The organism is Pseudomonas mandelii, assembly GCF_024138395.1.
Lineage (GTDB): Bacteria > Pseudomonadota > Gammaproteobacteria > Pseudomonadales > Pseudomonadaceae > Aquipseudomonas > Aquipseudomonas mandelii_E.
Map to the genome: position 1 here is coordinate 1 of NZ_JAMYDU010000030.1, position 52,033 is coordinate 52,033.

Genomic DNA, 52,033 nt, shown 5'->3' on the forward strand with positions numbered 1-52,033 from the left:
GAGCCAGGGTTGCCGGCGAAGGCGTCCTTAAGAACGCCTTCGCCGGCAAGCCTGGCTCCTACAGGTCCGATGTGCCCTTAACTAACTGGCATTAGGGGCTGCCCGGCAACCGTTGGGTAACGCTTGACGCTGCGCTTTGTATCAGCGCCAATGGAGTGGTTAAAAAGAAAACCCCGATCAGGTGACTGGTCGGGGTTTTCTTTTTGTGGATTGTTATGGATGGCGCGGGTACTGACAGACGTCGTATGCAGGTCGTTTTCGATAACTCGTTAGTCGTATGAGGTCAGAAATAATTCGAGATTTTTAGGCAGATCGAGTGAGCATGCTTTTTCTATACCGATGATTTGTTGTTCTGTAAGGCGATAATCATGGAATGAATCTTCGTCTTTTTCCCACCCCATAATCAGTTTGAGTTCGGTGGTGGAAATAGGGATCTGCTTCTCAAATGAAGGAAAATCCTCGCCTTTCGGAACCCCCATAATTAAATGCTTCATGGCTCTACCTTCCTTGTTGGATCTGCTGGTTTGTTCTGAGTGCCAGTTTCATGGTTGAACTCGCCCAAGTGTTTTCCACGCTTGTTGTACTTTTCAACGGCTCCATGCTGGAAGTCCCACTCGTAAATCGTTCCGCTTCTATCCTTCCAGCGTGGGCGCAACCCTCCGCCACCTTTGATTGGAGTTTTTGGGGTAGCCCATTTAGCGCCTGGAAAAGCTGGCAGAGAGTCAGGTTTTTGATGGTAATTAAGCTGAGGCATGCTCAGCACGATGTAAACCGGCAATACCCCCGAATCCGCCGGAAACACAAGAATGAAATCCTTGTACTCAGGCGGGTACACCGGATTCACGATGATGCTGTCAGCCGCCTTCGTCGGCGGATAAACCCAGATGTGGGGCGCTTGCGGTGCGGCTTTCAAAGCGGGGATGCCGAGGATGTTTGAACCGTCCTCGGCCGGGGTCCAGATCAGCTCGATACCATCCCCAAGATCAGCTACCTGCTGACTGCCGCGCAAGGTGAACTGCACGACATCGACCATCTCCCAGTCACGGTTTTTGCCGGTGTAGAAACCGTATCCCTTGAGAGTGCCGTCAGGCTGCTGCTCGACTAGCAGGCGAACGCGGGTGCGCGCCTGTTTGAGGGATCGCAGTTGATCTTCGGTATAGAGGGAACTGTCGCCGAGGCTCGACGGGATGACCAGTGCAACCAGCCCCGTCAGCGTGGCGGCAGCGGTGCTGGCGGCGACTGCGGGTAATGCGGCGAACGCTGAACCGGCCAAGGTGAAGCTGCCGAAACCGGCCGGAATCGCAGTGCCACTGATTTTCTTAAGCGGGATGCCACCGCTTTCATCGGCCTCGCGGGCACCGAGCAGGATCAGTTCGCCGTAATCCTTCAGGCTGTCTGTCGGAACAACGCCGGAGGGATTCGTGTAGTCGATGATTGCATCGGGCAGCTTGCAGGACTTGGCGAATACGCATCCCGCGCGGACACCATCGTCCTTTTTCGCAGCGACCGGAAGGCTGTCTTCGAAGGCCTGCTGCCTGGCGAGCATGGCGTCGTAAGCGTTTTGCCTGGCATCGCGCTCGGCCAGTTCGATGGCCGTCATGTAGCGATGGGTGACGTGATGCCCGTCGCCTGAGGGTGGGTTTTGAACCCGGGGGATGCCCTTGCTGCCAGCCACTGATTGTCCTTTCACTCGTCCATCGGCAACCCCGGAAAGAGGGGCTGCACGACGTTAACGAACGTGGCTAATCGTGGCTGTAGGACTAATCCTGATTGTCGTTAAGAGTGTTCTCTATCGCTCAGAAAAACAGGTGCAGTACTCTTGCGGCTCGCCGCCGCCGTCACCGCATAACCGATCAATGCCGCCAGAATCGAACCGGTCAGAATCCCCATTCGATCCATCCCGGCGTATTCACTGGCGCCGGGCACGAAAGCCAGGGAACCGACAAACAGGCTCATGGTGAAACCGATGCCGCAGAGGATTGCCACGCCCAGCACCTGACCCCAATTGGCGCCTTGGGGCAGGGCGGCGATGCCGATTTTCACCGCCAGCCAGGTCAGGCCGAACACGCCGACCATCTTGCCCAGCAGCAGACCAACAGCGATGCCCATCGGCACGTCGTGGGTGAAGCTTTCGACGGTCACGCCGCTCAGGGACAGGCCGGCGTTGGCGAAGGCGAACAGCGGCAGAATGCCGTAGGCCACCCATGGATGCAGGGCATGTTCCAGGGTCAGCAGCGGCGAAGGCTCGGCGTTTTTCGTGCGCAGTGGAATGCAGAAGGCCAGGGTCACACCGGCCAGCGTGGCGTGCACGCCGCTCTTGAGTACGCAGACCCAGAGGATCAGCCCGATGATCATGTACGGCCCGAGTTTCACTACGCCGAGTCGATTCATCCCGATCAAGGCCGCGATGCAGGCCGCAGCCAGTGCCAGGGACAAGGTCGACAGTGCGCCGGAATAGAAGATCGCGATGATGATAATCGCGCCCAGATCGTCGATGATCGCCAGGGTCATGAGGAACAGTTTCAGCGACACCGGCACGCGTTTGCCCAGCAGGGCCAGTACGCCAAGGGCGAAGGCGATGTCGGTGGCGGTCGGGATCGCCCAGCCACTCAGGGCCGGCGGGTTGTCGCGATTCAAGAACCAGTAGATCAACGCCGGCACCACCATGCCGCCAATCGCCGCCGCGCCGGGCAGGACGATCTGCGACGGTTTCGACAGTTGGCCGTCGAGCACTTCGCGTTTCACTTCCAGACCGATCAGCAGGAAGAACAAGGCCATCAGGCCGTCGTTGATCCACAGCAGCAGCGGTTTGGCGATTTTCAGCGCGCCGATCTGCGCTACCACGGGGGTGTCCAGCAGCCCGCTATAGAGCCACGACAGCGATGAGTTGTTGATGATCAGGGCGAGAGCGGCCGCGGCGATCAATAACAGACCGCTGGCAGCTTCCAACTGAAAGAAACGCGTGAACGTGCTACGCAGAGGCAAGGTCGCTCTCCATCGATGAATTCAAAAGGTGGCACACCCTAACCCGTACGGTTAGTTGTTAAAACAAAAGTTATATTCTTTTTTGTTATATGCCGTTACAACGTGGGCAGTCAGCAAAGGCCTGAGCCTAGCAGTTGCCAAACGTATTGGACCTCAGCTGTATCTGTGCATGATGTAGGTTCTTTCCTAAGCTTGTGGGCTGAGCCTTGCGACAAGGCCGACTCTTTGCCTGATTCAACGAGAAAACCATCATGAGCGACAACCGACAGTGGGCCCGCGAAGCCATCCGGATCATCGAAGCCGACTTCCAGCGCAGCGCCGATACCCACCTGATCCCCTTGCCGCTGCCGGGGTTGCCGGGCATCGAGTTGTATTTCAAGGATGAGTCGAGTCATCCCACCGGCAGCCTGAAACATCGGCTGGCGCGCTCGTTGTTCCTCTACGCCCTGTGTAACGGCTGGCTCAAACCCGGTGCGCCGGTGATCGAAGCCTCCAGCGGTTCGACGGCGATTTCCGAGGCGTACTTCGCCCGCCTGCTGGGACTGCCGTTCATTGCGGTGATGCCCGCGACCACGTCCAAGGAAAAGATCGCGCAGATCGCTTTTTATGGTGGCAAGAGCCATCTGGTGGACGATCCGACGCAGATCTACGCCGAGTCCGAACGCTTGGCTCGCGAACATGATGGGCACTTCATCGACCAGTTCACCTACGCTGAACGCGCCACTGACTGGCGGGCGAACAACAACATCGCCGAATCGATCTTCCAGCAGATGCGTTTCGAGCAGCACCCGGAACCGAGCTGGCTGATTTCCAGCCCCGGCACCGGCGGCACTACCGCGACGCTTGGCCGTTACGTGCGCTATCGCCAGCATTGCACCCGCGTGCTGTGCGCTGATGCCGAGCGTTCGGTGTTCTTCGATTATTACCAGACCGGTGATGCCAGCCTGCGCCTGGATTGCGGGTCACGGATTGAAGGCATTGGCCGGCCGCGGGTGGAAGCGTCGTTCCTGCCCAAGGTGATCGATGCGATGGTCAAAGTACCGGACGCGTTGTCGCTGGCGGCCATGCATTACCTGGCGCAGCGTTTGGGGCGACGGGTCGGCGGGTCGAGCGGGACCAACCTGATCGGCGCCTTGATGGCAGCCCAGCAGATGGTAGCGGCGGGAGAGTCGGGGTCGATCGTGGCGATTTTGTGCGATGGCGGCGAGCGCTATGCCACCACCTATTACGATCAGGCCTGGCTCAAGGCCCAAGGGTATGAGTTGAGCGGTTTGATGGATGCCGTGGCGGCGAGTGTCGAGCGCGGCGAGCCGCTGCCGGCCAGCGTGTTGCGCGCCAATATCTGACCCCAGACACCGCCCCCTGTAGGAGCGAGGCTTGCCCGCGAAGAACGATAATGCGGTCTTTCAGAAAGACCGCGTCAACTTCTTCGCGGGCAAGCCTCGCTCCTACAGTGCGCGTGATCGTTCCTTAGGCCTCAAGGCCAAGGATGTCGCGAGCTACGGCTTCGGCAATCCGAATACCATCCACACCCGCCGACAAAATCCCGCCCGCATAACCCGCGCCTTCACCGGCCGGGAACAAGCCCTTCACGTTCAGGCTCTGCATCGACTCGTTACGGGTAATCCGCAGTGGCGATGACGTGCGCGTCTCGATCCCGGTCAACACGGCGTCGTGCAGCGAGTAGCCACGAATCTGCTTCTCGAACGCCGGCAAGGCTTCGCGAATGGCTTCGATGGCGAATGCCGGCAACGCCAGGGCCAAATCGCCCAAGGCAACACCCGGTTTGTAGGACGGCTCGACGCTGCCCAACTCGGTCGACGGTTTGCCGACAATGAAGTCGCCAACCAGTTGCGCCGGCGCTTCGTAATTGCTGCCGCCCAGCACAAAGGCGTGGGATTCCAGGCGTTCCTGCAACTCGATGCCAGCCAGCGGGCCACCTGGATAATCGACTTCCGGGGTGATCCCGACGACGATCCCGGAGTTGGCGTTGCGCTCGTTACGCGAGTATTGGCTCATGCCGTTGGTGACCACGCGGTTAGGTTCGGAGGTCGCCGCCACCACGGTGCCGCCCGGGCACATGCAGAAGCTGTAGACCGAACGACCGTTGCTGGCGTGGTGCACCAGTTTGTAATCGGCGGCGCCGAGTTTCGGGTGCCCGGCGTATTTACCCAGGCGCGCGCGGTCGATCAGCGATTGCGGGTGCTCGATGCGGAAACCCACCGAGAACGGCTTGGCTTCCATGAACACGCCACGACCGTGGAGCATGCGGAAGGTGTCCCGGGCGCTGTGGCCGAGGGCCAGAATCACGTGTTTCGAATGGATCTGTTCGCCGCCATTGAGCTCGACGCCGACCAGTTGGCCGTCCTCGATCAACACATCAGTGACACGCTGCTGGAAGCGTACTTCGCCGCCCATGGCGCGAATCTGCTCACGCATGTTTTCCACCACACCGGTCAGACGGAACGTACCGATGTGCGGTTTGCTGACATAGAGAATTTCTTCCGGCGCGCCGGCCTTGACGAACTCATGCAGGACTTTGCGACCGATGAATTTCGGGTCCTTGATCTGGCTGTAGAGCTTGCCGTCGGAGAACGTACCCGCGCCGCCTTCACCGAATTGCACGTTGGATTCGGGGTTGAGCACGCTTTTGCGCCACAGGCCCCAAGTGTCCTTGGTGCGCTGACGCACTTCGGTGCCACGTTCGAGGATGATCGGCTTGAAGCCCATCTGCGCCAGCAGCAGGCCGGCGAAGATTCCGCACGGGCCGAAACCCACGACGACAGGACGTTGCTCAAGATCAGCCGGCGCCTGGCCGACCACTTTGTAGCTGACATCCGGCGCCACGTTGACGTTACGGTCATCGGCGAACTTGTGCAGCACCAACGCCTCATCGCGAACGTTGAGGTCGATGGTGTAGATAAAGCACAGTTCGGAGGACTTTTTGCGCGCATCGTAGCTGCGCTTGAACAAGGTGAAGTCGAGCAGGTCATCACTGGCGATGCCCAGGCGCTGCAGGATGGCAGGGCGCAGGTCTTCTTCGGGATGGTCGATCGGCAGCTTGAGTTCGGTGATTCGTAACATGACGGGATCCGGTTCGCGGGGCGCACAACTGCGCCAAGGCGTTTGAAGCCCGCGATTATAAGCCTCAAAGGATGATTCCCGTGAGGCAAAAACGATCAGTCGTTACGCGATCCGCCAAAATACCCGCAGCCGCGTTGCACCTGGCCATCGATGCGCAGCTCGGCGCTCATGTGCTGCACGCTGCCGGTGCTGCTGTCGACGCAACGTTGCGGCGCGACCCAGAGCTCGATGCGCTGATTGTTGGCTTCGGTGCTGAGGTTGAAGCGGCCATCGCCCAGTTGTTCTTCAACGTACGGCAGGGCCAAGGGTGGCTGACCGTCGCGGTCGATGACCATGCCTTTGCCGCTGACTTTGACGTTCCATTCAGGGCCATGGCCGGCGGCGCGCAGTATCAGCTGTTTGAAATTGGGATCGTCGCACGCCGTGCCCGAGCGTTCGACGCGGTACAGCTGCTCCAGATCGAGTCGGCTATCGACACCATTGGCAATGATCCGGCCACGCACGTCGGCAAACAACTTGCCCTGATCATCGGCCAGGGTCGCGGCCTCTTGCAGGACGCTGGTGCCGCCGGTGTCGTTGACCGCATAACTGCGCTGCTCATTGCACGGCTGGAACAGCAATTTGCCGTCCGCCGCCGTCAACTGGCCCTGCATGCGGGTCTGGCCCACATGGGAAGCACTTTCGCGCGGGCCATCAAGCAACTGGCAGGCGGCGAACAGCGGAAGCAGGGCAACAAGCACTAAGGAACGGGCAACACGCATCTTTGAGTCTCCTGACAAGTGTCGCCACGTTACTCAGCCTGACCGTTCATCACAACCCTGCAAAGCAAGATCAAAAGATCGCAGCCTGCGGCAGCTCCTACGGGGTGTACGCCGGGCCTTTGTAGGAGCTGGCGAAGCCTGCGATCTTTTGATTCTGGCGTTAGCCGACGCGGTAGGTCTGGCCGGTCTGTAAGCCTTCCACGCTTTTGGCGTAGGCCAGCGCTACTTCGGCGGCGGGAACCGGTTTGAAACCGCGGAAGTACGGGGCGTAGCTGCCCATGGCTTCGACCAGCACATTCGGGCTGACCGAGTTGATGCGCAAGCCGCGCGGCAGTTCGATCGCCGCTGCACGGACGAAACTGTCCAGGGCGCCGTTGACCAGGGAGGCCGAGCTGCCGGTACGAATCGGATCGTGGCTGAGGATGCCGGTGGTGAAGGTGAATGACGCACCGTCATTGGCGAATTCACGACCGATCAGCAGCAGGTTGACTTGACCCATCAGCTTATCCCGCAAGCCGAGTTCAAAGTCTTGTTCGGTCATGTTGGCCAGCGGCACGAAGTTGACGCTGCCGGCGGCGCAGATCAGCGCATCGAAGTTGCCGGTCTGTTGGAACAATTTGCGGATCGAGGCGCTGTCACTGATGTCGACCTGAAACTCACCGCTTTTACGGCCAATACGGATGATTTCGTGGCGCTGGGACAGTTCATGGTCAATCGCCGAACCGACGGTGCCAGAGGCGCCAATCAAAAGAATTTTCATCGTGCTGTACCTGAATGGGTTGGATTGAAATTCAAGTTTAGAGTGGTTTTTTCCATTGATAACCGGGCTAATAGGCAACCTTTGGTTTTCGAATGGAAACAATCCGATGAGCGAAATGGACGACCTTGCAGCGTTCGCGGTGTTGATCGAGGCAGGCAGTTTCACCCTCGCTGCCCAACAACTGGGTTGCAGCAAAGGGCAACTCTCCAAGCGCATCAGCCTGCTGGAATCGCGGTTTTGCATGGTGTTGCTGCAACGCACCACACGCCGCTTGAGCCTGACGGCGGCAGGCGCGGCGCTGTTGCCGCAAGCCCAGGCACTGGTGATTCAAGTCGAGCGAGCGCGTCAGGCCTTGGCGCGATTGAAAGACGACATGGCCGGCCCGGTGCGGATGACGGTTCCGGTTTCACTGGGGGAAACCTTCTTTGACGGCGCACTGCTGGAGTTTTCCCGGCAGTACCCCGAGGTGCAGATCGAACTGGAGCTCAACAATAATTACCGTGACCTGTCCCGCGACGGGTTCGACCTGGCGATCCGCTCGGAGGTGGCCAACGACGAACGCCTGGTCGCACGTCCGCTGCTGGCCTGGCACGAGATGACCTGCGCCAGCCCCGCGTATCTTGAGCGATTCGGTGAACCGCTGACGCCTCAGGCACTGGCCGAGCACCGTTGCCTGCTCAACAGCCATTACAGTGGTCGCGAAGAATGGCTCTATCACCAGCAGCACGAGTTACTGCGGGTGCGGGTGTCGGGACCGTTCGCCAGCAACCACTACAACCTCTTGAAGAAAGCCGCGCTGGCGGATGCGGGCATTGCGCGTTTGCCGTCGTACTTGCTGCAAGAGGAATTGGCTGACGGGCGTTTGCGCTGGCTCCTGCGTGATTATCAGACCCGCAGCATGCCGATGTATCTGGTGCACCCGTATCAGGGCGGTTTGCCGAAACGTACCCAAGTGCTGGCGGATTATTTGATGGGTTGGTTCAAGCGCAGTGGCGAGGCGTTGGATCGGCTTCGACGGTAATGGGAACTGGTGTAATTGTTTCGGCGGTAACAGTGATCGGTGTAACTGGAACGGCTAATGAAGATCGGCGTAGGAGCTGCCGGAGGCTGCGATCTTTTGATCTTGCTCTTCTCGGAGTGGCTGAAAATCAAGATCAAAAGATCGCAGCCTTCGGCAGCTCCTACAGGGGATCCCTATCCATCGACAGTTAGCGGGCGTAACGCTTGGCAATCAGATGATCGATCGACAACTTGCCCGGTCCGGTCGCTATCAAATACAGCAGCACCGCAGCCCAAGTGCCGTGGGTTGGATACGCATCGGGGTACACAAACAGCTGAATAGTCAGCGTCATGCCCAACAGTGCCAACGCCGAAAAACGTGTGGCGAAGCCGATCAGGATCAGCACCGGAAAGAAATGCTCGGCGAAGGCTGCCAGGTGCGCCGCCAGTTCCGGGGAGAGCAATGGCAGGTGATATTCGCTCTGGAACAACGGAATGGTTGAGTCCGCCAAACGCGGCACGCCGAGTTCAAAGGTGCCGTCGATCAAGTCGATGGTCAGGCCTTCCACCTTGGTTTGCCCCGACTTCCAGAACACCGCCGCAATGGAAAAACGCGCGATAAAGGCGATCAGGCTGTGGGGGATTTTTTCCAACAGCGCGATAGCGCGGGCGATGGGATTCTGATGGGTGTTCATGGCGATACCTTGTGATGTAAATGGGTAATGACGTTGTGGCTGATCAGCAGCGCCAGGATTTGGCTGAGGTCGAAGGCGGGCGTTGTCTCTAACGCTTGGGTCAGGGATTGGCCGTTTCGCAGGTTGTGAATGAAGGTGCTGGCGCCGTGGTCGATGGCGAAAACCTCAACCTCCAGGTCGTTGCGCAACACCAGCGCGTTTTGCCGGTGGTCGAGGTCGATCCCGGCCAACGTCGCGTCCTGTTGATGGGCCGCCCAGATCGAGACCACGGAGAAAGCTGAAGTCAGTAGATTCAGGGAGGGATGAAATTCGACCGTCAGCTCGCCCAGCGCCTGCGGGTGCGACAGCGCGGCGGCGATCTGATCATGGCTCAGGGGTTGTGCATCGGCGGCGTGATAGGCCTGAACGCGCAACCGCTCCAGCCGCGCCACGTCGGCCAGATAAGGCACTCTGGCTGCCGGTTCAAAATTGTCGATGAACTCGGCGAAGTCCTTGCCGTAATCGTTGATGAGTGGGCTTTGAGGCGGGTAACTCCGCACATACAATCCCGCCATCGCCCGAAAGAACTCATCGCCCACCAACTGCGAAACCACGGGATAACTGTCGGCCAGGGCGTTGATCAGCGAGCTCTGCACATTGTTGCGATACACCGCGAAACGGCTGGCGGGATCGGCACCATTGGCGCTGAACAATCCCACGGGGCAGGACCGTTGCGGATCGAGCAGGGCGGCGGCAAACGCGGCTTGAGTGCTCATGGCCGGTCCCCCGCGCAATGCAGCAACTCATCAGCCTGACGGGCTTCGGCGTGCAGCACGCTGAAGGCCGGTAACTGGTTGTCGCGCTCGATCAACGTGGCAATCGGGCCAACCCGTTCCAGCACCCGCCCATACAGCGTCCATACCGCGTTATCGATGGGCGCACCATGATCGTCGATCAGCAGACGGTCGCCGAGGCTGTCGGTGTCTTCGGCAAACCCGGCCAGATGAATCTCTCCCACTGCGTGCAGCGGCAGCGCGTCGATGTAGGCCAGTGGATCTCTTTGGTGATTGATGCAGGAGACGTAGACGTTGTTGACGTCCAGCAGCAGGCCGCAGCCGGTGCGATGAATGACTTCGCTGATGAAGTCAGCTTCATCGATTGTCGAGCGCTGGAACGCCAGATACGTCGCCGGGTTCTCCAGCAGCATCGAGCGTTTGAGGGTGCTCTGCACCTGATCGATGTGCTCGCAGACGCGGTTCAGCGTCGGCGCATCGTAGGCCAGGGGCAGCAGGTCGTTGAGAAACACCGGGCCATGGCTGGACCAGGCCAGGTGTTCGGAAAAGGATTGAGGTTGATAGCGTTCGATCAGCGCAGTCAGCCTTTGCAGGTGCTGAAGATCCAGCGGACCTTCGGCACCGATGGACAGACCAACGCCGTGCAGCGACAGCGGGTACTGCTCGCGGATCAACCCCAGAAAATGATGAAACGGGCCGCCGGCCACCATGTAGTTTTCGGCGTGGACTTCGAAGAAACCGATGTCCGGTTGTGCACCGAGCACTTCACGAAAGTGCTCGGTCTTGAGCCCCAGCCCGGAGCGGGGCGGGAGCCCGGAAGGTAAATAGTTCATGGTCGACACTCAGGCTGGGTTCTGATTAGGACTTGGCTTTGTAGGCGTCCAACTGGCCGAAACCGGTTGGCGAGGTTTTGCTTTCGATGGTGGTGCAGGTGCCTTTAGGGACCAGTTTCCAGGCGTTGGCCTGGTAGTCGGTTTTTGCGGTACCGGCGCAGGTCGTGCCGGGGCCTGCGGCGCAATCGTTTTTGCCTTTCATGGCCACGCCGAAGCATTTTTCCATGTTGTCGTCAGCGGCATGGACAGTGGAGACAGCGGCGATGCTCAGGGCAGAACCGAGGGCCAGAACCAGGGCGGTGGCGGACAGGGTGCGGGTGGTAGCAGTCATGATGTTTCTCCGAAATTGAGCTTGGATTGGCAAGCGTTTGTGCTTGCTTACTGCTCTAGAGAAACGACAGGTTGATGCGTTACAGCCCCAACGAAAAAAATCAGAAAAATACACAGCCCCCGTAGGAGCTGCCGAAGGCTGCGATCGTTTGATCTTGATTTTCAGCAGTTCAGAAAAGATCAAAGTCAAAAGATCGCAGCCTTCGGCAGCTCCTACGGGGGGCGTATTACCAAGTGGGATCTACCGCGCCCGTAAGTCGGTCAGGCAACGCTGATTTTATTGACCCCGGTAATCTGACCATTCCAGATCATCTCGTAGTGAGCTGTTTGAATGACCGAGGAGACGGGTCGCGGCGTCATCAGCGCCCAGCAGTAATTGCCAGGCATACGCACAGAGTTGTACCGCAGACCAAGGCACCCAGCCTCCTTGACTGCCTTTCCCAAACGATGGGAGTGGGTGTAATCGACGGGGTCGTAGACAGGATCGTTCATCGCAATGGAGGTGGCATCCCTCATGGCTTCGTCAACGAACGTGCAGGTTAACCCCCGGAAAACAAACCGCTCGTAATTGAGATTCTGGACTTTCGACCAATACTGATTCTGATGGTACTGCACCTCAGCCAGCGCGGTCTCCATCGAGGCAGCCAAGTACAACACACCAAAACTGCCATCGCTGAAACGCGAACCAGCCGGGTTGACATGGGTGAAAGGCGCTGTCGCGTAAGAGCATCCAGGGATGCCAAAGGGGATTTCTGCACGCGGTATCAGCTCAAGCCGACCGACCTCATTTTGCAGCCTGGGATTGGTGAGGGCCTGTATCTGATACAGAGCGTCAAATTCGTCCGCGTCCGCTACGTCGTCAAACAACGCGATGGGCGGAAACTTTGAATTGACCAATCGATAGGCCTGCAATTGCTCACCGGCCAATGCTGGCAGCTGGCTCACCATCACCATTGTGCGCCTCGCAGCACGTCGATCCGCCGAAACGTCTCGTACAGGGAAATCATATCCCCCTGCGACATGATGTCGAGCGGGGTTCGGCCGTTGAAGAACTCGTTTTCGTTCGCCATTGCCGGAAAACCATAGACGTTTTCAGGGTTATCAAAAACGAGGCGCAGCGTGGCGTGGATGTTGAGAATAAAACTGATGCGCTGCATCTGGTCTGAATCCAGGCTTACGGACCAATCGGGATCGCGCTGCTTTGCCCGTGAGTATGTACTGCGGGAAATGCGCAGGATACGACAGGCCTGATCGCTCGACGCCTGCCACTTTTCGAGTATGCCGACAGCGGCTCGCAGGCCAGTCACGCACTGGTCTTTGGTGAATGCTTGGGCTTGGGAGGTAGCTGTCATTGGTGATCACTTTGATTTGGTCTATAGATACAAATATATTAACAATGTCTCTATAGATCAAGCGCGATCATGATTAAAAAGAAGTACACAACCCCCTGTAGGAGCTGCCGAAGGCTGCGATCTTTTGATTTTGATCTTCACCAGAATCGCCGGAAATCAAGATCAAAAGATCGCAGCCTTCGGCAGCTCCTACGGGGATCTTCATTGTTATGGGGATTGTGCCAGGCACAAAAAAACGGCCCGAAGGCCGTTTCTCTGTTTACCGCAATCGCTCAACCACCAAGATACGCTTCGCGCACTTTCGGGTCGGTCAACAGCGCTTCACCTGTCCCTGTCATCACCACCCGGCCGTTTTCCAGCACGTAGGCACGGTCAGCGATTTTCAGGGCCTGGTTGGCGTTCTGCTCCACCAGAAACACCGTTACACCGTCCTTGCGCAGTTGTTCGATGATGTCGAAGATCTGCTGGATGATGATCGGTGCCAGGCCCAGCGATGGCTCGTCGAGCAGCAACAGCTTGGGCTTGCTCATCAGCGCACGGCCGATGGCGAGCATTTGCTGTTCGCCGCCAGACATGGTGCCGCCGCGTTGGGCAAAGCGTTCTTTCAGGCGTGGGAAAAGTCCGAGGACCTTGTCCATCTGTTCCTGATAATCGCCCTTGTCGGTGAAGAATCCGCCCATGGCGAGGTTTTCTTCCACGGTCAGACGGGCAAACACCCGACGACCTTCCGGGACCACGGCGATGCTTTTACGCATGATGTGCGACGAGTCCTGGCCGACGAGCTCTTCGCCCATATAGCGGATGCTGCCGCTGTGGGCTTGCGGCGAACCGCAGAGGGTCATCAGCAGGGTCGACTTGCCGGCGCCGTTCGCGCCGATCAGGGTCACGATCTCGCCCTGGCGGACTTCGACGTTGACGCTGTGCAGCGCCTGGATCTTGCCGTAGAAGGTGGAAACGTTTTCGAACTGCAGCATTTACGCTTCCCCCAGGTAGGCTTTGATCACTTCAGGATTGTCGCGGATCTGTTCCGGCGTGCCGTCGGCCAGGGGCGTGCCCTGGTTGATCACGACGATGTGGTCGGAAATGCTCATGACCAGTTTCATGTCGTGTTCGATCAACAGTACGGTGACGTTGTGCTCTTCACGCAACATGCTGATCAGCGCTTTGAGGTCTTCGGTTTCCTTCGGGTTCAGGCCGGCGGCCGGTTCGTCGAGCATGAGGATCCGCGGACGGGTCATCATGCAGCGAGCGATTTCCAGACGACGTTGCTGACCGTAGGCCAGGGTGCCGGCCGGACGGTTGGCGAAGGCCTTGAGGTTGACCTTGTCCAGCCAGTACTCGGCGAACTCCATGGCTTCGCGTTCGCTTTTGCGAAACCCCGGGGTCTTGAACAGGCCCGCCAGGAAGTTGGTGTTCAGGTGACGGTGCTGGGCGATCAAGAGGTTCTCGACCGCGGTCATGTCCTTGAACAGCCGCACGTTCTGGAAGGTCCGCACCACACCTTTGAGGGCGATCTTGTGGCCGGGCAGGCCTTCGATCGCTTCGCCGTCCAGCAGGATGCTGCCGCCGCTCGGTTTGTAGAAACCGGTCAGGCAGTTGAACACAGTGGTCTTGCCGGCACCGTTGGGGCCGATCAATGCCACCACCTGTTTTTCTTTGACGCTCAGGGCTACGCCGTTGACCGCCAGCAAGCCACCGAAGCGCATGCTCAAGTTGTCTACTTTAAGGATCTCACGGCTCATTTGCGCAGCTCCATATGAGGGCGTTGCATCGGCAGCAGACCTTGAGGACGCCAGATCATCATCAGCACCATCAAGGCGCCGAACATCAACATGCGGTATTCACTGAACTCACGCATCATTTCCGGCAACAGGATCATCACCGTGGCGGCGAGGACGACGCCCAGTTGCGAGCCCATGCCGCCCAGCACCACGATGGCGAGGATGGTCGCCGACTCGATGAAGGTGAAGGACTCCGGTGTCACCAGGCCTTGGCGCGCGGCGAAGAAGCTACCGGCGAAACCGGCGAACGCAGCACCGAGGGTGAAGGCCGACAGCTTGATGACCGTAGGATTGAGACCCAATGCACGGCAGGCGATTTCGTCTTCACGCAGCGCTTCCCACGCACGGCCCAAGGGCATGCGCAGCAGACGGTTGATGACGAACAGGGCGAACAGCGACAACAACACCGCGATCAGGTAAAGGAAGATCACCTTGTTTACCGGGTTGTAGGTCAGGCCGAAGTACTCGTGGAAGGTCTGCAGTCCGTCTGCGGCAGTTCTATCGAAGGTCAGTCCGAAAAGCGTTGGCTTGGGAATGTTGCTGATGCCGTTCGGGCCGCCAGTGAGTTCGGTCAGGTTACGCAGGAACAGACGGATGATTTCACCGAAACCCAAGGTCACGATCGCCAGGTAGTCACCGCGCAAACGCAACACCGGAAAGCCGAGCAAGAAGCCGAAGGTGGCCGCCATCATCCCGGCGATCGGCAGGCAGATCCAGAAGCTCAGACCGTAGTAGTGCGACAGCAGCGCGTAGCTGTAGGCACCCACGGCGTAGAAGCCGACGTAACCGAGGTCGAGCAGGCCGGCCAGGCCGACCACGATGTTCAGGCCCAGGCCGAGCATCACGTAAATCAGCACCAGGGTGGCGATGTCCACCGCCCCACGTGAGCCGAAGAACGGCCAGACCAGTGCACCAATGATCAACGCGATGATGATCCAGCGCTGGGTAGTCGGCAGGGTCAGGAAATTACTGGCCTTGGCCGGCATCACCGGCAGGTTGGGCGAGGCTTTCCAGGCCGAGCTGATCTGCTGGTCGAACAGCACCCGCAGGAACATCAGCACCGAACACACGGCGATGGTGATCAGCGTTGCAGTGCTGGTGCCATGGACTTCGAGGTTGATGCCGACAATGGTCAGTTTCAGACCGAGTACCGGGTAGGCAACAGCCCACACCAGCAAGGCGCTGAACAACGCCTGTTTAAGATTCCTAGTCATACTTTCTCAACCTCCGGACGGCCCAACAGGCCGGTTGGCCGGAACAACAACACCAGAACCAATAGACCGAACGCCACGACGTCCTTGTACTGGTCGCCGAAGATATCGGCACCAAAGGCTTCCGCCACCCCGAGCACCAGCCCGCCGAGCATCGCGCCGGGGATGCTGCCGATACCGCCCAATACTGCGGCGGTGAAAGCCTTGAGGCCAACGAGGAAACCGGCGTTCGGGTTGATCACGCCGTATTGCATGCTCAGCAGCACGGCCGCGATGGCCGCCAGTGCGGCACCGATGACGAAGGTCAGGGCGATGATGTTGTTGGTGTTGATACCCAAGAGGTTGGCCATCTTGATGTCTTCGGCACAGGCGCGGCAGGCGCGACCCAGGCGAGAACGGGAGATGAACAGCGTCAGGCCGAGCATGGCGACCAGGGTCACCACGAACACCACGATTTGCATGTAGGAAATCAGCACTTCATGTGCGCCACCTGGCCCGATGGCGAAGTTGCCAGGGATCAGGTTGGAGATGGATTTGTCCTTGGAGTCTTGCGCCAGCAGAACCGTGTTCTGCAGGAAGATCGACATGCCGATGGCGGAGATCAGCGGGATCAGACGGTTGCTGCCGCGCAGGGGGCGATAGGCGATCCGTTCGATGCTGTAACCGTAGGCACTGGTAACGACGATGGTCGCGAGGAAAGCCGCGGTCATCAACAGCGGGACACTGTCGAGTCCCATCATGGCCAGCCCGGCGATGGCGATGAACGCCACGTAAGAGCCAATCATGTACACCTCGCCGTGGGCGAAGTTGATCATTCCAATGATGCCGTAAACCATCGTATAGCCGATGGCAATCAGGGCATACGTGCTGCCAACGGTCAGACCGTTAACCAGCTGTTGGAAGAAGTGATAGATGTCAGGCATTACAGCGCTCCTAAAAACCTGATACGCATTTCACTGGTGGAGTCATTTTCCCGCTCGAGCCCCGTGGATCTGCATCCACTTCGAATTCGAGGTTTGCCAGCGAACCGCTGATGACGGTTTTGAGATTTTCAGGTGGGGAGACTGGCGGATCACGCCAGCGCGGCCCAATACGTTCGTAAAACAAAGCCCACGGCACGCCGTGGGCTTTATTGGCAGTCAGTCAGGCCAAGGCCTTACTGAGGCGAAACTTCAGTTTTAGGTTTGCCGAAGTGCCACTGGTAAACCACGAATTTGAAGTCCTTCAGGTCGCCCTTTTCGTCGAAAGACAGGTCGCCGGTCGGGGTTTTGAACGTGCCAGCGTGGATAGCTTCAGCCACTTTGGTGGTGTCTTCGCTCTTGGCGGCCTTGATGCCATCGGCGATGACTTGCACAGCCGAGTAGGCCGGGAACACGAACGGACCGCTTGGGTCTTCTTTCTTGGCTTTGAACGCGTCAGCCAGGGCGATGTTGGCCGGATCCTGGTCGAAGGATTTCGGCAGGGTCACCAGCAGGCCTTCGGAAGATTCCTTGGCGATCTGCGAAATGGAGTCGTTACCCACGCCTTCCGGACCCATGAACCTGGCTTTCAGGCCTTTTTCCTGGGATTGACGCAAGATCAGACCCAGTTCCGGGTGGTAGCCGCCGTAGTAAACGAAGTCGACGTTGGCTTGCTTGAGCTTGGCGATCATCGAGGAGAAGTCTTTGTCGCCGGCGTTGATGCCTTCGAACACGGCAACCTTGACGCCTTTGCCTTCGAGGGTTTTCTTCACGGCGCTGGCGATGCCTTCACCGTATTGCTGTTTGTCGTGCAGCACGGCAACGATTTTCGGTTTGACGTGATCGGCAATGTAGTTACCGGCGGCAGGGCCTTGGGCGCTGTCCAGACCGATGGTGCGGAACACCATTTTGTAACCACGGGAGGTGATGTCCGGGCTGGTGGCAGCCGGGGTGATCATGATCACGCCTTCGTCTTCGTAGATGTCGGACGCCGGTTGAGTGGAACTGGAGCACAGGTGACCAACCACGAACTTGACGCCGTCGTTGACGACTTTGTTCGCGACAGCAACCGCTTGTTTTGGATCGCAGGCATCGTCGTATTCAACGGCGACGAGCTTATTGCCATCGACACCGCCCTTGGCGTTGATTTGTTCGATGGCCATTTTGGCGCCACTGAACTGCATGTCGCCGTATTGGGCTACAGGGCCGGTTTTAGGGCCGGCGATACCGATCTTGATGTCAGCGGCGAACGAATGGCTGGCAACCCCGGCCAGAACCATAGCGGCAAACAGTTTTGAAATCTGCTTAGTAGCCTTAGTCATAGTGCTCCACTCTTACTGTTGTAGTTTTTATAGTCCTGGCGCCGTAGCAGCAGAACCGGGTCAGATATCGTTGATATCCTCCGGAAAATGCCCCCGGCAACTGTACCGGTACAGTGTAGAGCGCCGATTGTTAGCCTGGGAAGGCGGCGCCGGGGGGCAAAACCTGAGGGTGTCGCTTTATTGAAAGAAAAAGACAGAATCACGGCGGGATGTTAGCTGGCTAATACTTGGTTCAGCAGCATTCCTTGGCTTTCCTGGCGTTTTTCAATCGGTAACGCAATTGCATCCGGGTTTTTCTGGCGCACTACCGACGTTATCATTCACGTCGATTTTCTTTGCGGATAGAACCCATGACTCAAGAACCTAGCACCCTCTATGCCAAGCTGCTTGGTGAGACCGCATCTATTACCTGGAAAGAGTTGGAGCCGTTCTTTGCCAAGGGTGCCCTATTGTGGGTCGATCCAGGTCTGGATTTGATCGCTGCGGCAGAAGCGGTGGCAACCGATGAAGGCGAGAAAGTCGCCGCATGGCTGGCCGCCGACAAGGTGGCCAAGCTCTCTGAAACGCGGGCGCTGGATCTTTTCGAGCGCGATCCAGAGCTTTGGGCGGTAGTGGTTTCGCCGTGGATTCTGATCCAGGAAAGGGCGACGAGCTGAGTGCTTGCACTTTATTGGTGCGCTGCTTTGCCAGCTAAAAGTGTGTAGCCGAGTAGCGTGATGGCATGTTGCCGTAGAGAAAGGCCACAGAAGGGTCTTGGCGAGGGTGCCGTAAACGTAACGGGAACAGTTTATTGAGCAGCCGGTGGGCTGCTTAATTGTTTCTGGATGTGATCATTCCCACGCTCTGCGTGGGAATGCAGCCAAGGACGCTCCGCGTCCCAAGTGCGGACGCGGAGCGTCCGTTGAGGCATTCCCACGCGGAGCGTGGGAACGATCGAGTTAAGCCGTCTTACCCGTATGGTTATTCAAAGAAATAACCTTGGTCTTGCCAATCCGGTGACGGTAAATCTCGCGCAGATACTTGATCGACTTCTTCACGCAATCCCGAGACAAACGAATGTCGTTGATCGAGACAAACTTGTCCTTGTCGTTGATCAGTTCGCGGTACTTCTTCTCGTACATCGGTTTGATCGCGTACCAGTTGGTATCGAGGATCTTCGCCGGGTTTTCGAATTCGTTGAGCAGTTCGTCGATACGGTCTTCGTCGAAGTCTTCATTAATGATGAAGTCCAGGATCGAGTTGTCCAGCGTCTCGTCGAAGCGGTACGGGTTTTTCGCAAAGCAGCGTTTGATAAAGGCCACGATCAGCGTCAGGAAGTCGTCCGACAGGCACGGGCTCTTGGCGATCAGGGTGGTCAGCGACAAGTTGGCCGAGGCGCCGATCACCAGCGCATAACGCTTGAGCGTGGTGTTGGGGAACAGGCTGTTGAGGTGGGTCTTCAACCGGTTCAGGTCCATGTAGGACAGCTTGTAGTCTTTGGGCAGCGAAACAATCGACACCACCGACGAGCAATTCTTGAAGAAGTGCAGGTCGTGCAACGCGGCCGCGTCATAGCCCGAATTCTTGTACTGCTCCAGCGAGGCGCGATAGCGCTTGGACTCGATCGGCAACAGGCTGATGCCTTCGATCGCCTGGGTGACCTTGTTGAAGTGCGGCAGGTCAATTGAGCGGAAGAACAGGTCATCGATGTTCAAGCGCTGCGGCTCTTTCTCGAACACTTTGAACTTGTCGCTGCTCGGTGGCGGGGTTTCCGGCACCACGGACTCGGCGTAGGCAATCGCGACCGGGCCGGCCAGGCTCATGAACAGGTCGTTGGCGTCCAGGCGAATGGTTTCGCCAATGTCGATGCCGGCGCGACGGAAATAGTTCTGGTCGTAGTCGGTGGTCACCGCCTGCGCCGTCAGAATGTTGAAGATCTGCTGTGAAATGTACTGGTTGGCATGCTTTTCCATGGCATTGACATCAATGTTCTGGATGTTGCCGTCATCACTTTCTTCGGCATAACGCATGATGTCGTTGGAGATCAGCATCATCGCGTTCCATGGGCGGATACGGCCCATGACGCTGGCTTCGCTGCTGTCTTCGTTGGCGAAGTTGTAGGAGAAGTCCCACTCTTCCGACAGGTATTTACACAGCAGGCGACCGGCGTTGATGTGCAGCGCCTCGGACATTTCGCTGCGGTGATCGGAAATGTTCGGCAGTACGCAGATGCCGCTGGTGAAGATCGGCTCGAAGACGAAGGAATGACCGCTCTTGCTGTCGTGCTCGTCCATCGGCTTGGTGTCGAACGTCTTGTTCATGTACGAGTGCTGCTGAGCCAGGCCGAACTCCGAGGCCATGCCCGAACCGGTACCGCCGCCGGCACTGAAGATCGAGAAATACAGGCGCGATTGGTTGGCCTTGATCCCGCAGCTGTCGATCAAGTACGAGTGAATCATCTTCCAGTCAGGGCTGGAAAACCGCTGGGTGTCCTTGTTCAGGATGATCTTGGCCAGGTACTGGCCGAGGATCGGCGCGTTACCGGCGCCACCAGCGTGGACTTCCGACAAGTCCATGATTTTCATTTTGCTGTAGTCGCGCAAAAAGCCGCTTTTTTCGCCCTTGCGCGAGAAACGGATGCGACCGGCGATGTCTTTGTCCAGGTCGCCGAGCATCACCAGCGGCTCGACCAGAAACACCGGTTTGCTGGCCTTGTTTGGCCCCAGGCGCAGGTTGTTGCGGATCCACTGCGCCGGGCTGTAGCCCTTTTCGGCATAGCGTTTGTCCGGCGACAGACGGTCTTCGTTGTTGAATTCGTTGAGGTAGAACTTGCGGGCGTTGTACACCAGCTCCGCCACGTCCAGCGCGATGTTCGAACCACAACGGCCCAGACCGATCAGGCACACCGACGGGAATTCCTGATCGCTGTGCTGTTCGTTGTCGCCTTCCAGATGGGGCGGGCGCGGGAACACCATATCGCGCAGGCCGTCGAGGTTGTCGAGGATGCGGTCGGTATTGGTTTCGGTGAAGTACAGGTATTGCTGAGTCGCCAGCGGACGCGATGGGGTCAATGGCTTCGACGATGAGGGGCTGTTCGCCGCGGGGCTCAGGGTCAGATCGGATACCGCGGTGGCCGGATTATTTTTAGAAGTCATTGTGCGCCATATACCTGGACTGGTCGGCTCGGCGACGAGTGTCATCGAGTCATCACGGAATGAGATCTCGCGTCTTTTTGCAGCGCGAATGTGGCCCGAGCGTCAGGGTCTTGGCCTGTGGATCGCTCGGGGGAATCCTTTCCTTATTCATGATGAATCGGCCAATATTCGATGATCTTTAATCGAAAGGAGGCTAAATGATGGCAACGTTGTCAGCGCTGGGGTTCACCGGAATCGGCTAGCCGACACTGCTGTTGTGCTGACCGCCATGAAATTTTCCCACTCGGCCACACTGATCAGCGGATTGGCCGCACAACTGATGCGCCTCCATGGGGGCTTGGGGTTCCTGGAAAAGGATCCGTCGACGCTAGTGCCGTTGTACCGCGAGCCAGGCTCAAAGGATTGACGGTGTGCATGTGCTTGCGCTGATTGATTTCCGCCAGCACCGGGCGCAACTCGGCCAGCGGCACCGGACGGCTGAGCAGGTAACCCTGAACGAAATCGCAGCCATGGCGTGCGAGAAAGTCGTATTGCTCGAAGGTTTCGACGCCTTCGGTGACTACCTGCAAATGCAGGGTATGGGCCATGACGATAATGGCCTGGACGATTTCCATGTCCTGAGTCGCCTTGGGAATGTCCTGAATGAACGAGCGGTCGATCTTCAGTGTGTTCAATGGCAGGCGCCTGAGATAGGCCAGGGATGAATAACCGGTGCCGAAGTCATCGATCGACAACGAGACCCCAAGGGCGCGAATCTGCCGCAGCAACACCAGGGTATTGGTGATATTGCCCATCAGCGCATTCTCGGTCACTTCCAGCTCTAGCCGGTGTGGTGCCACCCCGAAGGCGTGCAAGGCGTGTTCGATTTCATTGGCCAGTTCTTCTCGCGCCAGGTTCAGGGGCGAGCAATTCACCGCGATTTTGAGTTCTGCGCAATCGTGGTGGGACAGCTCGCTCAAGTCCTCGCAGGCCTTGCGCAACACCCAATGGTCCAGCTCGGCAATCAGGCCGTTGGCTTCGGCAATGGCGATGAAACGATCCGGCGTGAGCAATCCGTGAACCGGGTGTTGCCAGCGAATCAGCGCTTCAAGTTTGGTGACCTGGCCGGTTCTCAGGTCATAAATCGGTTGGTAATACAGCATCAACCCGGTGTTTTCGCGCAGGGCGTGACGCAGTTCTTCTTCGAGCTGCAACTCCAGGGTGGCGCGGGTTTTCAGGTTTGAACTGAAAAAATGCAAGGCGTTACGACCGCAATCCTTGGATTGGTACAGCGCCAGGTCGGCATTTTTCAGCAGTTCTTCACTGGTCTTGCCGTCTTCCGGAAACAGGCTGATGCCAATGCTGGTGGTCATGACCATGCGCCGTCCGGACAACTCGATGGGTTCCTTCATTTTCAGCATGATGCGCTGGGCCATTTGCCGAGCTTCTTCACGGTCGTACAGGGTGATGAGGATGCAGAATTCGTCGCCTCCGAAGCGCGCCACCACGTCTTCATGGCTGCGCACCGCGGCCTTGATGTGGCTGGCCAGCACTTTAAGCAATTCGTCGCCGGCGTCGTGGCCGAGGCTGTCATTGATCCGCTTGAAATGGTCGATGTCGAGGAACATCACCGCCAGCATGCCGCCTTCGTTGGTTTTCTCGATGAGTTTTTCGGCGAAGATCTGGTTGAAGCCTCGTCGGTTGATCAGGTTGGTCAAGGGGTCGTAATGCGCCACCTGTTGCAGCGACATGCGTGCCTGATCCAGTTGACTGAGCAGGGCGTTGACCCGCTGCAGGTCATGTTCTTTGTGTTGCAGCTTCTTGTCCGCCCATGCCGCGCTGATGCCGCTGCCGATGATCAGCAGCGTCATGACCGCGACCGTCAGCCCCAGTTGCAGGTGATTGTTGTCACTGGGCAAGGGCTCAAGGCTGCCAGCGGGCAGCACCAGGCTGAACGCCGCCATGCCGGTGAAATGCATGCTCACGATGCCGGCTCCGAGCACCAGGCTGGCGGTGTATTTGAGCAATTGATGAAACAGGCCGGCGCCATCGCGCAGGTGGCTGGAAATCAACAGGGCGGCCAGGCTGGCACCGATGGCGATCACAATGGAAAGCACAAAAAGCACGGGGTGGTAATAGGCCATCGCATTCGATCGCAAGGCGGCCATCCCCATGTAATGCATGGTTGCGATGCCCAGGCCGATCCACACTGCGGCTCGCAGGTATTGCCAGAAATTCAACTGAGGATGGCTGAGGGTGTGCATGGCCAGCCATGAGGCGATCAGGGCGAACAACAGCGAGAGCAGGGTAGTGGGCAAGTGGTACTGGATTTCGATCGGCGCCTGGAACGCCAGCATGCTGATGAAATGCATGGCCCAGATACCGCCCGCCAGACACCCGGCACCGACCCAGCGCCAGAGTCGTTGGGAGGCGGATTTTTCCACATGGCCGACCCGTTCGGTCATGTCCAGCGTGGCGAAGCCGGCCGCGCATGCCACCAGATAGGCCAGCAACACCAGAAAAGGGTTATGCGTGCAATCGAGTATGACCTGCCCGCCCTCTGGTAGCCCGGTCATGAAATGCAAACCAAGCCACTCCATAGCATGTCCCATCTCTGAATCATCCTGCGCCATGTTCGCTGGCGAATGCTTGCAGTATAGAGGCCTTGCATGGAGCGCAAGGGGTGGTGGCATATTAATGCCAATGTTTTTGGAATGGCTTTTAGAACGATTGGAAATAAGTTACCTGACCCGCATGGGTGGCGATGGCCATGGATGGGTATCAGCTTTACGAATAATTACAGACAGCGCTGGCGGGCCTGACTAGATTGACGGTTCCGGGCTCGAATGCGTTGGCAGTGAAGCCCCAATAACAATAAAGAGACGGACCCATGCAGAACTCGACCCAAGCGGCGAATGCCTGGCGCATTCTGTTCCTGCTGTTCCTGGCCAACCTGTTCAATTTCTTCGACCGCACCATCCCGGCGATCATCATCGAGCCGATCCGCATGGAATGGCACCTCAGTGATTTTCAACTGGGGATCATCGGGACTGCATTCACCATCGTTTACGCCATTGCCGGCCTGCCTCTGGGGCGATTGGCCGATACCGGTTCGCGCAGCAAATTGATGGGCTGGGGCTTGGCGACATGGAGCGGGCTGACCGCGGTCAACGGGCTGGTGGGCAGTTTCTGGAGCTTCCTGATCGTGCGCATGGGCATCGGCATCGGTGAAGCCAGTTATGCACCGGCCGCCAACTCGCTGATCGGCGATTTGTTCCCGGCTCATCGTCGGGCGCGGGCCATGGGCATTTTCATGCTCGGTTTGCCGTTGGGCCTGTTGCTGGCGTTCTTCACCATCGGCTGGATGGTCAAAACGTTCGACAGCTGGCGCGCGCCGTTCTTCATCGCGGCGGTGCCGGGGCTGATCCTCGCAGTGTTCATGTTCTTCATCAAAGAGCCGAAACGCGGCGCGGCGGAAAGCGTGCAAGTGTCTCAGGAGCGCGTGGACCGGCCGATCCGTCGAGTGCTGGCGGTGCCGACTTTCCTGTGGCTAGTAATGGCGGGGCTGTGCTTCAACTTCGCCACCTATGCCTGCAACTCGTTTATGGTGCCGATGCTGCAGCGTTATTTCCTGATGCCATTGCAGGATGCAGCGGTGGCGACCGGGGTTATTGTCGGGGTGACCGGGCTGTTCGGCCTGACGCTCGGCGGCTGGGTCGCCGACAAGATTCACCAGCGCGTGGCCAATGGGCGGCTGCTGTTTGCAGCGTTCAGCCTGATCATTTCGACCGTGTGCACCGCCTGGGCGCTGCACGCTGGACGGATCGAGATCGGGGTATTTGTTGCGGTGTTCAGCTTGGGTTGGTTGTTCGCCTACAACTTCTATACCTGTGTGTACACGGCGATCCAGGACGTGGTCGAACCGCGCCTGCGGGCCACGGCGATGGCGTTGTTCTTTGCCGGGTTGTATTTACTCGGCGGTGGCTTGGGGCCGGTGGTAGTGGGCGGTTTGTCGGATCACTTCGCGCACACGGCGATGCTTTCGGCCGGCGCTGAGCAGATGACAGAAGCGTTCAAGGCTGTCGGTTTGCATGACGCGATGTACCTGATTCCGGTGGCGTTGTTCTTTACCATGGTGTTTCTGTTTTTGGCATCGCGGTGTTTTGTGAGGGATGCCAAGCGGATGAAGGAAGGGTTGGTGGCGGTGGCTGAGCCTGGTGTTGCAGCAGCGCCCGCGGTTTAAGATCAAAAGATCGCAGCCTTCGGCAGCTCCTACATGGTCCACGCCGACCTCGTTGGATACATGCAACCCCTGTAGGAGCTGCCGAAGGCTGCGATCTTGGCGTCTGTTGTGTCACCATAGATCTTCAGAAAACAAAAGGCCCGCATCGCTGCGGGCCTTCTTTTTTCGGTGGAGCAGGGGAGATTAACCCGCCACCAACACCCGAATCGCTTCCAGTCGCAGCGCAGCCTTGTCGAGCATGGCCAGACCTTGCTCACGCTGTTTACGCAACGCAACCAGTTCGCTGTCGCGCACGGTCGGGTTGACCGCTTGCAACGCGGTCAGGCGTGCCAGTTCTTCGTCAGTATCCGCCGCCAGGCGACGTTGCGCCTCGGCCACGCGCTCGGCGTGACGCGGGGTGATTTTCTCTTCGCCGGCGTTGATCCGTGGCGTCAGCTGATCGCGCTGGGCCTGGATGAACTTGTTGGCGCTGGCGCGGGGTACGCTTTCCAGTTGATCGTTCAGGGTTTCGAACGACACCCGGGTCGACAGGTCGTTGCCGTTGGCGTCGAGCAGGCAGCGCAAGGCGGCCGGCGGCAGGTAACGGCCCAGTTGCAGCGAGCGCGGGGCAACCACTTCGCTGACGTAGAGCAGTTCCAGCAACACGGTGCCCGGTTTCAGCGCCTTGTTCTTGATCAGCGCCACGGCGGTGTTGCCCATCGAGCCGGACAGGACCAGGTCCATGCCGCCCTGAACCATCGGATGTTCCCAGGTGATGAACTGCATGTCTTCGCGAGACAGCGCCTGATTACGGTCGTAGGTGATGGTCACGCCTTCGTCGTCGCCCAGCGGGAAGCTGGCGTCGAGCATTTTTTCGCTTGGCTTGAGGATCAGCGCGTTTTCCGAATGGTCTTCGCTGTCGATGCCGAAGGCGTCAAACAGGGTTTCCATGTAGATCGGCAGGGCGAATTGATCGTCTTGTTCGAGGATGTCTTCGACCAGCGCATCACCTTCGCCAGCACCGCCGGAATTGAGCTCCAGCAAGCGGTCGCGACCGGTGTGCAGTTCGGCTTCCAGACGCTCACGTTCAGTGCGGGCTTCGTCGATCAGCGCTTGCCACTCGCCGTCATCGGCGGTTTCCAGCAGCGGCAGCAGGCGCGGGCCGAACTGATGCTGCAAGGCGTTGCCGGTCGGGCAGGTGTTGAGAAACGCGTTCAGTGCTTCGTGGTACCACTGGTACAGCCGTTCTTGCGGGCTGGTTTCCAGGTACGGCACGTGCAGTTCAATAATGTGCTTTTGACCGATCCGGTCGAGACGACCGATACGCTGCTCCAGCAGGTCCGGGTGCGACGGCAGATCGAATAGCACCAGATGGTGCGAGAACTGGAAGTTGCGACCTTCACTGCCAATTTCCGAGCAGATCAGCACCTGCGCACCAAATTCTTCGTCGGCGAAGTAGGCAGCGGCACGGTCGCGCTCGAGGATGTTCATGCCCTCGTGGAAGACCGTGGCCGGAATGCCGGAGCGCACGCGCAGGGCGTCTTCCAGGTCCATGGCGGTTTCGGCGTGGGCGCAGATCACCAGCACTTTAGTGCGTTTGAGCATTTTCAGCTGATCGATCAGCCACTCGACGCGTGGGTCGAATTTCCACCAGCGCTCTTCTTCATTGGCGTCCGGCTGGGCCTGGAAGCTGACTTCCGGGTACAGCTCGGCGTGATCGCCCAACGGCAGTTCGAGGTATTCGGCCGGGCACGGCAGCGGGTACGGGTGCAGTTTGCGCTCCGGGAAACCCTGCACGGCAGCGCGCGTATTACGGAACAGCACGCGGCCGGTGCCGTGACGGTCCAGCAGTTCGCGGACCAGACGGGCGCTGGCTTCGATATCGCCATCGTTGACGGCGCTCAGTAGCGCTTCGCCTTCGTTGCCGAGGAATCCGTGGATGGTCTTGTGCGCTTCAGGCGACAGACGCCCTTTGTCCAGCAGCTCCTGAACGGCTTCGGCCACCGGGCGATAGTTTTCGCTCTCGGCGCGGAAGGCGTGCAGGTCATGGAAACGGTTCGGGTCGAGCAGGCGCAGACGCGCGAAGTGGCTGTCCTGACCCAGTTGTTCCGGGGTCGCGGTCAGCAGCAAGACGCCGGGAATGACTTCGGCCAGTTGCTCCACGAGTGCGTACTGAGGGCTGACCTGGTCTTCGTGCCACACCAGGTGGTGCGCTTCGTCGACCACCAGCAAATCCCAGCCGGCGGCGAACAGTGCGTCCTGGGCCTTCTCGTCGTCCACCAGCCATTCGAGCGCAACCAATGCGAGCTGGGTGTCTTCGAACGGGTTGGCGGCATCGCTTTCGATGAAGCGTTCTTCGTCGAACAGCGCAACTTGCAGGTTGAAGCGGCGGCGCATCTCCACCAGCCATTGGTGCTGCAGGTTTTCCGGCACCAGGATCAACACGCGACTGGCGCGGCCCGAGAGCAGTTGGCGATGGATCACCAGACCGGCTTCGATGGTCTTGCCCAGGCCCACTTCGTCGGCCAGCAAAACCCGCGGTGCGATGCGGTCGGCGACTTCACGGGCGATGTGCAACTGGTGCGCGATCGGTTGCGCACGCACGCCGCCCAAGCCCCAAAGGGAGGACTGCAACTGGCGGCTGGTGTGTTCCAGGGTGTTGTAGCGCAGGGAGAACCAGGCCAGCGGGTCGATCTGTCCGGCGAACAAACGGTCGCTGGCCAGACGGAACTGAATGAAGTTCGACAGTTGGGTTTCCGGCAGAGTGACCACTTCGTTCTGCGCATTGAGGCCGTGGTAGACCAGCAGGCCATCGACGTCGTCGACTTCCTGTACGGTCAGTTTCCAGCCTTCGAAGTGAGTGATGCTGTCACCCGGCGAAAACCGCACGCGGGTGAGGGGCGCATTCCGTAGCGCGTACTGGCGAGTCTCGCCAGTGGCCGGGTAGAGCACGGTCAACAAGCGGCCGTCCTGTGCCAGAACGGTGCCCAAACCCAGCTCGGCTTCGCTGTCACTGATCCAGCGTTGCCCCGGTTGATACTGCTGCGCCATGCTGCCTGACTCCCACCTTGAAAAAGCGGGCTATCTTAACGGAATGAGCCTTCAGGGCCAAAGGATTACATGCGTGCGCTGATGGTGGATGCGAACTTTTCGGGAGATGAAGATCAAAAGATCGCAGGCTGCACCAGCTCTTGCGGTGCCAAGCGGATCACAAGTTTGCGACCGATGGCTCAAGTCGTCATTGCCGCAGCCGACAGCCTGCTGACAGGAGACTAATAATATGCTGCCACCGATGCTCCCCTTGAGCGCCGTACCGATCACGTCACAGCAGGATCCGATCCGCCAGCGCCCGGACATTCCGCCCGTCGTACCGGTGCAGGAAAGCTCCAACGAAAGCACCATCGACCTGCAAAAGCGCGATCCGGAGGAGGCAGGCCTGCAGCTGCGCGAGGAGCAGCGTCGGCAACAGGAGCGGGAGCGCCGCCGTCGTGAGGCCGATGAGGATCCTGAAGAACACCTGGCGATTCCCGGTAATGAGCTCAATGCCGATAACACCGTACCGGTGGTGCCGTTGATGGAGGATCAGCCACGCCAAGGATTGTGGGTCGATATTGAAATCTGAAGTGTCGGGATCGCTGGTCAGCGCCCGCGCCAGACCGCATTATTGGCGTAATCCTGTCGCCTTTAACCGGCAGTTGAATTCATTTCCAAGCGATGCACTGAACGCCATGAGCCAAGATGACAAGCTGATCGACCTCAACTCCGAACGCGCCAAGCGGGTTCATGACCTTAATGAAAAGCGCCTGAACGAAGTGCGCCAGGCGTTCGAGCAGGCGATGCCGTTGGGCAAAGCGAAGAAAAAGCCGAAGAACAAACCGAAAAAGCGTTGAAACCCCCTGCATCGGTTGATGCAGGTCAGTTATTTCCCTTCCTTTTACGCCCGTCTCGGGCGGCATTGATCCCGGTCAATTTTCTCTCCTGCCCGATTGGTTAACTTAGCCCCATCGCAACAGGGCAAGTGCAGGAGGCCAGTCATGTTTTTCGACAACGTGGTGATCGCCGGAGTGCTGACAGTCGGCCTCATGGTTCTGTTTTTTGCAGGATTTGGATTTTTTATCTGGAAGGATTCGCATAAGCGGAAAAAACCGTAGGGTCTTTCTGGAGCAATGAGCACGCAAGGCATTTTGGGCGACTTCGGTCGCCCTTTTTTTGTCTGCGAATTTCTATCGGGTACATGCAGTCAACTGTGGGAGCGGGCTTGCCCGCGATAGCGGTATGTTTGTTACATCAATGTCGGATCTGCTGCCGTCATCGCGGGCAAGCCCGCTCCCACAGGGATCAGTGGTGTGATTGCAGCAACAAAAAAGGCGCGAACCTCACGGAACGCGCCTTTTTTTGGCTGCTGCGTATCAGCTACCCAGTGCCTTCGACGCCAGCCAGAACAGGCCGGCCGACAGGCTCACGGTAGCTGGCAGGGTCAGGACCCAGGCCAGCAGGATGGTTCTGACGGTGCCGCCTTGCAGGCCGCTTTTGTTGGCGACCATGGTGCCGGCCACGCCTGAAGACAGAACGTGGGTGGTGGAAACCGGCAGGCTGAAGATGTTCGCCGCGCCGATCATGCACGCGGTGGTGATCTGCGCCGACATGCCTTGGGCGTAAGTCATGCCTTGCTTGCCGATTTTCTCGCCGATGGTCAGTACCACGCGTTTCCAGCCGACCATGGTACCCAGGCCCAGCGCCAGTGCGACCGCCAGAATCACCCAGAACGGGGCGTATTCGGTGGTGGCGGTCAGGTCCTTGCGCAGCTTGTTCAGGTCAGCTTTTTCACGGGCAGGGAGGTCTGGCAGCTTGGCGACTTTCTTCGCAGTGTCGTCCAGGCAGAGGAGGTAACGACGTACTTCGATGCGGCTTTCCGACGGCAGCGAATGGTAGTCGGCTACACCTTTAAGGGTGCCGAGCAGCGCTGCGATGGTCGGTTCGGTCTGTTGCGGGTTGCAACGGAATTTCTCCGGCAGATCGCCTTTCACGCTTTTGCCCAGTGCCAGGAATTCACCAAGGGATTCGCGGTTACGCTCGTAGAACTGGCTCAGGTGCAGGGTCGCATCGCGAGTACGTTCGATCTGGTAGGTGGTGCTGTTCAGGTCGAGAACGAACTGCGCCGGCACGATACCGATCAGCACTAGCATGATCAGGCCGATACCTTTCTGGCCATCGTTCGAGCCGTGCACGAAGCTGACTGCCATCGCCGAAATCACCAGCACCAGACGGTTCCAGAACGGCGGGTGTTTCTTGTCGTCGATCTTGCGGCGCTGTTCCGGTGTCTTGTGCATCTTGGACAGCGGACGCCACCATTTAAGGCCGATCAACACCAGGGCTGCGATCAGGAAGCCAGCCATCGGAGAGAACACCAGGGAGGCACCGATATCGATCGCCTTCTGCCAGTTCACGCCATCGGCCAACGGAATGTCGTTGATCAGGGCGTTGGCCAGGCCGACACCGAGGATCGAACCGATCAGCGTGTGGGAGCTGGAGGCGGGGATACCGAAGTACCAGGTGCCCAGGTTCCAGGTGATGGCGGCGGCGAGCAACGAGAACACCATGGCCAGTCCGTGACCGGTGTTCACATTGATCAGCAGTTCTACCGGCAGCAAATGGACGATGGCATACGCCACGCCCACACCGCCCAGCAGCACGCCGAGGAAGTTGAACACACCGGAAAAGAACACCGCCAGATGAGGCGGCATGGCTTTGGTGTAGATAACAGTGGCCACCGCGTTTGCGGTGTCATGAAAGCCGTTGATGAACTCGAAGGCGAGGACAAAGGCCAGGGCGAGCAAGAGGCTCACAAGCACCCAAGCATCCAGTCCGCTGAATAAATCGATCATGAAGGTTTTCTGACCCGGTCGTAAGGGGGCGCGATTATGCCAGAAAAGACTGCTAATCAATGCACTTGCTGCTCATCGGTAACATTCTTCAACGAATTAATTTGTGGCAATCCCCCAAGTCCCAGGTTTTTTCGGGGTTTTACAAGTCATTGAATTTACTTGCAAAGGCCGTAGCCACAAGGGTTTCTCCCGGCGAAGCGAGAAGCTTGAACATGTGTGTGAAATTTCTTGGAAGAGGGTCAGACAGGAGTCATTTGCCTCATCCAATGGATGAGGAGACCGCTGCCCGCTTGTAGCGGGCACGAAAAGCATCATCCATACGACCCGCTTTTAACAGGTGTAGATGCAGGCTCTTGAAAGAATTCAAACCGAGGCGGTCATGGCTCTTCGGCTTTGAGTTCCTTTTCCATCTTCTGCAATTCCTGGGAGAAGGCCTGGTCCTGAACGGTGGCGCGTTTACGCCAGGGTTTGCGTTCGGGTTCGGGCTGAGCGGCGTAGGTGGTGACTTCCCCGCCGTAAACTTCCTTGTAACGTTGTTCCTGGCGCTCAAGTTCCGCGCGCAGTTCGTCTTTCGTCACAGTGCTACCTGATTGAGTTGAGATTAATTCTGGTGAAACGCGCTGCATCGATTTATTGACCGCACTCGTTGAAGGGACAATGCCTGACACGGCATCGTTCCCACGGCGCAATCAATACGTCCTTGTTGCAGGCGGCCACGGCACCAGAGAAAAACAGCTGACGTAGCATCAGTCTCCTGTTTCAGCGAGCGCGTTGGCGGAGCATATGAAATGAGCGTCAAGCGCTTGCTGCGGACAGCGGCAATGGATATTGCGCTGCCGGTTGGCGGAATCGGCACGTAAAAAACCGGTCGCCACTGAGATGCATTATAGCGGTCGATCCGAAGAACACTATCTCTTGAGAGTTAAAAGTAGTTCCTCGTGTGTGATTGTTTTGTTACTCGCAAAGTTTTACCGATAACTACAGTGCCGGGGATGCCAGTTACAGCGGTGACTTTCTGGCGCCATTAAGCCGAACGAATTAGTACATCCGTGCTTCTTTAAAACGTGACCGAAAATAACAATCGTATTGCATGAGAGTGAAAGCAGTATGACTCACCATAAGCAACCAACGATTGCGATTATCGGCTGGTGGTTCGATAATCGCCCAATCTTGGTGGCCGATGGCTTGTGTGTCAGACCGGGAGCCGCTTGTAATAGTCGCTGATCCGTGTGGGAAACAACCTGATATGAACGATCAAATGCGCAACTCCTTCGCTTCAGTGGCACCGCCGATCGTTGCCTCGCCCGCCAAGCGAATCCAGGCCCTGACCGGTGACCCGGATTTCATGACCTCCCTGGCCCGTGGTCTGGCGGTGGTGCAAGCGTTTCAGGAGCGCAAGCGGCACCTGACCATTGCGCAGATCAGCCATCGCACGGAAATTCCCCGCGCCGCTGTGCGACGTTGCCTGCATACACTGATCAAACTCGGCTACGCCACCACCGACGGGCGCACCTATTCGCTGCTGCCCAAAGTACTGACCCTGGGCCATGCCTATTTGTCGTCGACGCCATTGGCGGTTTCTGCCCAGCCGTACCTGGACCGCATGAGCGAGCAACTGCACGAAGCCTGCAACATGGCCACGCTGGAGGGCGATGACATTTTGTACATTGCGCGTTCGGCGACCACCCAGCGACTGATTTCCGTCGACCTCTCGGTGGGCGGGCGACTGCCGGCCTATTGCACGTCCATGGGCAGGATTCTCCTCGCTGCGCTGGACGACACGTCACTGCGCGAATACCTCGACCATGCAGAGCTGCAAGCCAAAACCAGTCGCACCTTGCATACCCCCGAGGCGCTGCTCGAATGCCTGCAAGAGGTAAGGCAGCAAGGCTGGTGCATCGTGGATCAGGAATTGGAGCAGGGCCTGCGCTCGATTGCCGTTCCGGTGTATGACGCTTCCGGGCAAGTCGTAGCGGCGTTAAACGTCAGCACCCACGCCGGCCGGGTCAGTCGCAGCGAGCTGGAGCAACGTTTCCTGCCCGGTCTGCTCAGCGCGAGTCGTGACCTGAGCGCGCAACTCTTTGCCTAAGCTGTTCGATAAACGCACAGAGTCGCGTTTATCGAATTGACGCTCTTTCCCTTGGCTCATTAATGTCGCGGCAGCGTCATCCGCCACTGCTGGCCTTCATTCAGTCGCCGGACGACGCCCCCCAATAATAATGAGAAGAGGCATCGTCATGCGCACGTTTCCCGACTGTCCGGTTTAGCTGCCGAAACCGAACGCCTGATCCCGACCTCCTTTCTTGTGACAGCGTCAGCCCCGGCTGGCACCTGTTCGACTGCGTTCTTTGCGTGGAATAAAAATAATGAACCAGCCTCAGTCTGCTGTAGGAAACTGCCTCGACGTGCAGTCCTTCATCAACACTCAACCCATTTCGCGCTACCAATGGCGGGTGGTGATTCTATGTTTCCTGATTGTTTTCCTCGATGGCCTCGACACTGCGGCCATGGGTTTTATCGCGCCGGCACTGTCCCAGGACTGGGGCATCGATCGCGCCAGTCTCGGCCCGGTGATGAGCGCGGCGTTGATTGGCATGGTCTTCGGCGCTTTGGGTTCTGGCCCGTTGGCTGACCGATTCGGGCGAAAAGTCGTACTGGTGGGCGCGGTGTTGGTGTTCGGCGCTTTCAGCCTGGCGTCGGCGTACAGCACCAACGTTGACCAGTTGCTGGTACTGCGTTTCCTCACCGGTCTGGGTTTGGGCGCTGGTATGCCGAACGCCACCACGCTGTTGTCCGAATACACCCCGGAGCGCAAGAAATCCTTGCTGGTGACCAGCATGTTCTGCGGCTTCAACCTCGGCATGGCTGGCGGCGGGTTTATCTCGGCCAAACTGATCCCGGCCTTCGGTTGGCATAGCCTGCTGCTGATCGGCGGGGTTCTGCCGCTGATCCTCGCCGTCGTCTTGCTGTTCTGGTTGCCGGAATCGGCGCGCTATCTGGTGGTGCGCAATCGTGGCACGGACAAAGTGCGCAAGGCCCTGGCGCCGATCGACCCGACGGTGGTGGCTCAGGCTTCGAGCTTCAGCGTCCCGGAACAGAAAACCGTGAAGGCGCGCAATGTGTTTGCGGTGATCTTCTCCGGCACTTACAGCACCGGCACGTTGTTGCTGTGGCTGACGTACTTCATGGGCCTGGTGATCGTTTACCTGCTGACCAGTTGGCTGCCGACGCTGATGCGCGACAGCGGCGCGAGCATGGAGCAGGCAGCGTTCATTGGTGCGCTGTTCCAGTTCGGTGGGGTGTTGAGCGCGGTGGGTGTGGGCTGGGCGATGGATCGGTTCAATCCGCACAAGGTCATCGGCATTTTCTACTTGTTCGCCGGAGTGTTTGCCTACGCGGTAGGGCAGAGCCTGGGCAACATCACCTTGCTGGCGACCCTGGTGCTGGTGGCGGGGATGTGCGTCAACGGCGCGCAATCGGCGATGCCGTCGCTGGCGGCGCGGTTTTACCCGACTCAAGGGCGGGCGACCGGTGTGTCGTGGATGCTCGGGATTGGCCGCTTCGGCGCGATCCTCGGTGCGTGGATGGGCGCAACGTTGCTGGGGCTGGGCTGGAATTTCGAGCAAGTGCTGACGGCGCTGGTGATCCCGGCCGCGTTGGCAACCACGGCGGTGGTGATCAAGGGCATGGTCAGTCATGCGGATGCGACCTGAGGGTACATGATCGTTCCCACGCTCCGCGTGGGAATGCAGCCCGGGACGCTCCGCGTCCCAGAAGCGGACGCAGAGCGTCCATTGAGGCATTCCCACGCGGAGCGTGGGAACGATCGGCAGAGGAGATCGGTAGGGAGACAACAATCTGTTCGATAAACGAACACTCAGTCGATTATCGGATTGTTTGGCGTTGTCCAGGGGCTTACTCTTCAGTCATTCCGGCGCTGAACCTCGCGCCTTTTTCTACCACCGTCGGTCCATAACAAAACGGGAGCCTGCCCCATGGCTGAAATCCTTTCGCTGCATGACGCGATAAAGCAGTTCGTCAACGATGGCGATACCGTCGCGCTCGAAGGCTTTACTCACCTGATTCCTACGGCGGCGGGTCACGAAATCATTCGTCAGGGCAAGAAAGATCTGACCCTGGTGCGGATGACGCCCGACTTGATCTACGACCAGTTGATCGGTGCCGGTTGTGCTCGCAAGCTGATCTTCTCCTGGGGCGGTAACCCGGGCGTGGGCTCGCTGCACCGTCTGCGTGACGCGGTCGAAAGGCAGTGGCCGCATGCGCTGGAAATCGAAGAACACAGCCACGCCGACCTGGCCAATGCCTACGTCGCTGGCGCTTCGGGCTTACCGTTCGCGGTGCTGCGTGCCTACGCCGGCTCCGACCTGCCGAAGGTCAACCCGCTGATCAAGACCGTCACGTGCCCGTTCACCGGCGAAGTGCTAGCGGCGGTGCCATCGGTGCGCCCGGACATTACCGTGATTCACGCGCAGAAAGCCGACCGCAAAGGCAATGTGCTGCTCTGGGGTATTCTCGGCGTGCAGAAAGAAGCCGCGCTGGCCGCCAAGCGTTGCATCGTTACCGTCGAGGAAATCGTCGACGATCTCAATGCACCGATGAACTCCTGTGTTCTGCCGACCTGGGCCTTGAGCGCGGTTTGCCACGTCCCTGGTGGTGCGCATCCGTCCTACGCTCACGGCTACAACGAACGCGACAACCGTTTCTACCAGGCTTGGGACCCGATTGCCCGCGACCGTGAAACGTTCACCGCGTGGATCAACGAATACATCCTCGGTTGCGCTGACTTCAGCGAGTTCCAGGCCAAGCTGGCCGCTGCTTCGGAGGCCAAGTAATGACTTACACCACTAATGAAATGATGACCGTCGCCGCCGCCCGCCGTCTGAAAAACGGTTCGGTATGCTTCGTCGGTATCGGCCTGCCGTCGAAAGCCGCCAACCTGGCACGTCTGACTTCCTCGCCAGATGTAGTCCTGATCTACGAATCGGGCCCGATCGGTGCCAAGCCGAGTGTATTGCCGCTGTCGATCGGTGACGGTGAACTGGCGGAAACCGCCGACACTGTCGTCCCGACCGGTGAGATTTTTCGCTACTGGTTGCAGGGCGGACGCATTGACGTCGGTTTTCTTGGCGCCGCGCAAGTCGACCGCTTTGGCAACATCAACACCACCGTGGTGGGTGACTACCATCAACCGAAAGTTCGCCTGCCGGGTGCCGGTGGTGCGCCGGAGATTGCCGGTTCCGCCAAGAGCGTGCTGATCATCCTCAAGCAGTCGGCGCGTTCCTTTGTCGACAAGCTCGACTTCATCACCTCGGTCGGCCATGGCGAGGGCGGGGATTCACGCAAGCGTCTCGGCCTGCCGGGCGCCGGCCCTGTCGGCATTATTACCGACCTGTGCATCATGGAACCCGAAGCGGATACTCATGAATTCGTGGTGACTGCGCTGCACCCAGGTGTGACTCGCGAGCAAGTGATTGCTGCCACCGGTTGGGCGATTCGTTTTGCCGATCAGGTGGAAAACACCGCCGAGCCAACCGATGTCGAGCTGACCGCACTGCGCGATCTGGAAGCCCGCACCGCTGCGGCTCACGGCCAAGCACCCGGAGAAGCCTGATGCGTGACGTTTATATCTGCGACGCCATTCGCACCCCCATCGGCCGTTTCGGCGGTGGCCTGTCGGCGGTTCGCGCCGACGACCTGGCCGCCGTGCCGATCAAAGCGCTGATGGCGCGCAACCCGTCGGTGGACTGGAACGCGGTAGACGAAGTGTTCCTCGGTTGCGCCAACCAGGCCGGCGAAGACAACCGCAACGTGGCACGCATGGCGTTGCTGCTGGCGGGGCTGCCGGAAACCATTCCCGGCGTTACCCTCAATCGTCTGTGCGCTTCGGGCATGGATGCGATCGGCACTGCGTTCCGGGCCATCGCCAGTGGCGAGATGGAGTTGGCGATTGCCGGCGGCGTCGAGTCGATGTCTCGCGCTCCGTTCGTGATGGGCAAGGCCGATGCGGCGTTCTCACGCAACATGAAACTGGAAGACACCACGATCGGCTGGCGTTTCATCAACCCGTTGATGAAAGCTCAATACGGTGTGGATGCGATGCCGCAGACCGCCGATAACGTAGCCGACGCTTACCAAATTTCCCGCGCCGATCAGGATGCTTTCGCACTGCGCAGTCAGCAACGCACAGCGGCCGCGCAAGCCGCAGGATTTTTCGCCGAAGAGATCGTCGAAGTGCGGATTGCCCACAAGAAGGGTGAAAGCGTGGTCACGCAGGATGAACATCCCCGCGCTGACACAACACTGGAAACCCTGGCCAAACTCAAACCAGTCAACGGCCCGGACAAAACCGTCACCGCCGGCAACGCTTCCGGCGTGAACGACGGTGCGGCGGCGTTGATTTTGGCCTCTGGCGACGCGGTAAAGAAACATGGCCTGACTGCGCGCGCTCGCGTTTTGGGCATGTCGAGTGCCGGTGTCGCACCGAGGGTGATGGGCATCGGCCCGGTGCCGGCGGTGCGCAAATTGACTGAGCGGCTGGGCCTGGCGGTCAGCGATTTCGACGTGATCGAACTCAATGAAGCCTTCGCCAGCCAGGGCTTGGCCGTGTTGCGTGAGCTGGGATTGGCCGATGACGCGGCCCAGGTCAACCCGAATGGTGGTGCCATTGCCTTGGGCCATCCGTTGGGCATGAGCGGCGCGCGCTTGGTATTGACCGCGCTGCATCAATTGGAAAAAACCGGTGGCAAGAAAGGTCTGGCGACCATGTGCGTCGGTGTCGGCCAAGGTCTGGCGCTGGCGATCGAACGGGTCTGACACACGCCGTCGACTTATAAGAACTGAGGAAAGTGTAATGACTGACAAGCCTGGTTACCGTCGCCCGCAGGAGGGCACTCAGCCGGAGTACCTGCACCCGACCTATCAATCCACCAACCTGCGCTCGCCGTCCAAGCCGTTGGTGTTTTTGCCGCATTCGTTGTCGGAAATCACCGGCCCGACTATCGGCGCCGAGCGCATCCAGGAAAAGGACAACGACTTGACCGCTCAGCATCAGGGCGAACCACTGGGCGAGCGCATCATCATTCACGGCCGCGTGCTGGATGAAAACGGTCTGCCAGTACCGGGCATTCTGGTAGAGATCTGGCAGGCCAACGCCGCCGGTCGCTACAACCATGCGCGCGACCTGCACGACGCGCCGCTGGACCCGAATTTCACCGGCACCGGCCGCACCGTGACCGACGCCGATGGCTGGTATCAGTTCCAGACCATCAAGCCTGGCGCTTATCCCTGGGGTAACCACCACAACGCCTGGCGCCCGGCGCACATCCATTTCTCACTGTTCGGGCCGAGTATTCTTACGCGCCTGGTAACCCAGATGTATTTCCCGGGCGACCCATTGCTGGCCTACGACCCGATCTACAACTGCGTGCCCGATACCAGCGCCAAAGAGCGCCTGATCGCCAGTTTCGACCTGGAAAAAACCATCCCTTCCTACGCCCTCGGTTATCGCTGGGACATCGTCTTGCGCGGCCGTGAAGCCACGCCGATGGAGAAATAAGATGACGCTGAACGCGACCACGTCCCACACCGTCGGGCCGTATTACCACATCGGCCTGACCTGGCTGAACCGCGAAGACCTGACCGTTGCCCAGACCCTCGGCGAGCGCGTGGCGATCACCGGGCAAGTCGTCGATGGCAATGGCGACTTCGTCAACGACGCCATGCTCGAAGTGTGGCAGGCCAACGCCGCCGGCAAGTACGACCATCCCGAAGACGATCAAGACAAACCGCTGGACCCGAATTTCGAAGGGTTTGGCCGGGTGCCGGTGGATGCAGAAGGGCGCTTCCGCTTTACCACGATCAAACCGGGCACAGTGGAAGGCTTGAAAGGCACGACCCAGGCGCCGCATTTAGTGGTACTGGTATTTGCTCGTGGGTTGGTGAAGCATTTGCTGACGCGGATTTATTTTGATGGCGAACCGGCTAATGTGGCGGACCCGCTATTGGAGTGCGTGCCTGCTGAACGCCGCGGCACTTTGCTGGCGAAGCAGGATGCTTCGGGTGTTTATCAGTGGAACGTGATTCTGCAGGGGACGGATGCCGAGACGGTGTTCTTTGATTATTGAAATCAAGATCAAAAGATCGCAGGCTGCGCCAGCTCCTACAGGAACCCCGTTCGACGATTAGATCAATGTAGGAGCTGCCGAAGGCTGCGATCTTTTGGCGCACCACGACCTTTGATTTTTACGCGCAGGCCTGACCGGGCCCACGCCTGCAAGGACTGTTTATGAACCAGCGACCGGGCAATCAATTGTTCGATGCCTATTTCACGGCACGCGACATGCGTGAGGTGTTCTGCGATCAGGGCCGGGTTCAGGCCATGCTTGATTTCGAAGCGGCACTGGCCCGGGCCGAGGCGCGGGTCGGGCTGATTCCGCAGACGGCTGTCGCGTCTATCGAAGCGGCCTGCCTCTCTGAGCATTACGACTTCGCCGCTCTGGGTGAGGCCATTGCCACGGCGGGGAATTCGGCGATTCCGCTGGTCAAGGCATTGGGCAAGCAGATCGCCAAGAGCGATGCCGAAGCCGAGCGTTACGTGCATCTGGGCGCGACCAGCCAGGATGTAATGGACACCGGTCTGGTGCTGCAACTTCGCCGCGCACTGGAATTGATCGAAGCTGATCTGGCGCAACTGGGGGAAACCCTCGCGACCCAGGCCTGGCGTTACGTCGCCACGCCAATGGCCGGACGAACCTGGCTGCAGCACGCGACACCGGTCACCCTCGGCATGAAAATCGCCGGTTGGTTGGGCGCAGTGACGCGTAGCCGTCAGCGTCTGCTGGAACTCAAACCGCGCCTGCTGGTGCTGCAATTCGGCGGCGCCTCCGGCACCCTCGCGGCCCTCGGCGAGCAGGCGATGCCGATTGCCGAAGCCTTGGCCGCAGAACTGCAACTGACTTTGCCGGAACAACCCTGGCACACCCAGCGGGATCGTCTGGTGGAGTTCGGCGCGGTGCTTGGACTGATCGCTGGCAGCCTCGGCAAACTCGGTCGCGACATCAGCCTGTTGATGCAGACCGAGGCTGGCGAAGTGTTCGAACCGTCGGCACCGGGCAAGGGCGGTTCCTCGACCATGCCGCACAAGCGCAACCCGGTGGGCGCGGCGGTGCTGATCGGCACGGCGACGCGGGTGCCTGGCTTGCTCTCGACCTTGTTCAGTGCGATGCCGCAGGAGCACGAACGCAGCCTGGGCTTGTGGCATGCCGAATGGGAAACCCTGCCGGAGATCTGCTGTTTAGTGTCAGGCAGCTTGCAGCAAGCGCTGTTGGTGGCCGACGGACTGGAAGTGGATGCCGACCGAATGACGCGCAACCTCGACCTGACCCAGGGCCTGGTGCTGGCCGAAGCCGTGAGCATCGTGCTGGCGCAACGGGTCGGTCGCGACACCGCGCACCATCTACTGGAGCAATGCTGCAAACGCGCAGTGGCCGAGCAACGTCATCTGCGCGCGGTACTCGGCGACGAGCCGCAGGTGACTGCCGAGCTGTCGGATGCTGAACTCGATCGTTTGCTGGACCCCGCCCATTACCTCGGTCAGGCCCATACCTGGGTCGAGCGAGCAGTGGCTGAACATTTTGCGTTGATTGCCTGAAGGAGACTGCTGTGGCATTCGTACAACTCGCCGAGGGCGAACTGCACTATCAAATTCAAGGGCCGCAACTCGATGGGCCGGTCGAGGCGCCGGTACTGGTGCTGTCCAACTCACTGGGCACCGACCTGCACATGTGGGATGCGCAGATTCCGGCGTTCAGCGAGCATTTTCGCGTGCTGCGTTTTGACACCCGTGGTCACGGCCAGTCGTTGGTGACGCCGGGGCCGTACAACATCGAGCAACTGGGCCGCGACGTGCTGGCGCTGCTGGATGCGCTACACATCGAACGCGCGCATTTCTGTGGTCTGTCCATGGGCGGGTTGATCGGCCAATGGCTGGGGATCAATGCCGGTCAGCGTTTGAATAAACTGATTGTATGTAACACCGCGGCGAAAATCGGCGATCCGTCGGTGTGGAATCCACGGATCGAAACCGTGTTGCGTGACGGCGCGGCGGCGATGGTTGCACTGCGTGATGCGTCGATTGCCCGCTGGTTTACCGCGGACTTTTCCGAGGCCAATCCGGCAGCGACGAAGCGGATTACCGACATGCTCGCGGTCACCTCGCCTGAAGGCTACGCGGCCAATTGCGCGGCGGTACGTGACGCCGATTTCCGTGATCAGTTGTCCTCGATTCAGGTGCCGCTGCTGGTGATCGCCGGCACCGAAGACGCGGTGACGCCGCCGTCCGGCGGGCATTTCATTCAGGAGCAAGTGCGTGGCGCCGAGTACGCAGAGTTCTACGCCGCGCACCTGTCCAACGTCCAGGCCGGCGCTGCGTTCAGCGACCGGGTACTGGCGTTTTTGTCAGCTCATTGAGGGGATTGTTGTGGACGAGAAACAACGTTACGACGAGGGTCTGAATGTCCGTCGCGCAGTACTTGGCGACGCCCATGTCGATCGCAGCCTGAACGCGCTGACCGAGTTCAACTCGGAGTTCCAGGAGATGATCACCCGCCACGCCTGGGGCGACATCTGGACCCGCCCGGGCCTGCCGCGTCATACCCGCAGCCTGATCACCATCGCCATGCTGATCGGCATGAACCGCAACGAAGAACTCAAACTGCACCTGCGCGCCGCCGCCAACAACGGCGTGACCCGTGGCGAGATCAAGGAAGTGATCATGCAGAGCGCGATCTACTGCGGCATCCCGGCGGCCAACGCAACATTCCACCTGGCCGAGTCGGTGTGGGATGAGTTGGGGGTTGAGTCGCGCGAGTGATCCGCGAAAGTTGTATTGCCTGAGCTGACGTCTTCGCGGGCAAGCCTCGCTCCTACAGTTGTCCGGCGTGAACGCTGATTTTGTGTTCACTGAAGGTCCCTGTGGGAGCCGGGCTTGCCCGCGATGGCGACAGTACATTCAATATTGATGTGGCTGAAAAATTGCCTTCGCGAGCAAGCCCGCTCCCACAGTTGTCCGGCGTGAACGCCAATTTTGTGTTCACTGAAGATCCCTGTGGGAGCCGGGCTTGCCCGCGATGGCGGCAGTACATTCAATATTGATGTGGCTGAAAGATTGCCTTCGCGAGCAGGCTCGCTCCCACCTTAGTTGTGTGGTGTGAACGCAGTTTTGTGTTCACCGAAAATCACTGTGGGAGCGAGCCTGCTCGCGATGGCGGTAGTGGGTTTACAGCAGACTGATCGGATAGCTGACGATCAACCGATTCTCATCGAACTCGTTGTTGCTGAAGTCGCGGCGGATGGTCGAGTTGCGCCATTTGACGTTGAGGTTTTTCAGCGTGCCGCTCTGCACGGTGTAGCCCAGTTCGCTTTCGCGGCCCCATTCCTTGCCGTCGGTGGTGGTTGCAGTGTGGACGTTGTCGCCGCTGATGTAGCGGTTCATCAACGTCAGGCCCGGTACGCCCAAGGCGGCGAAGTTGTAGTCGTGGCGCAGTTGCCAGGATTTTTCCTTCGCGTTGTCGTAGCTGGCGTTGTAGCTATCGTTCGCCAACGTACCACCGCTGGTGCCGTTGACCCGCATCCAGGCGCTGTCGCCGGTGAGTTTTTGCAGGCCGACATAGAAGGTGTTGCCGCCATATTTGGCCGAGAACAGGCCCGACCAGGTCTTGTTGTCCAGCTCGCCGGCCCGAGCGCTACCGTCATCCTTACCGTAGAAGAACCCGAGGTTGGCGCCCAGCGTCCAGTCGCCTAGTGGCTGGGTGTGGATCAGGTTGACGTATTGCTGGCTGTAGATGTCCTTGAGTTCAGCGTTCCACAGGCCGATCTGAGTTCGCTTGCCGTTGAAGGCATATTCGCCGCCCTGAAAGTTGAAGCGGTCTGACGTGAACGCTGCTTTGCCGGTCATTGACATGTCGTTCATGCTGCTGTCATCGCGCGGGCTGTTGGCTCGGAACTGGCCGCCGTAGAGCGTCAGGCCGTCGATTTCCTTCGAGGTGATCTGGCCGCCACGGAAGGTTTGCGGCAGCGAGCGACCGTCGTCCGAACGCAGGATCGGCAATACCGGCATCCACTCGCCGACTTTCACTTCGGTCTGGGACAGCTTGGCCTTGAACGCCACATTGGTGCGACCAAAGTTATCCGCCGGGCGACCATCGTGGTCCAGCGGCAGCAACTGCGTACCACTGGTGCCTTTGCCGCCGTCGAGCTTGACCGAATACAACCCCAGTACATCCATGCCGAACCCGACCGTGCCCTGGGTGAACCCGGACTTGGCGTCGAGGATGAAGCTTTGCGTCCACTCTTCAGCCTTGCCCTGGCTCTTGGTCGGGTTGGTGAAGTTACGGTTGATGTAGAAGTTACGCAGGTTCAGGTTGACCTTGGCGCCTTCGACAAAACCGGCTTCCTCGGCCATGGCGGGCAGGGCCGCACCGGCCAGTGCGAGGGCGATCAGGCTGGGAAAGAAATACTGCGCGGTGGAAGGGATCATGGGCTCGGGTCTCTCTAATTCTTGGATGAAACGGGGCGGTGCCGCAACGTTCGGGTTGCAGACAAAAGATTCGAATTCAGAAAAGCGGGGCGAGGTCAGCCGGACAGGGCAGGGCGCGGGGACATGGTGTCGAACCTGTTGTTATTGGTTTTGTGCGACCGATGGTGAGGGAAACGCACTAAATGGTTCAATCGGGGGGAGACGGGTTCTGGGCGATTATCGAACGTAAGATTGATCAGGGTTTTGTGGTGTCGGGACCGGCCCCATCGCGGGCAAGCCCGCTCCCACAGTGTCCGTGTCGAACCCAGATTCTGTGAGCCCCCGATGAGCCTGTTGTAGCGGTGTCCGTATTGAACACTAACTCTGTGAGCCTCGCTGAACCTGTGGGAGCGGGCTTGCCCGCGATGGGGGCCTGCCGGCCAATACAACTTTCCCGCAGCCAACAAAAAGCCCACCAATCGGTGGGCTTCGTGTTTACGGCGCTATCAGAACAACTTCATCTTCGGCGCTTCTTCTTTCAACGGCTCGTTCTTCGCCGTCTGTTCATTCCAGCCACCGCCCAACGCCTTGTACAGATTGACTGCGCTGGTCAGCTGCGCCAGACGGTCGGTGATCAGCGCCTGTTGGGCACTGAACAGCTGACGTTGGGCGTCGAGGAAGGTCAGGTTACTGTCGACACCAATGCGGTAGCGACGCTCGGCCAGACGGTAGTAGTCCTGGTTGGCGCTGACGAAGTCACGTTGAGCCTGCAACTGTTCGGTGTAGGTCTGGCGTGCGGCCAGGCCATCGGCGACTTCCTGGAAGGCCGTTTGAATGGACTTCTCGTAGTTCGCCACGCCGATGTCTTTCTGGATTTTGGAGTAATCCAGGCTGGCGCGCAGGCTGCCGGCGTTGAAGATCGGCAGGTTGATTTGCGGCTGGAACAACCAGGTGCCGGAACCGCCCTTGAACAGACCGGACAGGTCTGGGCTCAGAGAGCCGGCATTGGCGGTCAGGCTGACGCTTGGGAAGAACGCAGCCCGTGCCGCGCCGATATTGGCGTTGGCAGCCTTGAGGTTGTACTCGGCCTGAAGGATGTCCGGACGGCGTTGCAGCAAGTCCGATGGCAGGCCGGCCGGCACTTCGCTCAGCACGTCATCCGACAGTGGCTTGGCCGCTTGCAGATTGGCCGGGATGCCGGTGCCGAGCAGCAGCACCAGGCTGTTTTCATCCTGGGCGACCTGACGGGTATAACGAGCCAGTTGCGCACGGGCGTTTTCCACCGAGGTACGCGACTGGGCCAGATCCAGCGCCGAGGCTACACCCACTTCGTTGCTGCGCGAGGTGAGCTTGAAGCTCTCCTCGTAGGCACCGAGGGTTTCCTGGGTGAGTTTCAGCAGCTCCTTGTCGGCCTGCCAGGTCAGGTAGGCATTGGCCACACTGGCCACCAGGCTGATCTGCGTGCTGCGACGTGCTTCTTCAGTGGCGAAGTACTTCTGCAGGGCTTCTTCGCTCAGGCTGCGAACCCGACCGAACAGGTCGAGTTCATAGGCGCTGATGCCGACGGTGGCCGAGTAGGAACTGCTGATGGCTGCTTCACCGGTTTGCGAGGCCCGTGCCGGAACTCGCTGACGGCTGCCGCTGCCGTTGGCCGAAACGGCCGGGAACAGATCGGCACGCTGAATGCGGTACTGAGCCGCATAAGCGTCGATGTTCAGCGCCGCGACGCGCAGGTCACGGTTGTTCTCCAGCGCGGTCTGAATCAGCTGTTGCAGCGCCGGGTCGTGGAAAAACTGCTTCCAGCCCTGTTCGGCGGCGGCCTGGCTAGGCGCCTGGGACGGCGAATACGCCGGGCCTTGCGGGTATTGGCCCGCCACCGGTGCTTCAGGCTGCTGATAGTCGGGTATCAGCGAGCAGCCGCTCAGCACGAAGGCGGCGACTGCGATGGAGAGTAGCGACTTGCTCATTAGCCAGCCTCTTTAGAAGGTTCAATAGCGTCATCCTGGTCAGCGATTTTGCGCTGGCCCATGGACGACACGGTGACGAAGAACAATGGGACCCAGAAGATCGCCAGCACAGTGGCCGTGATCATACCGCCAATCACCCCGGTACCGATCGCATGTTGGCTACCTGAACCTGCGCCCGTGGAAATGGCCAGTGGAACCACACCGAGCACGAAGGCGAGCGAGGTCATGATGATCGGCCGCAAACGCATCCGGCAGGCTTCGATCGCGGCATCGCGCAGGCTACGTCCTTGCTCATGCAGTTCCTTGGCGAACTCGACGATTAGAATGGCGTTTTTTGCCGCCAGACCGATCGTGGTCAACAGCCCCACCTGGAAGTACACGTCGTTGGACAGGCCGCGCAAGCTGGTCGCCATCAGCGCGCCGATGATCCCCAGCGGTACCACCAGCATCACCGCGATCGGAATCGACCAGCTTTCATACAACGCTGCCAGACACAGGAACACCATCAGCAGCGACAAAGCGTACAACGCTGGCGCTTGCGAGCCGGACAGACGTTCCTCGTACGACAGGCCCGTCCAGGAAATACCGACACCGGCCGGCAGTTTCCTGGCCAGGGCTTCGACTTCGGCCATCGCTTCACCGGTGGAATAACCTGGCGCCGGGGCACCGAGGATTTCCATCGCTTCCACGCCGTTGTAACGGGCCAGTTTCGGCGAACCGTAGATCCACTCACCCTTGGCGAACGCCGAGAACGGAACCATGGTGCCGGCGCTGTTGCGCACGTACCACTTCTTCAGGTCTTCGGGGCTCATGCGAGCGCCAGGCAGGCCTTGGATGTAAACCTTCTTCACGCGACCGCGGTCGATGAAGTCGTTCACATAGCTACTGCCCAGGGCAATCGACAGGGTGTTGTTGATGTCGGTGAGGGTCACGCCCAGGGCGCTGGCCTTCTCATCGTCGATTTCCAGCTGGTATTGCGGCTCGTCGTTCAGACCGTTGGGACGGACTTGCGACAGGACCTTGCTTTGCGCCGCCATGCCGAGGAACTGGTTACGGGCTTCCATCAGCTTGTCGTGACCGATGCCGGCGCGGTCCTGAAGGAACACGTCGAAACCGGTGGCGTTACCGAGTTCCAGTACCGCCGGTGGCGCGAAGGCAAACACCATGGCGTCGCGGAAGGTAAAGAAGTGCTGTTGGGCACGGGCCGCCAGCTTGAACACGCTGTTGTCGGCGTTACGTTCTTCCCACGGTTTGAGCATGATGAACGCCATACCCGAACTCTGACCACGACCGGCGAAGTTGAAGCCGGTCACGGTAAACACCGAGGCCACCGCGTCGCCTTCACCGCCTTCCTTGCTCGGACGCAGCAGGAATTCGCGCATTTCGTCCACGACCACTTGCGTGCGTTGGGCACTGGAACCGGCCGGGGTCTGCACTTGGGCGAACAGTACGCCCTGGTCTTCTTCCGGCAGGAACGCCGTTGGAATACGGGTGAACAGCCAGATCATGCCGACTACGATGATCAGGTATGCCAGCAGGTACGGAGCCTTGTGCGCGAGCATGTTGCCCACGCCGCGCTCGTAGCTTTTGACGCCACGGTCGAAGCTGCGGTTGAACCAGCCGAAGAAGCCACGTTTCGGCGTGCCGTGCTCACCTTTCGGAATCGCCTTGAGCATGGTCGCGCAGAGCGCCGGGGTGAAGATCAACGCCACCAATACCGACAGGGCCATGGCCGAGACGATGGTGATCGAGAACTGCTTGTAGATCACGCCGGTGGAACCACTGAAGAACGCCATCGGCAGCAGTACCGCCGACAGCACCAGGGCGATACCGACCAGGGCACCCTGGATCTGCCCCATGGATTTCTTGGTGGCCTCCTTGGGTGACAGGCCTTCTTCGCTCATGACCCGTTCGACGTTTTCCACCACGACGATGGCATCGTCCACCAGCAAGCCGATGGCCAACACCATACCGAACATGGTCAGGGTGTTGATGCTGAAGCCGAACGCCGCGAGGATCCCGAACGTACCCAGCAACACCACCGGCACGGTCATCGTGGTGATGACGGTGGCGCGGAAGTTTTGCAGGAACAGGAACATCACCAGGAACACCAGCACGATCGCTTCGACCAGGGTTTCAACCACACCCTTGATCGACTCGGTCACCACCGGAGTGGTGTCGTACGGGAACACCACTTCCATCCCTTCCGGGAAGAATGGCTTGAGGGTGTCAATGGTATTGCGCAGGGCTTTTGCGGTGTCGAGGGCGTTGGCACCGTTGGCCAGTTTCACCGCCAGACCGGAGGCCGGGGCGCCGTTGAACTGGGCGCTGATCGAGTAGTTTTCGCCACCCAGACCAACTTCCGCAACGTCGCCGACGCGCACTTGCGAGCCGTCCTTATTGACCTTCAGCAGGATCGCCTTGAACTGCTCGGCGGTCTGCAGACGGGTCTTGCCGATGATCGTTGCGTTCAGTTGCTGGTTGGGCAGGGCAGGCAAGCCGCCGAGTTGACCGGACGAGACCTGGACGTTCTGCGCCGCGATGGCGGTTTTCACATCTACCGGGGTCAGGTTGAAGTTGTTCAACTTGGCCGGGTCGAGCCAGATCCGCATCGCGTACTGGGCACCGAAGACCTGGAAGTCACCGACACCGGCCGTGCGCGAGATCGGGTCCTGCATGTTCGACACGATGTAGTTGGACAGGTCGTCCTTGGTCATGCTGCCGTCGCGCGACACCACGCCGATAACCATCAGGAAGTTTTTCACCGACTTGGTCACGCGGATGCCCTGTTGCTGCACTTCTTGCGGCAGCAGAGGGGTGGCCAGGTTCAGTTTGTTCTGGACCTGAACCTGCGCGGTATCGGAGTTGGTGCCCTGCTCGAAGGTCGCGGTAATGGTCATGTTGCCGTCGGAGTTACTTTCCGACGAGACATAACGCAGGTTATCGATACCGTTGAGTTGTTGTTCGATCACCTGCACCACGGTGTCCTGCACGGTTTGTGCAGACGCGCCTGGGTAGGTCACCGAGATCGCAATGGCCGGAGGCGCAATGCTCGGGTATTGGTTGATCGGCAGTTTGAGGATCGATAGAGCCCCGACCAGCATAATCACCAGGGCAATTACCCAGGCGAAAATCGGACGGTCGATAAAAAATTTCGACATGGTTTACTCCCCTTTGCCGCCGACAGCTGTATTAGCTGCCTGTGCGGGGGCCGGGCTCTTTATGCCAACGTTAGTGGCTTCAGTGGCCTTGACTTCAACGCCAGGTCTGACGAATTGAAGCCCTTCGGTGATCACGCGATCGCCTGCCTTCAGACCGTCTTCAATCAGCCATTGGTTGCCGACGGTGCGGCTGGCCTTGAGCTGACGCAGTTCGACCTTGTTGTCCGGACCGACGACCAACGCGGTCGGAGAGCCTTTGAGGTCGCGGGTCACGCCTTGTTGCGGGGCCAGAATCGCCGCGCTGTCCACACCGGCCTGCAACTGGGCGTGAACGAACATGCCCGGCAGCAGGGTGTGATCAGGGTTCGGGAACACGGCACGCAGGGTCACGGAGCCGGTGGTCTGGTCAACCGAAACTTCGGAGAACTCGAGCTTGCCATCCAGCGTGTACTGGCTGCCGTCTTCGAGCGTCAGCTTGACCGCGGCGGCATTATCGCCAGCCTTTTGCAGGCGACCGCTTTCCAGCTCGCGGCGCAGCTCAAGCAGCTCCACTGAAGACTGGGTGACGTCGACGTAGATCGGGTCCAGTTGCTGGATGACGGCCATGGCGTCGGTCTGGCCATTGCTGACCAGCGCGCCTTCCGTCACAGACGAACGGCCGATGCGACCGGAGATCGGTGCGTAAACCTTGGTGTAGCGCACGTTGATCTGGGCGCTTTGCAGGGACGCTTCCGATTGCAGGCGGTTGGCCAGCGCGGTGTCGTATTCCTGACGGCTGACAGCCTGTTCGTCGACCAGTTGCTTGTAGCGGTCGGAGATCGACTTGGTCGAACGCAGGTTGGCTTCGGCGCTTTTCAGGGTCGCGTCATAGACCGATGGGTCGATCTGATAAAGCTGCTGACCGGCCTTGACGTCGCCGCCTTCCTTGAACAGTCGCTTGAGAATGATGCCGTTGACCTGTGGGCGAACTTCGGCGATGCGGAACGCACTGGTGCGCCCCGGAAGTTCGGACGTCAGGGTGAAGGCTTGAGGTTGCAGGGTTACGACGCCGACCTGAGGGGTTGGTGCGGCAGGTGCCGCCTCTTCCTTTTTACATCCGCTGAGCAGCGATGCCAGGGCGACGGCAGTAACCAGAGCGGTAACAGCTGGCTTGAATTGCATGAAGATCCTCGGTCAGGCGCGCACATTGCGCACAAGAAATGTGGAAGGTTAAAAAATTTTTGCCGGGTGGATAAGTAGCTTGCTAAGGAATATACTTACGTTCATGGTTGTTTGTAAAGACCTTGGCGGTGTATCCACACGGTTACAAAAGCCGTTCAAAGGTTCGAATTGCAGGCCGGAGTCGAAGCCCGAGAGCGTTCGCCCCACTTTTATTCAGCTGATCTTCAGACATCGCTGAAGCACCCCTGATTGAGGTTTTACTGCCATGGTCCGTCGTACCAAAGAGGAAGCTCAAGAAACCCGAAGCCAGATACTCGAAGCGGCAGAAAAAGCCTTTTACGAGCGGGGCGTGGCCCGCACGACGCTGGCGGATATCGCTACCCTGGCCGGCGTGACGCGCGGGGCCATTTACTGGCATTTCAGTAACAAGGCGGATCTGGTGCAGGCGATGCTCGATACCTTGCATGAGCCGCTGGATGAAATGGCCAAGGCCAGTGAAAGCGAAGATGAACTCGATCCGCTGGGCTGCATGCGCAAGCTGCTGATTCATTTGTTTCATCAAGTGGCCCTGGACCCGAAAACCCGACGCATCAACGAGATTCTGTTTCATAAGTGCGAGTTCACCGATGAAATGTGCGATCTGCGCCAGCAGCGCCGAACGGCCAGTCTCGATTGCAATGTGCGAATCGCTCTGGCCCTGAGTAATGCTGTGAATCGCGGGCAGTTGCCGGAAAACCTCGACACTGCCCGCGCGGCCATCAGCCTGCATGCGTACATCGATGGCATCCTGTATCAGTGGCTGTTGGCTCCCGACAGTTTTCAACTGCACACCGAAGCCGAGCGTTGCGTCGATACAGGGTTGGATATGCTGCGCTTGAGTCCCAGCCTGCGCAATTGAAACAAAATGCGTAATTGGATCCGTTTGTGTCAAGGCTTGAAGCGGGTCAATGTGCCTGCTTCGCTCGCCTTTCTTTAATGGGGTGCTTTTATATACGTACGTTTGCTACGTTGATAGGTAGCGAGCTACGTATTTTGTAGGGATTTTGTGTCGAGTGTGTGAATGAATGTTAACAACCCGGGCTACAAGGGCGCCGAGCAGCCGATCAAGGGTATCGCGCTGATCTGCCTGGCGGTGTTGTTGTTCGCCAGTCACGACACGTTGTCCAAGTACCTGTCCGGGTTCTATCCGATCGTAATGGTGGTTTGGGCACGCTACGTAGTGCACACCTTGTTGATGCTGATGATTTTCGTGCCACGCAGTGGTTTCTCGGTGGTAGTGCGCACCAAGCGCCCCGGTTTGCAGTTATTACGCGCCCTGTGCCTGATCGGCACCAGTCTGTTTTTCACTACCGGCCTGCGTTACATCCCCTTGGCTGAGGCCACGGCCGTCACCTTTCTTGCCCCTTTGTTGGTGACCGCATTGTCCGTACCGTTGCTGCATGAGCGGGTAACCCGCAATCAGTGGCTGGCGGTGCTGGGTGGGTTTGTCGGCGTGTTGATCGTCGTGCGGCCCGGCGGTGCGCTGTTCACCCCGGCGATTCTGCTGCCGCTGTGTTCGGCGTTGTGTTTTGGCTTTTATCAATTGCTCACCCGCCTGCTCAGCGGTATCGACAGTCCGACCACCAGCAACTTTCTTACCGGCATTCTCAACAGCCTGATCATGACGGCGCTGGTGCCGTTCTTTTGGACGCCGACGCTGCTGCACGGCCTGTTCATGATTGGGCTGGGTACTTGTGGCATGCTCGGTCACATGCTGCTGACCCAAGCCTTTCGCCATGCAGCGCCTGCGATGCTGGCACCCTTCAGTTACGGGCAGATTCTGTTTGCCGGGATCTACGGCTATTTAATCTTCGACCATGCCCCGGACAGCTTCGGCGTGATCGGGATCACGGTGATTTGCCTCAGTGGCCTTGCGGTCGCCTGGGGACAGCGCAAGCGCTGACAAGATCCATCTTTTGATCTTCCATACGCAAAAGTCCTAATGCCAATCAGTTAAGCCGTAATGCGATCTGTAGCAGCTGGCGAAGCCTGCGTTCGGCTGCGTAGCAGTCGTAAAATCAGCGATCGCGGTATGTCAGGCAGACCGCATCAGCCGGATTCACGACTGCTTCGCAGCCGAACGCAGGCTTCGCCAGCTGCTACAG

The 52,033-nt window shown here is 59.1% G+C and carries 46 protein-coding genes; 20 read left to right on the forward strand and 26 right to left on the reverse strand.

Annotated elements, in window-relative coordinates:
- Positions 1-269: 269 nt before the first annotated feature.
- The 3 genes from NHU87_RS25650 to nhaA all read right to left on the reverse strand — a co-directional run bounded on the left by NHU87_RS25650 (position 270) and on the right by nhaA (position 2,985).
- On the reverse strand, positions 270-494 hold the full coding sequence (locus NHU87_RS25650; RefSeq protein ID WP_253553553.1) for a hypothetical protein: 225 nt from the start codon (positions 492-494) through the stop codon (positions 270-272).
- Positions 491-1,675 carry a colicin E3/pyocin S6 family cytotoxin gene (locus tag NHU87_RS25655; protein ID WP_253553555.1) on the reverse strand — a complete coding sequence of 395 codons (1,185 nt, stop codon included), beginning with the start codon at positions 1,673-1,675 and terminating at the stop codon, positions 491-493. The genes NHU87_RS25650 and NHU87_RS25655 overlap by 4 nt, the downstream gene beginning before the upstream one ends.
- Before the next feature lie 101 nt (positions 1,676-1,776).
- Positions 1,777-2,985 carry a Na+/H+ antiporter NhaA gene (gene nhaA, locus NHU87_RS25660; RefSeq protein WP_253553558.1) on the reverse strand — a complete coding sequence of 403 codons (1,209 nt, stop codon included), beginning with the start codon at positions 2,983-2,985 and terminating at the stop codon, positions 1,777-1,779.
- 248 nt (positions 2,986-3,233) lie between these two features.
- On the opposite strand from nhaA, the gene NHU87_RS25665 reads away from it, so the two are divergent.
- Entirely contained in the window at positions 3,234-4,331 is a 1,098-nt protein-coding gene (locus tag NHU87_RS25665; RefSeq protein ID WP_195840152.1) for a PLP-dependent cysteine synthase family protein, read from the forward strand.
- Between the two features lie 124 nt (positions 4,332-4,455).
- Here NHU87_RS25665 and NHU87_RS25670 read toward each other — a convergent pair whose 3' ends face one another.
- From NHU87_RS25670 to NHU87_RS25680, 3 genes are all read right to left on the reverse strand, one after another.
- Positions 4,456-6,069: an NAD(P)/FAD-dependent oxidoreductase gene (locus NHU87_RS25670; RefSeq protein ID WP_253553561.1), complete on the reverse strand. Its 1,614-nt coding sequence runs from the start codon at positions 6,067-6,069 to the stop codon at positions 4,456-4,458.
- Positions 6,070-6,164: 95 nt separating this feature from the next.
- Positions 6,165-6,830: a COG3650 family protein gene (locus NHU87_RS25675; RefSeq protein ID WP_253553564.1), complete on the reverse strand. Its 666-nt coding sequence runs from the start codon at positions 6,828-6,830 to the stop codon at positions 6,165-6,167.
- A gap of 160 nt (positions 6,831-6,990) precedes the next feature.
- Positions 6,991-7,590: a short chain dehydrogenase gene (locus NHU87_RS25680; RefSeq protein ID WP_253553566.1), complete on the reverse strand. Its 600-nt coding sequence runs from the start codon at positions 7,588-7,590 to the stop codon at positions 6,991-6,993.
- Between the two features lie 106 nt (positions 7,591-7,696).
- Between NHU87_RS25680 and NHU87_RS25685 the strand changes: the two genes are divergently transcribed.
- The gene (locus NHU87_RS25685) at positions 7,697-8,611 is read left to right on the forward strand and encodes a LysR family transcriptional regulator (protein ID WP_253553569.1); all 915 of its coding nucleotides are present in this window, start codon (positions 7,697-7,699) and stop codon (positions 8,609-8,611) included.
- Positions 8,612-8,798: 187 nt separating this feature from the next.
- Here NHU87_RS25685 and NHU87_RS25690 read toward each other — a convergent pair whose 3' ends face one another.
- The 11 genes from NHU87_RS25690 to NHU87_RS25740 form a co-directional block, all read right to left on the reverse strand.
- Entirely contained in the window at positions 8,799-9,284 is a 486-nt protein-coding gene (locus NHU87_RS25690) for a DoxX family protein (RefSeq protein WP_253553572.1), read from the reverse strand.
- On the reverse strand, positions 9,281-10,039 hold the full coding sequence (locus NHU87_RS25695; RefSeq protein ID WP_253553576.1) for an HvfC/BufC N-terminal domain-containing protein: 759 nt from the start codon (positions 10,037-10,039) through the stop codon (positions 9,281-9,283). Before NHU87_RS25695 ends, NHU87_RS25690 begins: the two co-directional genes overlap by 4 nt.
- Positions 10,036-10,890: an MNIO family bufferin maturase gene (gene bufB / locus NHU87_RS25700; protein ID WP_253553579.1), complete on the reverse strand. Its 855-nt coding sequence runs from the start codon at positions 10,888-10,890 to the stop codon at positions 10,036-10,038. Before bufB ends, NHU87_RS25695 begins: the two co-directional genes overlap by 4 nt.
- 25 nt (positions 10,891-10,915) lie before the next feature.
- Positions 10,916-11,221 carry a BufA1 family periplasmic bufferin-type metallophore gene (locus NHU87_RS25705; RefSeq protein WP_253553582.1) on the reverse strand — a complete coding sequence of 102 codons (306 nt, stop codon included), beginning with the start codon at positions 11,219-11,221 and terminating at the stop codon, positions 10,916-10,918.
- A gap of 260 nt (positions 11,222-11,481) precedes the next feature.
- A complete protein-coding gene (locus tag NHU87_RS25710) occupies positions 11,482-12,174 on the reverse strand; it encodes an RES family NAD+ phosphorylase (protein WP_253553585.1) in 693 nt (230 codons plus the stop codon).
- Positions 12,168-12,572 carry an antitoxin Xre-like helix-turn-helix domain-containing protein gene (locus tag NHU87_RS25715; protein ID WP_253553588.1) on the reverse strand — a complete coding sequence of 135 codons (405 nt, stop codon included), beginning with the start codon at positions 12,570-12,572 and terminating at the stop codon, positions 12,168-12,170. The genes NHU87_RS25710 and NHU87_RS25715 overlap by 7 nt, the downstream gene beginning before the upstream one ends.
- Before the next feature lie 272 nt (positions 12,573-12,844).
- Positions 12,845-13,546 (reverse strand): ABC transporter ATP-binding protein, encoded by a 702-nt coding sequence (locus NHU87_RS25720; RefSeq protein WP_007906649.1) that lies wholly within the window; start codon positions 13,544-13,546, stop codon positions 12,845-12,847.
- Positions 13,547-14,314 carry a high-affinity branched-chain amino acid ABC transporter ATP-binding protein LivG gene (gene livG, locus NHU87_RS25725; protein WP_214381119.1) on the reverse strand — a complete coding sequence of 256 codons (768 nt, stop codon included), beginning with the start codon at positions 14,312-14,314 and terminating at the stop codon, positions 13,547-13,549.
- Positions 14,311-15,567 carry a high-affinity branched-chain amino acid ABC transporter permease LivM gene (locus NHU87_RS25730; protein ID WP_253553590.1) on the reverse strand — a complete coding sequence of 419 codons (1,257 nt, stop codon included), beginning with the start codon at positions 15,565-15,567 and terminating at the stop codon, positions 14,311-14,313. The genes livG and NHU87_RS25730 overlap by 4 nt, the downstream gene beginning before the upstream one ends.
- The gene (gene livH / locus NHU87_RS25735; protein ID WP_253553593.1) at positions 15,564-16,487 is read right to left on the reverse strand and encodes a high-affinity branched-chain amino acid ABC transporter permease LivH; all 924 of its coding nucleotides are present in this window, start codon (positions 16,485-16,487) and stop codon (positions 15,564-15,566) included. The genes NHU87_RS25730 and livH overlap by 4 nt, the downstream gene beginning before the upstream one ends.
- A gap of 233 nt (positions 16,488-16,720) precedes the next feature.
- Positions 16,721-17,845 (reverse strand): branched-chain amino acid ABC transporter substrate-binding protein, encoded by a 1,125-nt coding sequence (locus tag NHU87_RS25740; RefSeq protein ID WP_253553595.1) that lies wholly within the window; start codon positions 17,843-17,845, stop codon positions 16,721-16,723.
- 350 nt (positions 17,846-18,195) lie between these two features.
- Here NHU87_RS25740 and NHU87_RS25745 point away from each other — a divergent pair, with 350 nt between their 5' ends.
- On the forward strand, positions 18,196-18,501 hold the full coding sequence (locus NHU87_RS25745) for a DUF2288 domain-containing protein (protein ID WP_033059033.1): 306 nt from the start codon (positions 18,196-18,198) through the stop codon (positions 18,499-18,501).
- A 282-nt stretch (positions 18,502-18,783) separates the two neighbouring features.
- Here the strand turns inward: NHU87_RS25745 and NHU87_RS25750 are convergent, their stop codons facing one another.
- Together NHU87_RS25750 and NHU87_RS25755 are read right to left on the reverse strand one after the other, a co-directional pair.
- Positions 18,784-20,979: a hypothetical protein gene (locus NHU87_RS25750; protein WP_253553597.1), complete on the reverse strand. Its 2,196-nt coding sequence runs from the start codon at positions 20,977-20,979 to the stop codon at positions 18,784-18,786.
- 296 nt (positions 20,980-21,275) lie between these two features.
- Entirely contained in the window at positions 21,276-23,558 is a 2,283-nt protein-coding gene (locus NHU87_RS25755) for a putative bifunctional diguanylate cyclase/phosphodiesterase (RefSeq protein ID WP_301271570.1), read from the reverse strand.
- Between the two features lie 290 nt (positions 23,559-23,848).
- Between NHU87_RS25755 and NHU87_RS25760 the strand changes: the two genes are divergently transcribed.
- On the forward strand, positions 23,849-25,201 hold the full coding sequence (locus NHU87_RS25760) for a spinster family MFS transporter (RefSeq protein ID WP_253553602.1): 1,353 nt from the start codon (positions 23,849-23,851) through the stop codon (positions 25,199-25,201).
- Between the two features lie 183 nt (positions 25,202-25,384).
- On the opposite strand, the gene rapA is transcribed toward NHU87_RS25760, so the two are convergent.
- Positions 25,385-28,231 carry an RNA polymerase-associated protein RapA gene (rapA, locus tag NHU87_RS25765; RefSeq protein ID WP_253553605.1) on the reverse strand — a complete coding sequence of 949 codons (2,847 nt, stop codon included), beginning with the start codon at positions 28,229-28,231 and terminating at the stop codon, positions 25,385-25,387.
- Between the two features lie 69 nt (positions 28,232-28,300).
- Here rapA and NHU87_RS25770 point away from each other — a divergent pair, with 69 nt between their 5' ends.
- The 4 genes from NHU87_RS25770 to ccoM all read left to right on the forward strand — a co-directional run bounded on the left by NHU87_RS25770 (position 28,301) and on the right by ccoM (position 29,331).
- The gene (locus NHU87_RS25770; protein WP_253553608.1) at positions 28,301-28,456 is read left to right on the forward strand and encodes a hypothetical protein; all 156 of its coding nucleotides are present in this window, start codon (positions 28,301-28,303) and stop codon (positions 28,454-28,456) included.
- Positions 28,457-28,460: 4 nt separating this feature from the next.
- Positions 28,461-28,802, forward strand: a complete 342-nt coding sequence (locus tag NHU87_RS25775; RefSeq protein WP_052966937.1) for a hypothetical protein — start codon at positions 28,461-28,463, stop codon at positions 28,800-28,802.
- A gap of 106 nt (positions 28,803-28,908) precedes the next feature.
- Positions 28,909-29,070, forward strand: coding sequence for a hypothetical protein (locus NHU87_RS25780; protein ID WP_007935839.1), 162 nt, complete (start codon positions 28,909-28,911; stop codon positions 29,068-29,070).
- 144 nt (positions 29,071-29,214) lie between these two features.
- A complete protein-coding gene (ccoM, locus tag NHU87_RS28435; protein ID WP_007906619.1) occupies positions 29,215-29,331 on the forward strand; it encodes a cytochrome c oxidase subunit CcoM in 117 nt (38 codons plus the stop codon).
- A gap of 258 nt (positions 29,332-29,589) precedes the next feature.
- Here ccoM and NHU87_RS25785 read toward each other — a convergent pair whose 3' ends face one another.
- Together NHU87_RS25785 and NHU87_RS25790 are read right to left on the reverse strand one after the other, a co-directional pair.
- The gene (locus NHU87_RS25785) at positions 29,590-31,065 is read right to left on the reverse strand and encodes an inorganic phosphate transporter (protein WP_253553611.1); all 1,476 of its coding nucleotides are present in this window, start codon (positions 31,063-31,065) and stop codon (positions 29,590-29,592) included.
- 377 nt (positions 31,066-31,442) lie between these two features.
- Positions 31,443-31,643 carry a hypothetical protein gene (locus tag NHU87_RS25790; RefSeq protein WP_007903846.1) on the reverse strand — a complete coding sequence of 67 codons (201 nt, stop codon included), beginning with the start codon at positions 31,641-31,643 and terminating at the stop codon, positions 31,443-31,445.
- A 668-nt stretch (positions 31,644-32,311) separates the two neighbouring features.
- On the opposite strand from NHU87_RS25790, the gene pcaR reads away from it, so the two are divergent.
- From pcaR to pcaC, 10 genes are all read left to right on the forward strand, one after another.
- Positions 32,312-33,154, forward strand: coding sequence for a pca regulon transcriptional regulator PcaR (gene pcaR / locus NHU87_RS25795; protein ID WP_007903845.1), 843 nt, complete (start codon positions 32,312-32,314; stop codon positions 33,152-33,154).
- A 277-nt stretch (positions 33,155-33,431) separates the two neighbouring features.
- Positions 33,432-34,778: an MFS transporter gene (locus tag NHU87_RS25800; protein ID WP_253553613.1), complete on the forward strand. Its 1,347-nt coding sequence runs from the start codon at positions 33,432-33,434 to the stop codon at positions 34,776-34,778.
- Positions 34,779-35,060: 282 nt separating this feature from the next.
- The gene (locus tag NHU87_RS25805; protein WP_253553615.1) at positions 35,061-35,918 is read left to right on the forward strand and encodes a CoA transferase subunit A; all 858 of its coding nucleotides are present in this window, start codon (positions 35,061-35,063) and stop codon (positions 35,916-35,918) included.
- On the forward strand, positions 35,918-36,697 hold the full coding sequence (locus tag NHU87_RS25810; RefSeq protein WP_008005876.1) for a CoA-transferase subunit beta: 780 nt from the start codon (positions 35,918-35,920) through the stop codon (positions 36,695-36,697). Before NHU87_RS25805 ends, NHU87_RS25810 begins: the two co-directional genes overlap by 1 nt.
- A complete protein-coding gene (gene pcaF, locus NHU87_RS25815) occupies positions 36,694-37,899 on the forward strand; it encodes a 3-oxoadipyl-CoA thiolase (RefSeq protein ID WP_253553636.1) in 1,206 nt (401 codons plus the stop codon). Before NHU87_RS25810 ends, pcaF begins: the two co-directional genes overlap by 4 nt.
- Before the next feature lie 37 nt (positions 37,900-37,936).
- Positions 37,937-38,641, forward strand: a complete 705-nt coding sequence (gene pcaH / locus NHU87_RS25820) for a protocatechuate 3,4-dioxygenase subunit beta (RefSeq protein WP_253553617.1) — start codon at positions 37,937-37,939, stop codon at positions 38,639-38,641.
- Between the two features lies 1 nt (position 38,642).
- Positions 38,643-39,209 (forward strand): protocatechuate 3,4-dioxygenase subunit alpha, encoded by a 567-nt coding sequence (gene pcaG, locus NHU87_RS25825; RefSeq protein ID WP_253553619.1) that lies wholly within the window; start codon positions 38,643-38,645, stop codon positions 39,207-39,209.
- 161 nt (positions 39,210-39,370) lie between these two features.
- Entirely contained in the window at positions 39,371-40,735 is a 1,365-nt protein-coding gene (locus NHU87_RS25830; RefSeq protein ID WP_253553621.1) for a 3-carboxy-cis,cis-muconate cycloisomerase, read from the forward strand.
- 11 nt (positions 40,736-40,746) lie between these two features.
- Positions 40,747-41,553: a 3-oxoadipate enol-lactonase gene (pcaD, locus tag NHU87_RS25835; protein ID WP_253553624.1), complete on the forward strand. Its 807-nt coding sequence runs from the start codon at positions 40,747-40,749 to the stop codon at positions 41,551-41,553.
- A 10-nt stretch (positions 41,554-41,563) separates the two neighbouring features.
- Positions 41,564-41,956 (forward strand): 4-carboxymuconolactone decarboxylase, encoded by a 393-nt coding sequence (pcaC, locus tag NHU87_RS25840; protein WP_008005892.1) that lies wholly within the window; start codon positions 41,564-41,566, stop codon positions 41,954-41,956.
- Between the two features lie 405 nt (positions 41,957-42,361).
- Here pcaC and NHU87_RS25845 read toward each other — a convergent pair whose 3' ends face one another.
- From NHU87_RS25845 to emhA, 4 genes are all read right to left on the reverse strand, one after another.
- Positions 42,362-43,621: an OprD family porin gene (locus tag NHU87_RS25845; RefSeq protein ID WP_253553626.1), complete on the reverse strand. Its 1,260-nt coding sequence runs from the start codon at positions 43,619-43,621 to the stop codon at positions 42,362-42,364.
- Between the two features lie 485 nt (positions 43,622-44,106).
- Positions 44,107-45,567, reverse strand: a complete 1,461-nt coding sequence (gene emhC / locus NHU87_RS25850) for an efflux RND transporter outer membrane subunit EmhC (protein WP_253553628.1) — start codon at positions 45,565-45,567, stop codon at positions 44,107-44,109.
- Positions 45,567-48,728 carry an efflux RND transporter permease subunit EmhB gene (gene emhB / locus NHU87_RS25855; protein ID WP_253553630.1) on the reverse strand — a complete coding sequence of 1,054 codons (3,162 nt, stop codon included), beginning with the start codon at positions 48,726-48,728 and terminating at the stop codon, positions 45,567-45,569. Before emhB ends, emhC begins: the two co-directional genes overlap by 1 nt.
- 3 nt (positions 48,729-48,731) lie before the next feature.
- Positions 48,732-49,889: an efflux RND transporter periplasmic adaptor subunit EmhA gene (gene emhA / locus NHU87_RS25860; protein WP_253553632.1), complete on the reverse strand. Its 1,158-nt coding sequence runs from the start codon at positions 49,887-49,889 to the stop codon at positions 48,732-48,734.
- Between the two features lie 265 nt (positions 49,890-50,154).
- Between emhA and emhR the strand changes: the two genes are divergently transcribed.
- Together emhR and NHU87_RS25870 are read left to right on the forward strand one after the other, a co-directional pair.
- Positions 50,155-50,787, forward strand: a complete 633-nt coding sequence (gene emhR / locus NHU87_RS25865) for an efflux system transcriptional repressor EmhR (protein ID WP_038979269.1) — start codon at positions 50,155-50,157, stop codon at positions 50,785-50,787.
- Between the two features lie 162 nt (positions 50,788-50,949).
- Positions 50,950-51,831: a DMT family transporter gene (locus tag NHU87_RS25870; RefSeq protein ID WP_253553634.1), complete on the forward strand. Its 882-nt coding sequence runs from the start codon at positions 50,950-50,952 to the stop codon at positions 51,829-51,831.
- Positions 51,832-52,033 lie beyond the last annotated feature (202 nt).

Bases quoted from the DNA above. Each gene is read 5' to 3' on its own strand.
- NHU87_RS25650 (WP_253553553.1), bottom strand. From the start codon at position 494: ATGAAGCATTTAATTATGGGGGTTCCGAAAGGCGAGGATTTTCCTTCA.
- NHU87_RS25670 (WP_253553561.1), bottom strand. From the start codon at position 6,069: ATGTTACGAATCACCGAACTCAAGCTGCCGATCGACCATCCCGAAGAA.
- NHU87_RS25675 (WP_253553564.1), bottom strand. From the start codon at position 6,830: ATGCGTGTTGCCCGTTCCTTAGTGCTTGTTGCCCTGCTTCCGCTGTTC.
- NHU87_RS25680 (WP_253553566.1), bottom strand. From the start codon at position 7,590: ATGAAAATTCTTTTGATTGGCGCCTCTGGCACCGTCGGTTCGGCGATT.
- NHU87_RS25685 (WP_253553569.1), top strand. From the start codon at position 7,697: ATGAGCGAAATGGACGACCTTGCAGCGTTCGCGGTGTTGATCGAGGCA.
- NHU87_RS25690 (WP_253553572.1), bottom strand. From the start codon at position 9,284: ATGAACACCCATCAGAATCCCATCGCCCGCGCTATCGCGCTGTTGGAA.
- NHU87_RS25695 (WP_253553576.1), bottom strand. From the start codon at position 10,039: ATGAGCACTCAAGCCGCGTTTGCCGCCGCCCTGCTCGATCCGCAACGG.
- bufB (WP_253553579.1), bottom strand. From the start codon at position 10,890: ATGAACTATTTACCTTCCGGGCTCCCGCCCCGCTCCGGGCTGGGGCTC.
- NHU87_RS25705 (WP_253553582.1), bottom strand. From the start codon at position 11,221: ATGACTGCTACCACCCGCACCCTGTCCGCCACCGCCCTGGTTCTGGCC.
- NHU87_RS25710 (WP_253553585.1), bottom strand. From the start codon at position 12,174: ATGGTGATGGTGAGCCAGCTGCCAGCATTGGCCGGTGAGCAATTGCAG.
- NHU87_RS25715 (WP_253553588.1), bottom strand. From the start codon at position 12,572: ATGACAGCTACCTCCCAAGCCCAAGCATTCACCAAAGACCAGTGCGTG.
- NHU87_RS25720 (WP_007906649.1), bottom strand. From the start codon at position 13,546: ATGCTGCAGTTCGAAAACGTTTCCACCTTCTACGGCAAGATCCAGGCG.
- livG (WP_214381119.1), bottom strand. From the start codon at position 14,314: ATGAGCCGTGAGATCCTTAAAGTAGACAACTTGAGCATGCGCTTCGGT.
- NHU87_RS25730 (WP_253553590.1), bottom strand. From the start codon at position 15,567: ATGACTAGGAATCTTAAACAGGCGTTGTTCAGCGCCTTGCTGGTGTGG.
- livH (WP_253553593.1), bottom strand. From the start codon at position 16,487: ATGCCTGACATCTATCACTTCTTCCAACAGCTGGTTAACGGTCTGACC.
- NHU87_RS25740 (WP_253553595.1), bottom strand. From the start codon at position 17,845: ATGACTAAGGCTACTAAGCAGATTTCAAAACTGTTTGCCGCTATGGTT.
- NHU87_RS25745 (WP_033059033.1), top strand. From the start codon at position 18,196: ATGACTCAAGAACCTAGCACCCTCTATGCCAAGCTGCTTGGTGAGACC.
- NHU87_RS25750 (WP_253553597.1), bottom strand. From the start codon at position 20,979: ATGACTTCTAAAAATAATCCGGCCACCGCGGTATCCGATCTGACCCTG.
- NHU87_RS25755 (WP_301271570.1), bottom strand. From the start codon at position 23,558: ATGGAGTGGCTTGGTTTGCATTTCATGACCGGGCTACCAGAGGGCGGG.
- NHU87_RS25760 (WP_253553602.1), top strand. From the start codon at position 23,849: ATGCAGAACTCGACCCAAGCGGCGAATGCCTGGCGCATTCTGTTCCTG.
- rapA (WP_253553605.1), bottom strand. From the start codon at position 28,231: ATGGCGCAGCAGTATCAACCGGGGCAACGCTGGATCAGTGACAGCGAA.
- NHU87_RS25770 (WP_253553608.1), top strand. From the start codon at position 28,301: ATGCGTGCGCTGATGGTGGATGCGAACTTTTCGGGAGATGAAGATCAA.
- NHU87_RS25775 (WP_052966937.1), top strand. From the start codon at position 28,461: ATGCTGCCACCGATGCTCCCCTTGAGCGCCGTACCGATCACGTCACAG.
- NHU87_RS25780 (WP_007935839.1), top strand. From the start codon at position 28,909: ATGAGCCAAGATGACAAGCTGATCGACCTCAACTCCGAACGCGCCAAG.
- ccoM (WP_007906619.1), top strand. From the start codon at position 29,215: ATGTTTTTCGACAACGTGGTGATCGCCGGAGTGCTGACAGTCGGCCTC.
- NHU87_RS25785 (WP_253553611.1), bottom strand. From the start codon at position 31,065: ATGATCGATTTATTCAGCGGACTGGATGCTTGGGTGCTTGTGAGCCTC.
- pcaR (WP_007903845.1), top strand. From the start codon at position 32,312: ATGAACGATCAAATGCGCAACTCCTTCGCTTCAGTGGCACCGCCGATC.
- NHU87_RS25800 (WP_253553613.1), top strand. From the start codon at position 33,432: ATGAACCAGCCTCAGTCTGCTGTAGGAAACTGCCTCGACGTGCAGTCC.
- NHU87_RS25805 (WP_253553615.1), top strand. From the start codon at position 35,061: ATGGCTGAAATCCTTTCGCTGCATGACGCGATAAAGCAGTTCGTCAAC.
- NHU87_RS25810 (WP_008005876.1), top strand. From the start codon at position 35,918: ATGACTTACACCACTAATGAAATGATGACCGTCGCCGCCGCCCGCCGT.
- pcaH (WP_253553617.1), top strand. From the start codon at position 37,937: ATGACTGACAAGCCTGGTTACCGTCGCCCGCAGGAGGGCACTCAGCCG.
- pcaG (WP_253553619.1), top strand. From the start codon at position 38,643: ATGACGCTGAACGCGACCACGTCCCACACCGTCGGGCCGTATTACCAC.
- NHU87_RS25830 (WP_253553621.1), top strand. From the start codon at position 39,371: ATGAACCAGCGACCGGGCAATCAATTGTTCGATGCCTATTTCACGGCA.
- NHU87_RS25845 (WP_253553626.1), bottom strand. From the start codon at position 43,621: ATGATCCCTTCCACCGCGCAGTATTTCTTTCCCAGCCTGATCGCCCTC.
- emhC (WP_253553628.1), bottom strand. From the start codon at position 45,567: ATGAGCAAGTCGCTACTCTCCATCGCAGTCGCCGCCTTCGTGCTGAGC.
- emhB (WP_253553630.1), bottom strand. From the start codon at position 48,728: ATGTCGAAATTTTTTATCGACCGTCCGATTTTCGCCTGGGTAATTGCC.
- emhA (WP_253553632.1), bottom strand. From the start codon at position 49,889: ATGCAATTCAAGCCAGCTGTTACCGCTCTGGTTACTGCCGTCGCCCTG.
- emhR (WP_038979269.1), top strand. From the start codon at position 50,155: ATGGTCCGTCGTACCAAAGAGGAAGCTCAAGAAACCCGAAGCCAGATA.
- NHU87_RS25870 (WP_253553634.1), top strand. From the start codon at position 50,950: ATGAATGTTAACAACCCGGGCTACAAGGGCGCCGAGCAGCCGATCAAG.